Source organism: Pseudomonas sp. BJa3 (assembly GCF_026343815.1).
GTDB lineage: Bacteria > Pseudomonadota > Gammaproteobacteria > Pseudomonadales > Pseudomonadaceae > Aquipseudomonas > Aquipseudomonas soli.
The window spans coordinates 230,687-286,167 of sequence record NZ_JAOXMC010000006.1 but is presented as its reverse complement, the minus strand read 5'-3'; the positions used below and the strand labels follow the sequence as shown (position 1 = coordinate 286,167).

General features: G+C 63.8%; 53 protein-coding genes (2 of these 53 running past the window's edge). 25 read left to right on the top strand and 28 right to left on the bottom strand.

The genetic code is table 11. The annotated features are described in order from the left end of the window. Positions 1-740, top strand: partial view of a CDP-6-deoxy-delta-3,4-glucoseen reductase gene (locus OH705_RS09610; protein WP_038707150.1) — the 3' portion only. The gene continues 229 nt to the left of window position 1, outside the view; 740 of the gene's 969 nt are visible here — the last part of the coding sequence; the start codon falls outside the window, past its left edge; its stop codon occupies positions 738-740. A gap of 335 nt (positions 741-1,075) precedes the next feature. After that, positions 1,076-1,726 carry a gamma-glutamylcyclotransferase gene (locus OH705_RS09605; protein ID WP_023630291.1) on the top strand — a complete coding sequence of 217 codons (651 nt, stop codon included), beginning with the start codon at positions 1,076-1,078 and terminating at the stop codon, positions 1,724-1,726. A 16-nt stretch (positions 1,727-1,742) separates the two neighbouring features. On the opposite strand, the gene tcyN is transcribed toward OH705_RS09605, so the two are convergent. Genes tcyN through tcyJ form a run of 3 tightly spaced genes read right to left on the bottom strand, consistent with a single transcriptional unit; the run spans position 1,743 to position 3,977 of the window. Next, positions 1,743-2,504, bottom strand: coding sequence for an L-cystine ABC transporter ATP-binding protein TcyN (gene tcyN / locus OH705_RS09600; RefSeq protein WP_267302029.1), 762 nt, complete (start codon positions 2,502-2,504; stop codon positions 1,743-1,745). 1 nt (position 2,505) lies between these two features. After that, a complete protein-coding gene (gene tcyL / locus OH705_RS09595) occupies positions 2,506-3,174 on the bottom strand; it encodes a cystine ABC transporter permease (RefSeq protein WP_028689228.1) in 669 nt (222 codons plus the stop codon). Further along, positions 3,171-3,977, bottom strand: a complete 807-nt coding sequence (gene tcyJ / locus OH705_RS09590; protein ID WP_267302025.1) for a cystine ABC transporter substrate-binding protein — start codon at positions 3,975-3,977, stop codon at positions 3,171-3,173. The genes tcyL and tcyJ overlap by 4 nt, the downstream gene beginning before the upstream one ends. 246 nt (positions 3,978-4,223) lie before the next feature. Between tcyJ and epsC the strand changes: the two genes are divergently transcribed. Together epsC and betT are read left to right on the top strand one after the other, a co-directional pair. Then, complete coding sequence (epsC, locus tag OH705_RS09585; RefSeq protein WP_023630288.1) at positions 4,224-5,162, top strand: serine O-acetyltransferase EpsC; 939 nt, start codon at positions 4,224-4,226, stop codon at positions 5,160-5,162. Positions 5,163-5,418: 256 nt separating this feature from the next. Next, complete coding sequence (gene betT / locus OH705_RS09580; RefSeq protein ID WP_167335944.1) at positions 5,419-7,380, top strand: choline transporter BetT; 1,962 nt, start codon at positions 5,419-5,421, stop codon at positions 7,378-7,380. Between the two features lie 108 nt (positions 7,381-7,488). Here betT and tauD read toward each other — a convergent pair whose 3' ends face one another. Genes tauD through tauA form a run of 4 tightly spaced genes read right to left on the bottom strand, consistent with a single transcriptional unit; the run spans position 7,489 to position 10,971 of the window. Beyond that, positions 7,489-8,322, bottom strand: coding sequence for a taurine dioxygenase (tauD, locus tag OH705_RS09575; RefSeq protein ID WP_094011611.1), 834 nt, complete (start codon positions 8,320-8,322; stop codon positions 7,489-7,491). Positions 8,323-8,370: 48 nt separating this feature from the next. Next, entirely contained in the window at positions 8,371-9,210 is an 840-nt protein-coding gene (gene tauC / locus OH705_RS09570) for a taurine ABC transporter permease TauC (RefSeq protein WP_267302021.1), read from the bottom strand. Continuing rightward, positions 9,207-9,986, bottom strand: a complete 780-nt coding sequence (gene tauB / locus OH705_RS09565) for a taurine ABC transporter ATP-binding subunit (RefSeq protein WP_267302019.1) — start codon at positions 9,984-9,986, stop codon at positions 9,207-9,209. Before tauB ends, tauC begins: the two co-directional genes overlap by 4 nt. A 13-nt stretch (positions 9,987-9,999) precedes the next feature. Continuing rightward, positions 10,000-10,971, bottom strand: a complete 972-nt coding sequence (gene tauA / locus OH705_RS09560; RefSeq protein WP_038707155.1) for a taurine ABC transporter substrate-binding protein — start codon at positions 10,969-10,971, stop codon at positions 10,000-10,002. A 495-nt stretch (positions 10,972-11,466) separates the two neighbouring features. Between tauA and OH705_RS09555 the strand changes: the two genes are divergently transcribed. From OH705_RS09555 to OH705_RS09520, 8 genes are all read left to right on the top strand, one after another. Beyond that, positions 11,467-12,813, top strand: coding sequence for an OprD family porin (locus tag OH705_RS09555; RefSeq protein WP_267302017.1), 1,347 nt, complete (start codon positions 11,467-11,469; stop codon positions 12,811-12,813). A gap of 164 nt (positions 12,814-12,977) precedes the next feature. Then, positions 12,978-13,616, top strand: coding sequence for a peroxiredoxin (locus tag OH705_RS09550; protein WP_046857522.1), 639 nt, complete (start codon positions 12,978-12,980; stop codon positions 13,614-13,616). Positions 13,617-13,835: 219 nt separating this feature from the next. After that, entirely contained in the window at positions 13,836-14,429 is a 594-nt protein-coding gene (gene ssuE / locus OH705_RS09545; RefSeq protein WP_104444633.1) for an NADPH-dependent FMN reductase, read from the top strand. 95 nt (positions 14,430-14,524) lie between these two features. Next, positions 14,525-15,490 (top strand): sulfonate ABC transporter substrate-binding protein, encoded by a 966-nt coding sequence (locus OH705_RS09540; RefSeq protein WP_267302013.1) that lies wholly within the window; start codon positions 14,525-14,527, stop codon positions 15,488-15,490. Between the two features lie 60 nt (positions 15,491-15,550). Then, on the top strand, positions 15,551-16,699 hold the full coding sequence (gene ssuD, locus OH705_RS09535) for an FMNH2-dependent alkanesulfonate monooxygenase (protein ID WP_094011606.1): 1,149 nt from the start codon (positions 15,551-15,553) through the stop codon (positions 16,697-16,699). Between the two features lie 11 nt (positions 16,700-16,710). Then, entirely contained in the window at positions 16,711-17,508 is a 798-nt protein-coding gene (gene ssuC / locus OH705_RS09530) for an aliphatic sulfonate ABC transporter permease SsuC (protein WP_267302009.1), read from the top strand. Next, positions 17,508-18,320 carry an aliphatic sulfonates ABC transporter ATP-binding protein gene (ssuB, locus tag OH705_RS09525; RefSeq protein WP_038707158.1) on the top strand — a complete coding sequence of 271 codons (813 nt, stop codon included), beginning with the start codon at positions 17,508-17,510 and terminating at the stop codon, positions 18,318-18,320. The genes ssuC and ssuB overlap by 1 nt, the downstream gene beginning before the upstream one ends. A gap of 30 nt (positions 18,321-18,350) precedes the next feature. Continuing rightward, positions 18,351-18,566 (top strand): TOBE domain-containing protein, encoded by a 216-nt coding sequence (locus OH705_RS09520; RefSeq protein WP_008095172.1) that lies wholly within the window; start codon positions 18,351-18,353, stop codon positions 18,564-18,566. Positions 18,567-18,689: 123 nt separating this feature from the next. On the opposite strand, the gene OH705_RS09515 is transcribed toward OH705_RS09520, so the two are convergent. The 4 genes from OH705_RS09515 to OH705_RS09500 form a co-directional block, all read right to left on the bottom strand. Then, entirely contained in the window at positions 18,690-19,316 is a 627-nt protein-coding gene (locus OH705_RS09515; RefSeq protein WP_267302006.1) for a TetR/AcrR family transcriptional regulator, read from the bottom strand. Then, a complete protein-coding gene (gene gshA, locus OH705_RS09510; protein WP_177182918.1) occupies positions 19,316-20,893 on the bottom strand; it encodes a glutamate--cysteine ligase in 1,578 nt (525 codons plus the stop codon). Before gshA ends, OH705_RS09515 begins: the two co-directional genes overlap by 1 nt. Positions 20,894-21,134: 241 nt before the next feature. Beyond that, entirely contained in the window at positions 21,135-21,518 is a 384-nt protein-coding gene (locus OH705_RS09505; protein ID WP_023630730.1) for a PaaI family thioesterase, read from the bottom strand. Then, positions 21,518-23,842: a Tex family protein gene (locus OH705_RS09500; RefSeq protein ID WP_038707159.1), complete on the bottom strand. Its 2,325-nt coding sequence runs from the start codon at positions 23,840-23,842 to the stop codon at positions 21,518-21,520. The genes OH705_RS09505 and OH705_RS09500 overlap by 1 nt, the downstream gene beginning before the upstream one ends. A 229-nt stretch (positions 23,843-24,071) precedes the next feature. Here OH705_RS09500 and ompR point away from each other — a divergent pair, with 229 nt between their 5' ends. Both ompR and OH705_RS09490 read left to right on the top strand, forming a co-directional pair. Further along, positions 24,072-24,812: a two-component system response regulator OmpR gene (gene ompR, locus OH705_RS09495; RefSeq protein WP_038707160.1), complete on the top strand. Its 741-nt coding sequence runs from the start codon at positions 24,072-24,074 to the stop codon at positions 24,810-24,812. Positions 24,813-24,905: 93 nt separating this feature from the next. Beyond that, positions 24,906-26,219: an ATP-binding protein gene (locus OH705_RS09490; RefSeq protein ID WP_094011602.1), complete on the top strand. Its 1,314-nt coding sequence runs from the start codon at positions 24,906-24,908 to the stop codon at positions 26,217-26,219. Positions 26,220-26,276: 57 nt separating this feature from the next. On the opposite strand, the gene rimK is transcribed toward OH705_RS09490, so the two are convergent. Together rimK and OH705_RS09480 are read right to left on the bottom strand one after the other, a co-directional pair. Beyond that, positions 26,277-27,182 (bottom strand): 30S ribosomal protein S6--L-glutamate ligase, encoded by a 906-nt coding sequence (gene rimK / locus OH705_RS09485; RefSeq protein WP_011531656.1) that lies wholly within the window; start codon positions 27,180-27,182, stop codon positions 26,277-26,279. Further along, positions 27,179-27,661: an ATP-dependent zinc protease gene (locus tag OH705_RS09480; protein WP_267302000.1), complete on the bottom strand. Its 483-nt coding sequence runs from the start codon at positions 27,659-27,661 to the stop codon at positions 27,179-27,181. Before OH705_RS09480 ends, rimK begins: the two co-directional genes overlap by 4 nt. Positions 27,662-27,770: 109 nt before the next feature. On the opposite strand from OH705_RS09480, the gene OH705_RS09475 reads away from it, so the two are divergent. Beyond that, positions 27,771-28,172, top strand: coding sequence for an RNA-binding S4 domain-containing protein (locus OH705_RS09475; protein WP_038707163.1), 402 nt, complete (start codon positions 27,771-27,773; stop codon positions 28,170-28,172). A 29-nt stretch (positions 28,173-28,201) separates the two neighbouring features. Here the strand turns inward: OH705_RS09475 and OH705_RS09470 are convergent, their stop codons facing one another. Next, a complete protein-coding gene (locus tag OH705_RS09470; RefSeq protein ID WP_031315117.1) occupies positions 28,202-29,002 on the bottom strand; it encodes a phosphatase PAP2 family protein in 801 nt (266 codons plus the stop codon). A gap of 107 nt (positions 29,003-29,109) precedes the next feature. Here OH705_RS09470 and hslO point away from each other — a divergent pair, with 107 nt between their 5' ends. From hslO to OH705_RS09455, 3 genes are all read left to right on the top strand, one after another. Beyond that, the gene (hslO, locus tag OH705_RS09465; RefSeq protein ID WP_267301995.1) at positions 29,110-30,012 is read left to right on the top strand and encodes an Hsp33 family molecular chaperone HslO; all 903 of its coding nucleotides are present in this window, start codon (positions 29,110-29,112) and stop codon (positions 30,010-30,012) included. A 179-nt stretch (positions 30,013-30,191) separates the two neighbouring features. Next, positions 30,192-31,733: a phosphoenolpyruvate carboxykinase gene (locus OH705_RS09460; protein WP_267301993.1), complete on the top strand. Its 1,542-nt coding sequence runs from the start codon at positions 30,192-30,194 to the stop codon at positions 31,731-31,733. 149 nt (positions 31,734-31,882) lie between these two features. Further along, on the top strand, positions 31,883-32,317 hold the full coding sequence (locus tag OH705_RS09455) for an acyl-CoA thioesterase (RefSeq protein WP_267301991.1): 435 nt from the start codon (positions 31,883-31,885) through the stop codon (positions 32,315-32,317). On the opposite strand, the gene OH705_RS09450 is transcribed toward OH705_RS09455, so the two are convergent. The 5 genes from OH705_RS09450 to fdhD form a co-directional block, all read right to left on the bottom strand. Continuing rightward, positions 32,307-32,963 (bottom strand): response regulator, encoded by a 657-nt coding sequence (locus OH705_RS09450; RefSeq protein WP_023630630.1) that lies wholly within the window; start codon positions 32,961-32,963, stop codon positions 32,307-32,309. The two genes, OH705_RS09455 and OH705_RS09450, sit on opposite strands and share 11 nt — an antisense overlap. A gap of 118 nt (positions 32,964-33,081) precedes the next feature. Further along, a complete protein-coding gene (locus tag OH705_RS09445; RefSeq protein WP_094011598.1) occupies positions 33,082-33,891 on the bottom strand; it encodes a CheR family methyltransferase in 810 nt (269 codons plus the stop codon). A 209-nt stretch (positions 33,892-34,100) separates the two neighbouring features. Then, positions 34,101-34,580: a glycine zipper domain-containing protein gene (locus tag OH705_RS09440; RefSeq protein ID WP_038707165.1), complete on the bottom strand. Its 480-nt coding sequence runs from the start codon at positions 34,578-34,580 to the stop codon at positions 34,101-34,103. 223 nt (positions 34,581-34,803) lie between these two features. Beyond that, positions 34,804-37,149, bottom strand: coding sequence for an FdhF/YdeP family oxidoreductase (locus OH705_RS09435; RefSeq protein ID WP_267301989.1), 2,346 nt, complete (start codon positions 37,147-37,149; stop codon positions 34,804-34,806). Positions 37,150-37,157: 8 nt separating this feature from the next. Next, positions 37,158-37,985 carry a formate dehydrogenase accessory sulfurtransferase FdhD gene (gene fdhD, locus OH705_RS09430; protein ID WP_267301988.1) on the bottom strand — a complete coding sequence of 276 codons (828 nt, stop codon included), beginning with the start codon at positions 37,983-37,985 and terminating at the stop codon, positions 37,158-37,160. 175 nt (positions 37,986-38,160) lie between these two features. Here fdhD and lysM point away from each other — a divergent pair, with 175 nt between their 5' ends. Then, positions 38,161-38,601 carry a peptidoglycan-binding protein LysM gene (gene lysM / locus OH705_RS09425; RefSeq protein WP_023630345.1) on the top strand — a complete coding sequence of 147 codons (441 nt, stop codon included), beginning with the start codon at positions 38,161-38,163 and terminating at the stop codon, positions 38,599-38,601. Between the two features lie 51 nt (positions 38,602-38,652). Here the strand turns inward: lysM and yrfG are convergent, their stop codons facing one another. Continuing rightward, the gene (gene yrfG / locus OH705_RS09420; protein ID WP_267301986.1) at positions 38,653-39,315 is read right to left on the bottom strand and encodes a GMP/IMP nucleotidase; all 663 of its coding nucleotides are present in this window, start codon (positions 39,313-39,315) and stop codon (positions 38,653-38,655) included. A 64-nt stretch (positions 39,316-39,379) separates the two neighbouring features. Between yrfG and nudE the strand changes: the two genes are divergently transcribed. Further along, the gene (nudE, locus tag OH705_RS09415) at positions 39,380-39,946 is read left to right on the top strand and encodes an ADP compounds hydrolase NudE (protein ID WP_023630347.1); all 567 of its coding nucleotides are present in this window, start codon (positions 39,380-39,382) and stop codon (positions 39,944-39,946) included. Next, positions 39,943-40,776, top strand: a complete 834-nt coding sequence (gene cysQ, locus OH705_RS09410; RefSeq protein WP_094011595.1) for a 3'(2'),5'-bisphosphate nucleotidase CysQ — start codon at positions 39,943-39,945, stop codon at positions 40,774-40,776. The genes nudE and cysQ overlap by 4 nt, the downstream gene beginning before the upstream one ends. A 31-nt stretch (positions 40,777-40,807) precedes the next feature. On the opposite strand, the gene OH705_RS09405 is transcribed toward cysQ, so the two are convergent. The 7 genes from OH705_RS09405 to rfbB are packed head-to-tail and all read right to left on the bottom strand — an operon-like array spanning position 40,808 to position 47,867. Continuing rightward, positions 40,808-41,263 carry a YiiD C-terminal domain-containing protein gene (locus OH705_RS09405; RefSeq protein WP_094011594.1) on the bottom strand — a complete coding sequence of 152 codons (456 nt, stop codon included), beginning with the start codon at positions 41,261-41,263 and terminating at the stop codon, positions 40,808-40,810. Continuing rightward, positions 41,260-42,660 carry a sigma-54-dependent transcriptional regulator gene (locus tag OH705_RS09400; protein ID WP_094011593.1) on the bottom strand — a complete coding sequence of 467 codons (1,401 nt, stop codon included), beginning with the start codon at positions 42,658-42,660 and terminating at the stop codon, positions 41,260-41,262. The genes OH705_RS09405 and OH705_RS09400 overlap by 4 nt, the downstream gene beginning before the upstream one ends. Beyond that, on the bottom strand, positions 42,657-44,471 hold the full coding sequence (locus OH705_RS09395; protein WP_094011592.1) for a sensor histidine kinase: 1,815 nt from the start codon (positions 44,469-44,471) through the stop codon (positions 42,657-42,659). The genes OH705_RS09400 and OH705_RS09395 overlap by 4 nt, the downstream gene beginning before the upstream one ends. 39 nt (positions 44,472-44,510) lie before the next feature. Beyond that, positions 44,511-45,371 carry a dTDP-4-dehydrorhamnose reductase gene (gene rfbD / locus OH705_RS09390; RefSeq protein ID WP_160291013.1) on the bottom strand — a complete coding sequence of 287 codons (861 nt, stop codon included), beginning with the start codon at positions 45,369-45,371 and terminating at the stop codon, positions 44,511-44,513. Then, positions 45,368-45,916 (bottom strand): dTDP-4-dehydrorhamnose 3,5-epimerase, encoded by a 549-nt coding sequence (gene rfbC / locus OH705_RS09385; RefSeq protein ID WP_094011590.1) that lies wholly within the window; start codon positions 45,914-45,916, stop codon positions 45,368-45,370. The genes rfbD and rfbC overlap by 4 nt, the downstream gene beginning before the upstream one ends. After that, positions 45,913-46,788, bottom strand: coding sequence for a glucose-1-phosphate thymidylyltransferase RfbA (gene rfbA / locus OH705_RS09380; RefSeq protein ID WP_094011589.1), 876 nt, complete (start codon positions 46,786-46,788; stop codon positions 45,913-45,915). Before rfbA ends, rfbC begins: the two co-directional genes overlap by 4 nt. Next, on the bottom strand, positions 46,785-47,867 hold the full coding sequence (gene rfbB, locus OH705_RS09375; protein ID WP_094011588.1) for a dTDP-glucose 4,6-dehydratase: 1,083 nt from the start codon (positions 47,865-47,867) through the stop codon (positions 46,785-46,787). Before rfbB ends, rfbA begins: the two co-directional genes overlap by 4 nt. Positions 47,868-48,035: 168 nt before the next feature. On the opposite strand from rfbB, the gene OH705_RS09370 reads away from it, so the two are divergent. Beyond that, complete coding sequence (locus tag OH705_RS09370) at positions 48,036-50,936, top strand: aminotransferase (protein ID WP_094011587.1); 2,901 nt, start codon at positions 48,036-48,038, stop codon at positions 50,934-50,936. 204 nt (positions 50,937-51,140) lie between these two features. Then, on the top strand, positions 51,141-52,247 hold the full coding sequence (gene aguA / locus OH705_RS09365; RefSeq protein WP_023630147.1) for an agmatine deiminase: 1,107 nt from the start codon (positions 51,141-51,143) through the stop codon (positions 52,245-52,247). Positions 52,248-52,724: 477 nt separating this feature from the next. On the opposite strand, the gene OH705_RS09355 is transcribed toward aguA, so the two are convergent. Further along, entirely contained in the window at positions 52,725-54,815 is a 2,091-nt protein-coding gene (locus OH705_RS09355; RefSeq protein ID WP_094011586.1) for a TonB-dependent receptor, read from the bottom strand. Between the two features lie 166 nt (positions 54,816-54,981). Here OH705_RS09355 and OH705_RS09350 point away from each other — a divergent pair, with 166 nt between their 5' ends. Together OH705_RS09350 and OH705_RS09345 are read left to right on the top strand one after the other, a co-directional pair. After that, complete coding sequence (locus OH705_RS09350; RefSeq protein WP_267301980.1) at positions 54,982-55,224, top strand: hypothetical protein; 243 nt, start codon at positions 54,982-54,984, stop codon at positions 55,222-55,224. A 194-nt stretch (positions 55,225-55,418) separates the two neighbouring features. Continuing rightward, positions 55,419-55,481: the beginning of an OprD family porin gene (locus tag OH705_RS09345; RefSeq protein WP_023630145.1), read on the top strand. It continues 1,257 nt past the right edge of the window; 63 of the gene's 1,320 nt are visible here — the first part of the coding sequence; its start codon is at positions 55,419-55,421; the stop codon falls past the right edge of the window.

Sequence of the window (55,481 nt, the reverse complement as noted above, 5' to 3'; positions counted from 1 at the left end):
TGCTGTGGGATGGTGTGCTGGCCCTGGGCGAGCTGCCGCTGCGCAAGCTGGCCTGTACCGTGACCGAGTGCGTCGAGATCGGTGGCGATGTCTGGCGCGTGCGCCTGCGCGCGCCGGCCGGCAAGCCGCCCCGCTACCACGCCGGGCAATATCTGATGATCGAGCGCGAGGGTATGGACAAGGCGGCTTTTTCGCTCGCTTCGGCGCCCCACGGTGGGCGTGAGCTGGAGTTGCATGTGCTGGCCCGCGAAAGCAGTGCCGTGCAGTTGATCAAGCAGTTGCAGCGCAATGGCCTGGCCCGCATCGAACTGCCATTTGGTGATGCTCACCTGGCGGAGTTGCCCGATGGCCCGCTGGTACTGATCGCCGCCGGGACCGGCATGGGGCAGATGCACAGCCTGATCGAGCACTGCCGGGCGCAGGGCTTCAAGCACCCGGTGCACTTGTACTGGGGTGTACGCCGGCCTGAAGACTTCTACCAGATCGAGCACTGGGCTGAGTGGGAGCGTCTGCCGAACCTGTTCCTGCACAAAGTGGTCAGCGATCTGTGCGGTTGGGAGGGGCGCTGTGGCCTGCTCCACGAAGCGGTATGCGAGGACATCGGCGACCTGAACCAGGTGCATGTCTATGCCAGTGGCTCGCCGAACATGGTCTACGCCACCCTCGATGCATTGGTCGAGGCCGGCATGGATGCCCACCGCATGCGGGCTGACGTGTTTGCCTACGCGCCACGCGGGTGAAGTAACCCGGCACGCTGCAAGGGCGTGCCGGGTTTAATAACCAAGTTTTTTCTGTTGGTTATATGGCGGGGATTGTTACCGGTGCGGGTAATAAGTTTCGCTATACTCGGATTATTAGTTTCCGTTCAGCGGATGCTTTAATGAAATCCTGTTTTCGGGGTTGAGTGCAAAGTGCGTTCTGCCTTACGTTAGGCGCCAGGTAAATCGCCGGGCAAGCCCGTTCCCATGCGATCCTGGCGGGCCTTTGTGGAAGCGGGCTTGCTCCGCGATAGCATCCGAACAGGCACGGCAATACCTGCACTTTGGTAGTTCTCAGGAATTAATGGCGGCAGCTCATGTCGACGCTTGAAAGTTCATCCTGGCAAATAGCCTATCCGCCGTCACTCGACTTCGGGCAGCAGTTGACCCGTGAACAACTGCAGCGTTCGATGCAGGAAACCATGTCCCAGCACGAAGGCGGCCCGGTCTGGCTGTTTGCCTATGGTTCGCTGATCTGGCGCCCCGAATGCAACTCGGTCGAGCGGCAGCGGGCGCGGGTGCATGGTTATCACCGCGGCCTCTACCTGTGGTCCCACGAACACCGTGGTACACCGGAGTGCCCAGGCCTGGTGTTCGGCCTGGACCGTGGGGGCTCCTGCAGCGGCTTTGCCTTCCGTCTGGACGAAACCAACCTGCACGACTCGCTCATGGCCCTGTGGCAGCGTGAGATGCCGTTCCCGGCCTATCGTCCGCATTGGCTGAGCTGCCGCCTGGGCGATGGCAGCAAGGTGCAGGCGCTGGGTTTCGTGCTGGAGCGGCACCTGCCGTGCTACGCGGGCAACCTGCCGGACACCCTGCTCAGCCAGATCCTCGCCAGCGCCAAGGGGCGCTACGGCACCACGCGCGATTACGTGGAGCAGACCCTCAACGCCCTACGCAGCCACCAGATGCCCGATCGCAACCTGGAAGCGCGCTTCAGGCGTTGCCACAACCTGCGCGAGGTGTGAGCCCCGCGCATCGGCTTCACTCCTGGCCGGCGGCGGTGCCGAGGAACTTGCGCAGGAACTGGCGTGTGCGCTCTTCCTTCGGGTTGGCGAACAGTGCCTTGGCCTCGCCCTGCTCGACGATCACGCCCTTGTCGAAGAAGATCACCCGGTTGGCGACATCGCGGGCGAAGCTCATCTCGTGGGTGACGATGATCATGGTGCGCTTTTCCTCGGCCAGGCTACGGATGGTCTCCAGCACTTCACCGACCAGTTCGGGGTCGAGCGCCGAAGTGGGCTCGTCGAACAGAATCACTTCCGGCTCCATGGCCAGGGCCCGGGCGATGGCCACCCGTTGCTGCTGGCCGCCGGACAGGCGCCTGGGGTAGGCGCCTTCCTTGCCTGCCAGGCCGACCTTGGCCAACAGGCGCCTGGCCAGCTCGATGGCCTTGTCGCGGGGCGTCTTCTTGACGATCACCGGCCCTTCGATGACGTTCTCCAGGGCGGTGCGATGAGGGAACAGGTTGAAGTTCTGGAACACGAACCCGGCCTGTTGGCGCAGGCGGCGGATAGCACCCTGTTGGCCGCCGAGCGGACGGTTGGCATCGATGCTGATATCGCCGACCTGGATGCGCCCGGCATCGGGGGTTTCCAGCAGGTTCAGGCAGCGCAGGAAAGTGGTCTTGCCCGAGCCGCTGGGGCCGATGATGGCCACCACTTCGCCGGGCTGCACGCTCAGGTCGATGCCGTTGAGCACGGTCTGGCCCTTGAACTGCTTGGTCAGGCCTTCTACTACGATCATCTCAGTGCTCCTGGTCGTGCTGGTTGACCCGCGCTTCCATGCGGTTCTGGAAGTGCGCCAGGATGCTGCAGAGGATCCAGTAGACCACCGCGACAGCCAGGTACATGGTGAAGACCTCGAAGGTCCGTGCGGTGATCAGCTGTGCCTGGCGGAATAGCTCGGGCACCTGGATGGTCGCCGCCAGGGCGGTGTCCTTGACCAGCGAGATGAAGCTGTTGCCCAGCGGAGGCAGGGCAGTGCGCAGGGCTTGCGGCAGGATCGCCCGGCGCATGGCCTGGGTGCGGGTCATGCCGATGCTGGCTGCGGCTTCCCACTGGCCACGGTCGATCGAGGAGATTGCCGCGCGGAGGATTTCGCAGACATAGGCCGCCATGTTCAGTGACAGGCCGATCAGCGAGGCGGGGATCGGATCGAGCTCGATGCCGATCTGCGGCAGGCCGAAGTAGATCACGAACAGCTGCACCAGCAGCGGCGTGCCGCGGAAGAACGACACATAGATGCGCGCCAGCCAGTCCAGCGGCAGGATCTTCGACAGCCGCATCAGCGCCAGGGCAAAGCCCAGCACCAGGCCGAAGAACATGCCACCGACGCTGAGCAGCACGGTATAACCCGCACCCTTCAACAGGAAGGGCGCGGAATCGACAACGAGTTGCAGGCTTTCAGCGATCATTTGGTGACATCGGCACCGAAGTATTTTTCGGACAGCTTGGCCAGCGAGCCGTCGGCCTTGAGCTTGTCGATGGCCTTGTTCAGCGCATCGAGCAGTTCAGGTTCGCCTTTGCGCAAGGCCACGCCCGATTCCAGCTTGGAGAATTTCTCGCCAGCGAGTGCGGTCGGTTTCTTGTCCTTGGCGGTTTTCTGGACGTACTCGAGTGCAGCCAGGCGATCGATCAGGATGGCGTCGATACGACCGTTGCGCAGGTCGGCGAACTTGGACGGGTCATCTTCGTAGGTGCGCACATCGGCTGTCGGCACATCCTGTTTGACCCATTGCTCATAGTTGGTGCCCAGGCCGACACCGACCTTCTTGCCACCGAGATCGGCGGCAGTCTTGATGTTTTTCTCGTTGTCACTGCCCTTGAGTACCAGGGCCTGAATGCCGGAAACGGTGTACGGCTCGGAGAAATCGTACTTCTTCTTGCGTTCCTCGGAGATGGTCACCTGGTTGATCACCACGTCGAGGCGCTTGGATTCCAGTGCAGCGAGGATGCCGTCCCACTTGGTCGGCTGGACCTTGGCCTTGACCCCCAGCTCCTTGGCCAGCAACTCGGACAGCTCGACCTCGAAGCCGGTCAGCTTGCCGTTTTCGTCCTGGAAGCTGAACGGTGGATAGGTGCCTTCCAGGCCGACGTTGATCACGCCTTTTTCCTGGATGGTCTTCAACTGCTCGCCGGCAAAGGCCTGGCCGAGCAAGCCGGCGCCGAGCAGGAGCGCCAGGCTGGCGTTGAGAAGGGGTTTGGCGAATTTGGTCATGGCATGCCCCGCGCTTGTTGTGGAAGTAGTGAGGTGGCGACTATAGAGGTGGGCTTCATAGGCCGGGAAATAATAAAAAATCAGGTTATTATTCCAAAACTGCAAATTGCAGCGGCTTATACCCGACTTAGCTCAGGATGGAATAAAGCGTTGTTTTTTCCAAGAGGCAGATTTGACGTATCGTGTTTTGCACCTCCTTGTAGGAGCGTATGCATACCGAGAAAGCCGCCTGGCAGGAGAAACACCGTGAGCGAACAACCATCAACCGGGCACTGGCAGTTGCAGGGTATCGTCAGTGGCCTGCGCAACGCCCGCGAGCAGTGGCGCAGCAGCAATGGCCGCAGCAGCGGCGAGCAGGGCGGGCGCGAACTGCCGTCGCGCGAGGCGCTGCGGCAAATCCTCGAGCAGCTTTGCGGCGCGCTGTTCCCGATGCGCCTAGGGCCGGTGGACCTGCGCGAGGAGAGCGAGGACTTTTATGTGGGCCATACGCTCGACGCTGCGCTGACCGCGCTGTTGGCCCAGGCACGCCTGGAGCTGCGCTACGCGGCGCGCCATGGCAAGACTGATGTGATCGATGTCGATACCCACGCCCTGCGTCTGATCCAGGACTTCGCCGCAGCCCTGCCGGCGCTGCGCGTGCTGCTGGACACCGACGTACTCGCCGCCTACCACGGCGACCCGGCGGCGCGCAGCGTAGACGAGGTGCTGCTGTGCTACCCGGGCATCCTGGCGATCATCCACCACCGGCTGGCCCATCACCTGTACCGGGCCGGCCTGCCGCTGCTGGCGCGGATCAGTTCGGAGCTGGCGCACTCGGCCACCGGCATCGATATCCATCCCGGTGCGCAGATCGGCCCTGGCTTCTTCATCGACCACGGCACAGGCGTGGTAATCGGTGAGACCGCGATCATCGGCGAGCGGGTGCGTATCTACCAGGCGGTGACCCTGGGCGCCAAGCGCTTCCCCAGCGACGAGTCCGGCACCTTGCACAAGGGCCTGGCGCGCCACCCGATCGTCGAGGACGACGTCGTGATCTACGCCGGCGCGACCATCCTCGGGCGTATCACCATCGGCAAGGGTTCGACCATTGGCGGCAACGTCTGGCTGACCCGCAGCGTGCCGGCTGACAGCAACATTACCCAGGCGAACCTGCAGCTCGATTGCGAGGGCAAGAAAGCCCTCTAGCTCTAGGCTTATGAGGCGTGGCGGCGGGACTTCCCGCCACCACCTCGATCACGCCCTGGAGCGGCATCGGGTCGCATTGAAATCCAATCCATGTTTAACTTGAACGCTTGTTCAACGAAAAACGCTGGTCCATTGCCGGTGTTCAAAAGGAGGAATCGCCTTTGCTGAACCCGTTCAATCCGAACCTCACGTCCCGTGACGAGGTGCCCGTTCAATGAGTGCACCGACCCCCGACCTTGCCAACGGCAAGATCCGCATGAACCCCCCCGTGTTCTATTTCGCGGCAAGCTTCATCCTCATTTTTGGCTTGATCGTCATCGCTCAGCCCCAGGCTGCCGGCGAGTGGTTGCTGGCAGCGCAGAACTGGGCGGCCAACACGGTCGGCTGGTACTACATGCTGGCCATGACCCTGTACCTGGTCTTCGTGGTGGTCACCGCCTTGTCGGGCTACGGCAAGATCAAGCTCGGCGCCGACCATGACGAGCCCGAGTTCAGCTACCTGTCCTGGGCCGGCATGCTGTTCGCCGCCGGCATCAGCATCACGCTGTTCTTCTTCTGCGTCTCTGAACCTCTGACCCACATGCTCCAGCCGCCCCAAGGCGAGGCGGGCACGGCCGAGGCCGGGCGCCAGGCGATGCAGATCCTGTTCCTGCACTGGGGCCTGCACGGCTGGGGTGTGTTCGCCTTCGTCGGCATGGCGCTCGCCTACTTCGCCTACCGCCACAACCTGCCACTGGCCCTGCGCTCGGCGCTGTACCCGCTGATCGGCAAGCGCATCAACGGGCCGATCGGCTACGCGGTGGATGGCTTTGGCATTATCGCCACGGTATTCGGCCTGGGCGCCGACATGGGCTTTGGCGTGCTGCACCTGAACGCAGGCCTGGACTACCTGTTCGGCATCAGCCACAGCCAATGGGTGCAGGTGATCCTCATCACCCTGATGATGGGCGCGGCCGTGGCCGTGGCGGTCGCCGGGGTGGAGAAGGGCGTGCGGGTGATGAGCGACATCAACCTGTTCCTGGCCTGCGCGCTGCTGCTGTTCGTGTTGTTCGCCGGGCCCACCCAGCACCTGTTCAACACCCTGATCCAGAACCTCGGTGACTACCTTGGCGCCCTGCCACGCAAGAGCTTCGATGTGTACGCCTACGGCGAGCAGCGCGACTGGCTGGGCGGCTGGACGGTGTTCTACTGGGCCTGGTGGATTGCCTGGGCGCCGTTCGTGGGGTTGTTCATCGCCCGTATCTCGCGGGGCCGGACCATCCGCGAGTTCGTCTTCGGCGTGCTGCTGATCCCGCTGGGCTTCACCCTGGCGTGGATGTCGATCTTCGGTAACAGCGCCCTTGACCAGGTGATCAACCACGGCATGACCGCGCTCGGCCAGTCAGCCCTCGACAACCCGTCGATGAGCTTGTACCTGCTGCTGGAAACCTACCCGTGGAGCAAGGCGGTGATAGCCGTGACGGTGTTCATCAGCTTTGTGTTCTTCGTCACTTCGGCCGACTCCGGCACCGTGGTGCTGTCGACGCTGTCGGCCAAGGGCGGTGGCGCCGACGAGGACGGCCCGAACTGGCTGCGAATCTTCTGGGGGGCGATGACCGCGCTGATTACCAGCAGCCTGCTGTTCGCCGGCAGCATCGATTCGCTGAAGTCGGCGGTGGTGCTGACCTCGCTGCCGTTCTCGCTGATCCTGCTGTGCATGATGTGGGGGCTGCACAAGGCCTTCTACCTGGAAAGCCAGCGGCAGATCGCGCAGATGCATTCGCTGGCGCCGTTCGCCCAGTCCCGGCGTGGGCGTGGCGGTTGGCGCCAACGCCTGAGCCAGGCGGTGCACTTCCCGTCTCGGGACGAGGTGTATCGCTTCATGGACGACGTGGTGCGCCCGGCGATCGCCGAAGTGCGCGAGGTGTTCGAGCAGAAGGGCCTGGTGCTGATCACCCAGGACGACCCGAGCCACGACAACGTCAGCCTGAAGATCGGCCATGGCGAGGAGCAGCCGTTCATCTACCAGGTGCAGATGCGCGGGTACTTTACGCCGTCGTTCGCCCTGGGCGGGCTGGGCACCCAGGACTTGAAGAACCGCCGCTACTACCGTGCGGAGGTGCATCTGTCCGAAGGCAGCCAGAACTACGACCTGGTGGGCTACAGCAAGGAGCAGATCATCAACGACATCCTCGACCAGTACGAGCGGCACATGCAGTACCTGCACCTGGTCAGGTAGATCGCTGGCGACGCTATGCGGCCCTTTCGCAGGCTCCCACAGGGTTGTTGCAAAACCTGTGGGAGCTGGCTTGCCAGCGAAAGGAAGCCAAAGGCCTCCCCCGATCTTTCAGAACGGCGCATCCCCCAGGATGGTCGCCCGATGCATCACCCGCCGGCTGGGCCGGTAATCATCCACCGCAAAGTGCTGCGTCACGCGGTTGTCCCAGAACGCCACGTCATTTTCCTGCCAACGCCAGCGAATGCTGAACTCCGGCCGCGTCGCATGGGCGAACAGCAGCTTGAGCAGCGCCTCGCTCTCCTGCTCATTCAATTCGTTGATCCGCGTGGTGAAACCTTCATTGACGAACAGCGCCTTGCGTCCGCTGACCGGGTGCGTGCGCACCACCGGGTGCGACAGCGGCGGATTGTTGCGCCGGGTCGTCTCCCAGCGGGCCAGGTCCTCGGGCGTAGTGCCGAAACGTTCCAGCGGGAACGACTTGGTGAAATCATGGGTGGCGGTCAGGCCGTCCAGCATTGTGCGCAGCGGCGCCGACAGCGCCTCGAACGCAGCGATGCCGCTGGCCCACAGAGTGTCACCACCAAAGGCCGGCAACTGCTTGGCGCTGAGCACCGCGCCCAGCGCCGGGGTCGGCAGGAAGGTCACGTCGGTGTGCCACACGGCGTTGTCGCGCACGTCGGTGACTGCGGTGTCGAGGATCAACACCTGCGGTGTCTCCGGCACATTGGGATAGATCGGGTGGATATGCAGGTCGCCGAAGCGGGCGGCGAAGCGCGCCTGCTGCTCGGGAGTGATTGGTTGATCGCGGAAGAACAGCACCTGGTGCTCGAGCAGCGCCTGCTCGATGGCGTCACGCTGTTGGGCATTGATGTCGCGGCTGATGTCCACGCCGCTGATCTGCGCGCCCAGTGCCGGGCTCAAGGGGGTAACGGTCAGGCTCATGTCTTTTCTCGTTCCAGGTGCCGGTTTGCCGGCGTGGTCATTTGGGGATCAATGGCTCTGGCCGTGCCAGGGCACCAGCTTGCGCTGCAGGGCGCGCAGGCCCATCTCAAGGGCGAAGGCGATCAGGGCAATCAGCAGGATCCCCAGGACCACCACATCGGTGACCAGGAACTGCGCGGCGGACTGCACCATGAAGCCCAGGCCACTGGTGGCGGCGATCAGTTCGGCGGCGACCAGCGTCGACCAGCCCACGCCGAGGCCGATGCGGATGCCGGTGAGGATGTCGGGCAGTGCGCTAGGCAGGATCACGTGGCGGATCAGTTGGATTTTGCTGGCGCCCAGCGACTGCGCGGCGCGCAGCTTGGCCGGGTCGACGGTGCGCACGCCGGTGGCGGTGGCGATGGCAATCGGGGCGAAGATCGCCAGGTAGATCAAAAGCACTTTCGACAGCTCGCCTATGCCGCACCAGATGACGATCAGCGGCAGGTAAGCCAGCGGCGGAATCGGCCGGTAGAACTCGATCAGCGGGTCGAGAACGCCGCGGGCCACGCGGTTGTAGCCGATGGCGATGCCCACCGGGATGGCGGTCAGGGTGGCGGCAAGCAGCGCCAGGCCGATGCGCCCCAGGCTCGCGCCCAGGTGCTGCCACAGGCTGGCGTCCATGTAGCCCTGGGTGAGCAGCGTCCAGCCCTTGGCCAGGATATCGGCGGGCGAGGGCAGGAACAGCGGCTCGATCCAGCCGGCGGCGGTAACCAGCCACCACACCAACAGCAGCGAGGCCAGGGTGAGGGCGCTGATCCAGCGGGTCGGTAAGGGCTTGCGGGTTTTCACGACAGGTGTCGTCCGGGGGGGCCGCTTGGCGGTGGCTGGCAATTCGATACTGCTCATGCGGACTCCTGACGTTGCGAGAACACCCGCGCCAGCACGTGCTCGCGGGTCTCGATGAAGCGTGGATCGGACTTGATCGCCCGCGCCGACTCGCCAGCGGCGTAGCGCTGGCCGAAGTCCAGTTGCAGGCGCTCGACCACCCGTCCCGGATTGGGCGCCAGGAGCACCAGCTCGGTGGCGAGGAACACCGCTTCCTCAATGTCGTGGGTGATCAGGAACACTGGCTTGGCGGTGCGCTGCCAGACCTGCAGCAGCAGCTCCTGCATCTGTTCGCGGGTAAAGGCATCGAGGGCGCCGAACGGTTCGTCCATCAACAGCACTCGCGGGTCGGCCGCCAGCGCCCGGGCAAGGCCCACGCGCTGCTTCTGCCCACCGGACAATTGCCATACGCGCCGCTCGCCGAAGCCGGCCAGGTCTACCAGTGCCAGCATCTCTCGTGCCTTGGCTTCACGCTGTGCACGCGGCACACCGGCCAGCTCCAGGCCGAAGGCGACGTTGCCGAGCACGTCCTGCCAGGGCAGCAGGGCGTCGTCCTGGAACACCACGCCGCGCTCGGCCCCCGGGCCTTGCACCGTCGCGCCATCGAGGGTGATGCGCCCGCCGCTGGGGGCGACGAAGCCGGCGATCAGATTGAGCAGCGAGGTCTTGCCGCTGCCTGAAGGCCCGAGGGCCGCCAGCAACTGGCGCGGACCCAGGCTCAGGTTGATATCGGCCAGCACCGGGGTGGGGGCGCCGGGGTACTGTGCGCTGATGCGCTCCAGCTCAAGCAAGGCCATGACGGGCTCCAGATCAGTTGGGCAGGTACTGGGCGCTGACGTAGGGCGCGTAGTCCGGCAGCACGGCATCGACCTTGCCCTGCTGCTTGAGGAAGGTGGCGGTGTCGGTCAGCGCCTGGGTGGTCGGTGCGCCGAGTGCGCTGGCCTGGTCGGCGGCCAGTGGATAGACGTTGCCCTGCAGCAGCACCGGGATATCGGCGGGCTTGGCGCCAGACAGCTTGACCAGCTTGGCGACGTTGTCTTTGTCGGCCAGCCAGGCTTGCGGGTCCTTGCGGTAGTCGGCATAGGCGTCGAGGGTGACCTTGGCGAACGACTTGACGATCTCCGGGTGCTTGGCAGCGAAGTCCTTGCGCACGATCCAGGCGTCGAAGGTCGGCGCGCCTTTCTCGGCAAGCTCGCCGGAGGTGATCAGTACCTTGCCGTTCTCCTTGGCCACGCCCAGGGCTGGGTCCCAGACGTAGGTGGCGTCGATGTCGCCGCGTTTCCAGGCGGCGATGATCGCTGGTGGCGCGAGGTTGAGGATCTGCACTTTCGACGGGTCGATGTTCCAGCTCTTCAGCGCGGCCAACAGGCTGTAGTGGCCGGTGGAAACGAACGGCACGGCGACTTTCTTGCCCACCAGGTCCTGCGGGGTCTTGATGCTGTCGCGGGCGACCAGGGCTTCGCCGGCGCCGATCTGGGTGGCGATCAGGAAGGTTTCCACAGGCAATTTGCGGGTGGCGGCGGCGGCCAGCGGGCTGGAGCCGAGGTAGCCGATCTGCACGTCGCCCGAGGCGACAGCGGTGATCACGTCGGCGCCGTTGTCGAACTTGCGCCAGTCGATGCTGGCCTTGCTGTCCTTTTCATAGGTGCCATCGACCTGGGCCACCTTTGCCGGGTCGACGGTGGTCTGGTAGGCAACGGTCAGGTCGGCGGCCTGGGCCAGCCAGCTGGCACTGGCGAGGGTCAGGGCGGCGAACAGGCGCAGCGGAGCATGCGGGATCATGGTTGAACCTCTCGTCAGGCATTCTGGGATAGATGGCGAGAAGACTAGATGATCTAAGAAATATGAAATAAATAACTTTTTAGAATTAGCTTAAAAGCCAATCGCTCTGACCCCCGGCCCTGTGGGGCGGCGGTACTGGTGGCGGAATCTGCCAAGCCAGCTAGGCTTGATCGGTTTCGACGGGGCGGTCGTCACGCCTGCAAACGTTTGCACATAACCTAAAGGTATGATTGACGCCGTCGATACAACGATTTGCAGGAATGGTTCCGATGTTATTCCGTAAAAATCTTACAGATTCATAAAACGGTCATTTTGGATTTATAGGATTGTCATTATCCTGTAGCGCAGATCGAAGGCTTAGACCAAAGTCGCGAATCGATCATTAGCGATTGACTTGGCGGTCACGCTTTAGGGCTAAATCGCCAATCCGGGTGAGTGGGGCAGCAGACTCCGCCGCTTGAGACGCACAAAAATTAGAACGTAGAGGAGCAAAACATGTACAAGTCCAGCCTGGCCCTGGCCGTGGCACTGGGGGTTCTCGCCCAACAAGCAGGCGCTGCCGGTTTCGTCGAGGACAGCAAGCTGTCCCTGAGCTCGCGCACCATGTACTTCAACAACGATAACCGTGAAGTCGGTGCGGACAACCGTGAATCGGGTCAGGGCTTCAAGCTCGACTACATTTCTGGTTTCACCGAAGGTACCGTAGGCTTCGGTGTGGACGCTCAGGCGCTGTGGGGTATTCACCTCGACGGTGGCAAAGGCAAGCACCCTGACAACAGCTCCTTCTTCCCGAGTGAGACCAACGGTTCGGCAGCGGCCCAATGGGCTCGTCTTGGCGCCAACGCCAAAGCCCGCTTCTCCAAAACTGAAGCTCACTTCGGTAGCGCCTTGGCGCCAATGTTGCCGATCCTGGTCTCCAACGACGGTCGCCTGCTGCCGCAAACCTTTGAAGGTGCAACCATCACCTCGAAGGAAATCGACAATCTGACTGTCAACGCCGGTCAACTGACCCATGCCATGGGTCGTGCTTCGAGCAACCGCACCGGCCTGTCGGTCAACGGTGCTACCGCTGACAGCAACAAGTTCCGCTACGGCGGCCTGGACTACAAGCTCACTCCAGACCTGACCCTGCAGTACTACTACTCGAACCTGGAAGACTTCTACAAACAGCACTTCCTGGGTGCGACTCACGTCTTCAAGATCGCGGACGACCAGTCATTCAAGACCGACCTGCGCTACTTTGACAGCAGCAGCGACGGCCGGAACGGCAGTGGTGGCGGCTACAACTTCAACAACAACAACGGTTATGCCAAGCATGTCGGTGAAGTTGACAACAAAACCTGGTCGGCGATGTTCACCTATACTCTGGGCGGCCATGCACTCATGCTCGGTCACCAGCAGGTCAGCGATGACGGTGCGTTCGTCTGGCTGAACCAGGGTAGCGTGCGCGATGGCAATGGCCGTCCGGAAGGCGCGGGCGGTGCTAGCTTCTACCTGTTCACCGACAGCATGATCAACCAGTTCGCTCGTGCAGGTGAGAACACTACCTTCGGCCAGTACTCGTACGATTTCGCTCGTCTTGGCGTGCCAGGCTTGAAGGCGTCCGTTGCATACCTGCGCGGTACCGACGTTCGCAACGCTTCGGGCAACGGTTCCTACAGCGAGTGGGAGCGGGACGCGCGTGTCGACTACGTGATCCAGGAAGGTACTCTGAAGGGACTGGGCTTCAGCCTGCGTCAAGGTGTTTACCGCGGGACCAACGGTCCTGCCGGCAACACTGAATACACCAAAGACCAGGACCAGACTCGCTTCATCGTCAACTACACTTACGCCTTCATGTAAGTCGTAGCTGCACAAAGAAAGCCTCGCCTAGTGCGAGGCTTTTTTGTGCCTGCGATTCCGTATGCAATCTGGTTATAAATAAATCGATATTTATTCTTTTTATTTTTATTCGGAAGCAGGCACATTGAACCCACAAGGCCAGACACAGCACAGGAGCCGCTTCCATGAGCCTAAAACTCGGCGATATCGCCCCCGATTTCGAACAGGATTCCAGCGCCGGCAAGATCCGTTTCCACGAATGGCTGGGCGACAGCTGGGGCGTGCTGTTCTCCCACCCGGCCGACTTCACCCCGGTGTGCACCACCGAACTGGGCCTGACCGCCAAGCTCAAGGATGATTTCGCCAAGCGCGGGGTCAAGGCCATCGCCCTGTCGGTGGACCCGGTGGACTCGCACCACAAGTGGATCGACGATATCAACGAGACCCAGAACACCGTGGTCAACTTCCCGATCATCGCCGATGCCGACCGCAAGGTCTCCGACCTGTACGACCTGATCCACCCCAATGCCAGCGACACCCTGACCGTGCGCTCGCTGTTCGTCATCGACCCGAACAAGAAGGTGCGCCTGACCATTACCTATCCGGCCAGTACCGGGCGCAACTTCAACGAGATCCTGCGGGTGATCGATTCGCTGCAGCTGACCGACAACTACAAGGTCGCCACGCCGGGCAACTGGCAGGACGGCGATGAGGTAGTGATCGTGCCTTCGCTCAAGGACGAAGATGAAATCAAACGTCGTTTCCCGAAAGGATATCGGGCGGTTAAACCCTATCTGCGGCTGACCCCGCAACCCAATCGTTGAAGCATTCCTCGTTGCATTGCTCTTAGCCAAGCAGGGATCTTCGGGCCGTTTCGACGGCCCTTTTTTATTGCGTGGCTACAACAAATCATAAATTCATAAATGGAATAAACAAATGAAAAAATATGATTTATAGATATATGTGACGAGCTGTTAATGTCGTTACATCCAGCGGGGACAACCCCTCGCGGCCCTGCAATCGAATCGAAGGAAGCGCTTTCAATGCTGGTTGTCTCTGTCGGTGGTAGCCCCAGTCTTCGTTCACGCTCCGGCGTGCTGCTAGAGCGCTCGCGCGACTGGCTGCAGGAGCGGGGCGTCGAAGTGGTGACCTTCCAGGTGCGTGAGTTTCCCGCCGAAGATCTGCTGCATGCCCGTTTCGACAGCCCGCAGGTGCGCCACTTCAACGAACTTGTAGCCCAGGCCGACGGCTTGGTGGTGGCCACCCCGGTGTACAAGGCGTCCTTCGCCGGGGCCTTGAAGACCTTGCTCGACCTGCTGCCCGAGCGGGCCCTGGAACACAAGGTGGTGTTGCCGATCGCAACCGGTGGCAGCATCGCCCACATGCTGGCCGTGGACTACGCGCTCAAGCCCGTGCTGTCGGCCCTCAAGGCGCAGGAGACCCTGCAAGGGATCTTCGCCGACGATAGCCAGATTGCCTACGGCGAGGGCGCCAGGCCCGCGCAACTGGCCGCTGCCCTGGAGCAGCGCCTGCAGGATTCGCTGGAAACGTTCCACAGCGCCATGGCGCGCCGGCCCCAACCTGTCGCCCCCGGCGTGCTCAACGAACGTCTGATCAGTGCCCGCTGGAGTATCTGAACCAGGCTTGACCGCTCCATCGCTGTCCCCACCTTACTCGCCCGCCAACGAGGCAAGCAGGTGCTACCCGAACCCAACTCGCACAGGAGAGCGCCATGCGCACAGTCTTCTTGCGTCGTGGTCTGGTCGCCCTGTTCGCGGCGGCTGTGTCCTTCGGCGCCATCAGCCAAGCCCAGGCCGAGAGCCTGCGTATCGGTTACCAGAAATACGGCACCCTGGTGCTGCTCAAGGCCAAGGGGTCGCTGGAAAAGCGCCTGAAGGAACAGGGCATCGACGTGCAATGGACCGAGTTCCCCGGCGGTCCACAGCTGCTCGAAGGGCTCAACGTCGGCTCCATCGACTTCGGCGTGACCGGCGAAACGCCGCCGGTGTTTGCCCAGGCCGCGGGCGCCGATCTGCTCTACGTCGCCTATGAGCCGCCAGCTCCGCACAGCGAGGCGATCCTGGTGCCGAAGGGGTCGACGGTCCAGTCGGTGAAGGAACTCAAGGGCAGGAAAGTCGCCCTCAACAAGGGTTCCAACGTGCATTACCTGCTGGTGCGTGCCCTGGAAGACGCCGGACTCAAGTACACCGATATCCAGCCCGTCTACCTGCCCCCGGCCGATGCCCGCGCCGCCTTCGAGCGCGGCAGTGTCGATGCCTGGGTGATCTGGGACCCGTACCAGGCCGCCGCCGAGCAACAGTTGCAGGCACGCACCCTGCGTGACGGCTCGGATCTGGTCGACAACCACCAGTTCTACCTCGCCACCCGCAGCTATGCGACCCAACACCCGGCGGTGATCAACACCCTGGTTGAAGAAGTGCGCGCCGTGGGCGAGTGGTCCCAGGCCAATCCGCAGCAGGTCACCGACCAGGTTGCGCCGCTGCTCGGCCTGCCCGCCGACATCACCCTGACTTCGGTCAAGCGCCAAGGCTACGGAGCCGCGCCGCTGACCCCGGAAGTGATCGCCGCGCAGCAGAAGATTGCCGACACCTTCCAGGCCCTGAAGCTGATTCCCAAGCCCTTGAGCATCAAGGACGTGATCTGGACACCCCCGGCCAAGGTCGCCAGTGCGCCTTGAACGTTTCGCCTGCGCCGGGGCGTCGCCCCGGCATGAGCCACCCTTGAGGAGACAACTCCAATGAGCCTTAACATTTTCTGGTTCCTCCCTACCCATGGTGACGGCAAGTACCTGGGCACCAGCGAAGGCGCCCGCGCCGTCGACCACGGTTACCTGAGCCAGATCGCCCAGGCCGCCGACCGCCTGGGCTTCGGCGGCGTGCTGATCCCCACCGGACGTTCCTGCGAGGACTCCTGGCTGGTGGCGGCGTCGCTGATCCCGGTGACCGAGCGCCTGAAGTTCCTGGTGGCCCTGCGCCCGGGGATCATCTCGCCGACCGTCGCAGCCCGTCAGGCCGCGACCCTGGATCGTCTGTCCAACGGCCGTGCATTGTTCAACCTGGTGACCGGTGGCGATCCGGACGAACTGGCCGGTGATGGCCTGCACCTGAACCACCAGGAACGCTATGAGGCGTCGGTGGAGTTCACCCGTATCTGGCGCAAGGTGCTCGAAGGCGAAACGGTCGACTACGACGGCAAGCACATCCAGGTCAAAGGCGCCAAGCTGCTCTACCCGCCGATCCAGCAGCCGCGCCCGCCGCTGTACTTCGGTGGCTCGTCTGACGCTGCCCAGGACTTGGCCGCCGAACAGGTCGAGCTGTACCTGACCTGGGGCGAGCCGCCGGCCGCGGTGGCCGAGAAGATTGCTGCGGTACGTGAGAAAGCGGCCGCCCAGGGCCGTGAGGTGCGCTTCGGCATTCGCTTGCACGTGATTGTGCGAGAAACCAACGAGGAGGCCTGGGCCGCCGCCGACAGGCTGATCTCGCACCTGGACGACGACACCATCGCCCGCGCCCAGGCGTCGCTGGCGCGCTTCGACTCGGTCGGTCAGCAGCGCATGGCCGCGCTGCACGGTGGCAAGCGCGACAACCTCGAAGTGGCGCCGAACCTGTGGGCCGGTGTCGGCCTGGTACGTGGTGGCGCCGGCACCGCGCTGGTGGGCGATGGCCCGACCGTCGCGGCGCGGGTCAAGGAATACGCCGATCTTGGCATCGACACCTTCATCTTCTCGGGCTATCCACACCTCGAGGAGTCGTACCGCGTCGCCGAGCTGCTGTTCCCGCATCTGGACGTGCAGCGCCCGGAGCAGCCGAAAACCGGCGGCTACGTAAGCCCGTTCGGTGAAATGGTCGCCAACGACATCCTGCCCAAATCCGTGTCGCAGAGCTGAGGGCCGGGGCCATGTGTCGTGCATCCACCACCACCTGGTCCAAGCGCCTGGCGCCCTGGGCCCTGCCGATCCTGGTGCTGGCGGTATGGCAGTTGTCGGTCAGCGCAGGCTGGCTGTCGACCCGCATCCTGCCGGCGCCGAGCGCGGTGGTCAGTGCTGGCGTCGAGCTGGTGCGCAGTGGCCAGATCTGGACCCACCTGGCCATCAGCGGCTGGCGTGCCGGCCTGGGCTTCGTGATCGGCGGCAGTCTCGGCCTGTTGCTCGGTTTCATCACCGGCCTGTCGAACTGGGGCGAGCGCCTGCTCGACAGTTCGGTGCAGATGATCCGCAACGTGCCGCACCTGGCGCTGATCCCGCTGGTGATCCTGTGGTTCGGCATCGACGAGTCGGCAAAGATTTTCCTGGTGGCCCTGGGGACGCTGTTCCCCATCTACCTGAACACCTATCACGGGATCCGCAACGTCGATCCGGCGCTGGTGGAGATGGCGCGCAGCTACGGGCTGTCGGGCTTCGCGCTGTTCCGCCAGGTGATCCTGCCGGGGGCGCTGCCCTCGATCCTGGTCGGCGTGCGCTTCGCCCTGGGTTTCATGTGGCTGACACTGATCGTCGCCGAGACCATTTCGGCCAACTCGGGCATCGGCTACCTGGCGATGAACGCCCGTGAGTTCCTGCAGACCGACGTGGTGGTGCTGGCCATTGTCCTGTACGCGGTGCTCGGCAAGCTGGCCGACCTGGCCGCCCGTGGCCTGGAGCGTGTGTGGCTGCGTTGGCACCCGGCGTACCAGGTGGCGAAGAAGGAGGGCGCGTGATGACGGTGCTCAAGGCACAACCGCCACGCCTGCTGCGTGGCATCCCCCTGGCGGCCAGGGACCTGCGTCGTACGTTCGGCCAGCGCGAAGTGCTGCGCGGGATCGATCTGCACATTCCGGCTGGCCAGTTCGTCGCCATCGTTGGTCGCAGTGGTTGCGGTAAAAGCACCTTGCTGCGCCTGCTGGCCGGGCTCGACCAGCCCAGCGGCGGCCAATTGCTGGCGGGCGCCGCGGCGCTTGCCGAGGCCCGCGAGGATACCCGGCTGATGTTCCAGGACGCGCGCCTGCTGCCCTGGAAGAAGGTGATCGACAACGTCGGCCTGGGGTTGTCCGGCAACTGGCGGCCACGCGCCCTGGAAGCCCTGGAGGCGGTCGGCCTGGTCGATCGCGCCAATGAGTGGCCGGCGGCCTTGTCCGGTGGCCAGAAACAGCGGGTGGCCCTGGCCCGGGCGCTCATTCATCAGCCGCGTCTGCTGCTGCTGGATGAGCCCTTGGGCGCGCTGGACGCCCTGACCCGTATCGAGATGCAGCAACTGATCGAGCGCCTGTGGCGCCAGCACGGTTTCACCGTGCTGCTGGTCACCCACGACGTCAGCGAAGCCGTCGCCGTGGCCGACCGGGTGATCCTGATCGAAGACGGCGCCGTCGGCCTGGACCTGGTCATCGACCTGCCGCGACCTCGAGTGCGGGGTTCGCACCGCCTGGCGGCGCTGGAAAGCGAAGTGCTCAACCGTGTTCTCTCCGTCCCGGGCACGCCGCCCGATCCGGAACCTGTCGCCCCGTTGCCCACGCAGTTGCGTTGGGCTCATTGAATCCCCGAAACCGCAAAAAGGAATGACGCCATGACCATCAAAGCCATCAACGTTCGCAACCAGTTCAAAGGCACCGTGAAGGAAATCCTCGAAGGCCCGGTACTCTCTGAAATCGACGTGCAGACCGCCTCTGGCATCGTCACTTCGGTGATTACCACCCGTTCCGTGAAGGAGCTCGAGTTGCAGGTAGGCAGCGAGGTGATCGCCTTCGTGAAATCGACCGAGGTGTCCATCGCCAAGCTCTGATTTCCGGTGTCTTGCGAGGGAGCGGGCTTGCCCCGCGATGGCGTCAGTCGACACATCTACGTTGCCTGACTTGACGCTATCGCGGGGCAAGTCGCATCGGCGCACCGCCGCTCCCGCGCCGAATCAGCGTTTGGCCAGATAAGGCGGCAGATACAGCCCCAGATACGCCTCGAACACGCGCATCCCTTCCTCCGCCATGCGTGGCGTGATCGCCTCATGCAGCTGCATCGAGCGGGCATACACCCGGTCGCTCAGTTCCATCGCCAAGGCGAACACGTGCACATCCCTCGGCATCGCTGGCAACTGAAAATGTCGGTCGAACAGTTGGTGCATCAACTCGCCCAATTCCAGATCATGCTGGCGATCAGCCTGGACCACTTCGCTCAAACCATGCTGGGCGAGGATCAGCTGCCGCGCCGCGGCGTCCTCGTTGTAGATGTCGAGCATGCGCTGCTCGATCAGGCGCGACAGGCCAGGCCAGGTGCTGAACGCCGTGCTATCGATCGGTGCGCTCAGGGCCTCGCGAAAAGCCCGGTGCACATCGGCGGTCAGCGCCTCCAGCAAGGCCGGCACGCTGGCGAAGAAGTGATACACCGACGATGGCGGGATCTGCGCCCGTTCCGCCACGCTGTAGATCGACAACCCCGCCACCCCTTGGCCTGCCAGCAGCTCGCGTGCCGCGGCGAGGATCGCTTCGATCCTGGCCTGGCTGCTGGCGCGTGGCTTGCGCGGGGTGGCGGTGCGGTTCATCAGTTGCTGATTGCCAGGATGCTGGCCTGGTAGGCGCCGACGAACAGGTCGAAGTCACCGACCTCTTCCTGTTCCAGCTCGGACTGCTTGGCGATCGACTCGCGAGCAAGGGTTTCGAAGGCCTGTTGCTGCGCGCTGGTCAGTGGCTGCTCGCGGAAGCTCTCGGCGTGCAGGCGGCTCTGGCGTAGGGAGAACTGGACAAAGCTCTCGTCATGTTCGGTCATGCGCGCCAGCACCTGCGCCGATGGCGTCAGCTCGGGATCGTCGACCTTGGCCTGCTGTGCTTCCAGGGCCTTGGCGTGGTCATTGCCACCCTTGGCACGGTCGAGCAGCCCGGCCAGCTGGCCGATCCGCTCGATCAGTTCGCTTGCCCATTCCTTCAATGCGACCGGCTGGCCGTCACGGCGCAGCTCCAGGCCCGGGCGCCGACCTTCCTTGACCACGGTGAGGAAGTTGTCGGTGCACTGGCCGCACTCGCCGTTGTCCAGTTGCGGGCTCTCTTCGAGGGCGCAGAACAGCAGGAAGGCGTCGAGGAAACGGGCTTCGGTCAGGTCGATGCCCACTGGCAGGAACGGGTTGATGTCCAGGCAGCGTACTTCCACGTATTGCACGCCACGCGAGGTCAGGGCCTGGATTGGCCGCTCGCCGGTGTAGGTGACGCGTTTGGGGCGGATGTTCGAGTAGTACTCGTTCTCGATCTGCAGGATGTTGGTGTTCAACTGCACCCACTCGCCATCGACGTGCGTGCCGACCTCGACATAGGGCGGGTAGGGCGTGCCGACGGCCTTGCGCAGGCTATCGGTGTAGCTGGCCAGGTTGTTGTAGCAGGGCGTGAGGCCCGCCTGGGCGTTGCTCTGGTAGCCCAGGTCACTCATGCGCAGGCTGGTGGCGTAGGGCAAGTACAGTGTTTCGGCGTCGAGTTCTTCGAGCTGGTGCGGGCGGCCGCGCAGGAAGCCCTTGTCCAGGGCCGGGGACGCGCCGAACAGGTACATCAGCAGCCAGCTGTAGCGGCGGAAGTTGCGGATCAGCGCGATATAGGCCGAGGACTGGTAGTCGCGGTCGTCCTGCTCGCCGCCTTCGGCATCGCGCAACAGCGGCCACAGCGTCTCGGGCAGCGAGAAGTTGTAATGGATGCCGGCGATGCACTGCATGGTGCGGCCGTAACGCAGGGCCAGGCCCTTGCGGTACACGTGCTTGAGCTTACCGATGTTCGAGCTGCCGTACTCGGCGATCGGGATGTCTTCTTCGGCCGGCAGCGCGCAGGGCATCGACGGGCTCCACAGCAGTTCGTCGCCCAGTTTGCTGTAGACGAAGCGGTGGGTCTGTTCGAGGCTCTCGAGTACCTTGGCAGGGTCCGCCAGGGCTGGGGTGATGAACTCCAGCAGCGACTCGGAATAGTCAGTGGTGATCTGCTCGTTGGTCAGCGCCGACCCCAGTGCTTCGGGGTGCGGGGTCTGGGCCAGGCGACCTTCTTTGGTCACGCGCAGGCATTCGCGCTCAATGCCGTGCAGGCACTGCTTGAGCAGGTCGATATTGTCGCCGAGCAGGCTCAGGCGGCGGTTGAGGAGGTCGCTCAAGATGGATTCCTTCACGCGTCAGTCGCCCCAATATGGGGGTAGAGATGACGGTCTACAAGGGTAGTTGGGAAAGGAACTGGCGTTGTCGCCTGGTTTACGCGGTTCCGTCGCTGGCCTGTATGCGTCTGATCGCGGGGCAAGCCCGCTCCCACGAAGCGTAGAAACGTTCGTGGGAGCGGGCTTGCCCCGCGATCAGGTGTACAGCATTACGCCGAAAATACCGCAGATCGGGGCCTGTCAGCTAGAGAACCGCGAAGGTTCCCTGCGCCTTGGCCACCAGCTTGTCGTCCTGGAGCACGTCGGCGTCGACCACGAGGGTGCGCCGTCCCGCATGCAGCACCCGGGCGGTACACACGACCTCGCCCTCGCTGACGGCGCGCATGTAGTTGATCTTGCACTCGATGGTCACGCTCTGCTGGTCGAAGCCATGGCTGGCCGAGCAGGCCAGGCCCATGCTGATATCGACCAGGCTGAAGATCGCCCCGCCGTGCAGTTTCTGGCCACGGTTGCGCAGGTGCGGCTCAAGCGCCAGGGCCACTTCTGCAACACCCGTTTCCAGGCGTTGCAGGCGGCAGCCGAGGAGCTGGCTGAAGGCGCTTTCGACGTACTCCTTCGGTACTTCCATCACTTCTTCTTCAGTTGCTTGGCATTGGCGAACAGCGCCGCCATGGCGTTGTTGGCCGGCGCGGCGGCGGTGGCCTCGCGCTGGCGCGGCGCCTGCTGCTGGCGGTTGCCGCCATTGGAGCGGTTGCCGCCGCGGTTGCCCTCGACCTTCTCGCCCGGGGTGTCGCTCATGCGCATGGACAGGCCGACGCGCTTGCGCGGGATGTCCACTTCCATGACCTTGACCTTGACCACGTCGCCGGCCTTGACCGCTTCACGCGGGTCCTTGACGAACTTCTCCGACAGCGCCGAGATGTGCACCAGCCCATCCTGGTGCACGCCGATGTCGACGAAAGCACCGAAGTTGGTGACGTTGGTCACCACGCCTTCGAGGATCATGCCGGGTTCCAGGTCCTTGAGGTCCTCGACGCCGTCCTGGAAGGTGGCGGTCTTGAACTCCGGGCGCGGGTCGCGACCTGGCTTGTCGAGTTCCTGGAGGATGTCGGTGACGGTCGGCAGACCGAAGGACTCGTCGGTGAATTTCTTCGGGTCCAGGCGCTTGAGGAAGCCGCTGTCGCCGATCAGCGAGCGGATATCACGGTCGGTGTCGGCGGCGATGCGCTGCACCAGTGGGTAGGCTTCCGGGTGCACCGCCGAGGCGTCCAGCGGGTTGTCGCCGTTCATCACGCGCAGGAAGCCGGCGGCCTGCTCGAAGGTTTTCTCGCCCAGGCGGCTGACCTTTTTCAGCGCGGCGCGGGTAGCGAACGGGCCGTTGGCGTCGCGGTGGGCGACGATGTTCTGCGCCAGGGTGGCATTGAGGCCGGAAATGCGTGTCAGCAGCGCCACCGAGGCGGTGTTTACGTCCACGCCCACGGCGTTCACGCAGTCCTCGACCACGGCGTCCAGGCCCCGGGCCAGTTTCACCTGCGACACGTCGTGCTGGTACTGGCCGACACCGATGGATTTCGGGTCGATCTTCACCAGTTCGGCCAGCGGGTCCTGCAGACGGCGGGCGATGGACACCGCGCCGCGGATCGACACGTCCAGATCGGGGAACTCGCGGGCGGCCAGTTCAGAGGCCGAGTACACCGAAGCGCCAGCCTCGGAAACCATGATCTTGGTGACCTTCAGTGCTGGGTACTTCTTGACCAGCTCCGCCACCAGCTTGTCGCTCTCGCGGCTGGCAGTGCCGTTGCCGATGGCGATCAACTCCACCGAGTGCTTGGCGCACAGCGCGGCCATCACGGAAATGGTGCGGTCCCAGTCGTTCTTCGGCGCGTGCGGGTAGACCGTGGTGTAGTCCAGCAACTTGCCGGTGGCATCGACCACGGCGATCTTGCAGCCGGTACGCAGGCCCGGGTCGAAGCCCAGGGTGGCGCGCGGGCCGGCCGGGGCGGCCAGCAGCAGGTCGTGCAGGTTGTGGGCGAAGACGTTGATCGCCTCGCCTTCGGCATTGTCGCGCAGTTCACCGAACAGGTCGGTTTCCAGGTGGGTGTAGAGCTTGACCTTCCAGGTCCAGCGCACCACCTCGCCCAGCCACTTGTCGGCGGGGCGGTTGCGGTTTTCGATGCCGACATGGTTGCCGATCATCATCTCGCACGGGTGCAGGGTGCCTGGCAGTTCTTCGCCGACTTTCAGCGACGCGCTCAGCACGCCTTCGTTGCGCCCACGGAAGATCGCCAGGGCACGGTGCGACGGCGTGGTGCGCAGCAGTTCGTCGTGGGCGAAGTAATCGCGGAACTTGGCGCCTTCGTCTTCCTTGCCGGCGACTACGCGGGCGGTGAGCACCGCTTCCTGCTTGAGGAAGTTGCGCAGCTTGTCCAGCAGGCCGGCGTCTTCGGCGAAGCGCTCCATGAGGATGTACTTGGCGCCTTCCAGGGCGGCCTTGACGTCAGCCACGCCCTTGCCCGCGTCGACGAAGCGTGCGGCTTCGGCTTCCGGGTTCAGTTGCGGGTCGCTGAACAGGCTGTCGGCCAGCTCGCCCAGGCCGGCTTCCAGGGCAATCTGGCCCTTGGTGCGGCGCTTCTGCTTGTACGGCAGGTAGAGGTCTTCGAGGCGGGTCTTGGTGTCGGCCAGCTTGATATCGCGCGCCAGCTCCGGGGTCAGCTTGCCCTGCTCCTCGATGCTGGCCAGGATGCTGGCGCGACGCTCGTCGAGCTCGCGCAGGTAGCGCAGGCGCTCTTCCAGGTGGCGCAGTTGAGTGTCATCCAGGCTGCCGGTCACTTCCTTGCGGTAACGGGCGATGAAGGGCACGGTCGATCCTTCGTCCAACAGGCCCACGGCCGCTTCGACCTGCTGTGGGCGCACGCCCAGTTCCTCGGCGATACGGCTGTTGATGCTGTCCATGAAAACCACCTGACAAATAGTGAATGCAAGGCCGCGGGTGGGCGTTCAGCCCCGGCGACGCTGGGTGAAAGCCGCGCATTATACCCATCGGGCCGGGCTTGCGGTGATGGCGCGGGGCCAGTCGTCGATGGGGCGGCAGTGGCACGGCGGGAAAAATCTGCTAACAATGCACACGGCACGCGCGGCAATGGCTACGCCATAATGCGCGGCGATATCAGAGGAGTAATTCATGACCAGCACCGCAAACGCCGTAGAAGGCGACAAGATTCTCATCGTCGACGACGACCCGGGCCTGAGCAGCCTGCTGGACCGTTTCTTCACCAGCAAGGGCTTCCGTGTGCGCACCGTGCCCAACGTCGAACAGATGGATCGCCTGCTGGCCCGTGAAGTGTTCAACCTGGTGGTGCTCGACCTGATGCTGCCGGGCGAGGATGGCCTGTCGGCGTGCAAGCGCCTGCGCGCCGCGAACAACCAGATCCCGATCATCATGCTTACCGCCAAGGGCGATGAGCTCAGCCGGATCAAGGGGCTGGAGCTTGGCGCCGACGATTACCTGGCCAAGCCGTTCAACCCAGATGAGCTGGTGGCCCGGGTCAAGGCCGTGCTGCGCCGCCAGGCCCCGGCCGTGCCGGGCGCGCCGGGCAGCGAGGAAGAGACCGTCACCTTCGGCGACTACGAACTTTCGCTGGCCACCCGTGAGCTCAAGCGCGGTGAAGAAACGCACATGCTCACCACCGGCGAGTTCGCCGTGCTCAAGGCCCTGGTGATGCATGCTCGCGAGCCGCTGACCCGCGACAAACTGATGAATCTGGCCCGTGGCCGTGAGTGGGATGCCCTGGAGCGTTCCATCGACGTGCAGATCTCGCGCCTGCGCCGGATGATCGAGCCCGATCCTTCCAAGCCGCGTTACATCCAGACCGTATGGGGTGTGGGCTACGTCTTCGTGCCGGACGGAAACGCCGGCAAATGAGCCTGCCGGCTCGTCAGGGTGCAGCAGGGCGACCCATGCGGGTCGCCCTGTTTCGTCTACGGCGACCGGCCTTTTCAGTACAGTAGTTGATCGATGAAAACGCCTCTCTGGTTCCCGCAAAGCTTCTTCGCCCGCACCCTCTGGCTGGTGCTGATCGTCGTGCTGTTTTCCAAGGCACTGACGCTCGTGTACCTGTTGATGAATGAGGACGTGCTGGTCGACCGCCAGTACAGCCACGGCGTGGCCCTGACGCTGCGTGCCTATTGGGCAGCGGATGAAGAGAACCGCGAGCAGATAGCCGAGGCTGCTGGCCTGATCCGCGTGACCGGCGCCGGTGTCCCGGAGGGTGAGCAGCATTGGCCCTACAGCGAGATCTACCAGCGGCAGATGCAAGCCGAGCTGGGCGAGGACACCGAGGTGCGGTTGCGTATCCACGCACCGCCCGCGCTCTGGGTGAACGCGCCGAGCCTGGGACCAGGCTGGCTCAAGGTGCCGCTGTACCCGCATCCGCTACGTGGCCAGAAGATCTGGAACGTGCTTGGTTGGTTCCTGGCCATCGGCCTGCTGTCCACCGCTTCGGCCTGGATCTTCGTGCGCCAGCTCAATCAGCCGCTCAAGCGTCTGGTGTTCGCTGCCCGTCAGCTGGGCCAGGGGCGCAGTGTGCGCCTGCCGATCAGCGATACCCCCAGCGAAATGACCGAGGTGTATCGGGCGTTCAACCAGATGGCCGAGGATGTCGAGCAGGCCGGTCGCGAGCGCGAGTTGATGCTCGCGGGGGTATCCCACGACCTGCGCACACCATTGACTCGGTTGCGCTTGTCGTTGTCGCTGATGGGCAACGAAAGCGACCTCAGTGAGGACATGGTCCGCGATATCGAGGACATGGACGCGATCCTCGACCAGTTCCTGGCGTTCATTCGTGATGGGCGTGACGAGCCGGTGGAAGAGGTCGACCTGAATGAGCTGATCTACGAAGTGGTGGCCCCCTATAACCAGCATGAAGAACAGGTGCGCCTGTGCCTCGAGCCGATTCCGCCGTTCCCGCTGCGCCGTGTCTCGCTCAAGCGTATGCTCGGCAATCTGATCGGCAACGCGCTGCATCACGCCGGCAAGGGGGTTGAGGTGGCGGCCTATGTGTCGGGTGACCAGAGTGCGCCTTATGTGGTGCTCAGCGTGCTGGATCGCGGGGCGGGCATCGACGAGTCGGAACTGGAGACCATCTTCAACCCGTTCATCCGGGGCGACCGGGCGCGGGGCGGCAAGGGCACCGGGCTGGGGTTGGCGATCGTCAAGCGCATCGCCGCGCAGCATGGCGGCAATGTCGAGTTGCGCAACCGGTCCGGTGGCGGGATCGAGGCGCGAGTGAGGTTGCCGTTGGGTTTGTTGCTGCCGCGTAACGCCGTCTAGACCCATCGCGGGGCAAGTCGCACCGGTGCGCCGGTGCGACTTGCCCCGCGATTAATTTCAACCCTTGCCTTTGGTCCGCGTCTGATTCGGCCCGCTGTTCTTTTCCAGGTGCTCGATGATCATCCCGGCCACGTCTTTGCCGGTAGTCACCTCGATCCCCTCCAGGCCCGGCGACGAGTTCACTTCCATTACCAGTGGGCCATGGTTCGAACGCAGAATATCCACGCCCGCCACGCTCAGCCCCATTACCTTGGCCGCCCGAATCGCGGTCATGCGTTCTTCAGGGGTGATCTTGATCAGGCTGGCCACGCCCCCGCGGTGCAGGTTGGAGCGGAACTCGCCCGGCTTGGCCTGGCGCTTCATAGAGGCGATCACCTTGTCACCGACCACGAAACAACGGATGTCGGCGCCACCAGCTTCCTTGATGTATTCCTGGACCATGATGTTCTGCTTCAGGCCCATGAATGCCTCGATCACCGACTCGGCGGCCTTGGTGGTCTCGCACAGCACCACGCCTATGCCCTGGGTACCTTCCAGTACCTTGATCACCAGCGGCGCGCCGTTGACCATCTGAATCAGGTCGGGGATGTCGTCCGGCGAGTGGGCGAAACCGGTGATCGGCAGGCCGATACCCCGACGTGACAGCAGTTGCAGAGAGCGCAGTTTGTCCCGCGAGCGGGCGATGGCCACCGATTCGTTGAGCGGATAGACGCCCATCATCTCGAACTGGCGCAGCACCGCACAGCCATAGAAGGTGACCGAGGCGCCGATGCGCGGTATGACCGCGTCGAAGCCTTCCAGGGGTTTGCCGCGGTAGTGGATCTGCGGCTTGTGGCTGGCAATGTTCATGTAGGCCCGAAGCGTGTCGATCACCACCACTTCGTGGCCCCGCTGGGTACCGGCTTCGACCAGGCGGCGGGTGGAATACAGACGCGGATTGCGCGACAGCACAGCGATCTTCATGCAGCACCTGTGACAGGGAAAAGGGTGGCCGCGAAGGCCGGTTTGTCCTGAACGTACTTGAGGCCGGGGTTGACCACCAGTTGGCCATGGATGAGCGCCTTTGAACCAAGCAGCAGGCGATAGCGCATGCTCTTGCGGCAGGCCAGGGTGAATTCGACCTCCCAGACCCGGTCACCGAGCGCCAGGGGTGTGCGGATCACATAGCGGGTCTGGGCATGGCCGTTGGAGCTCTTGATCGTCTTCATGGTCACCATGGGCGCTTCGCACCGTCGATGGCGCAGTTGCACCACCGAACCCAGGTGGGCGGTGAAGCGTACCCATTGCTGGCCATCGCGCTCGAACGGCTCGACCTCCGTGGCGTGCAGGCTGGAGGTGCTGGCTCCGGTGTCGATCTTGGCGCGCAGGCCGGCGACGCCGAGGCCGGGCAGGGCGACCCACTCGCGCAGGCCGATCACAGTCAGGTGGTCAAATGTCTTCACTAAGCGTGCCCTGCGGATAAGGAGGTGAACTGTAATGACGGCACGGACTTTTTGCATCTGTCAGTCACGGTAGTACAGTTCCGTGAAAGACAGGATTCGAGGAAAAACCATGGCACAAAAGCCTGAAGACGACGACAAGGTACGCTTGGACAAGTGGCTGTGGGCAGCGCGCTTCTACAAGACCCGCGCATTGGCCAAGGCGGCCATTGAAAGTGGCAAGGTGCACTGCCGGGGCGAGCGCTGCAAGCCGGGCAAGGAGCCACGGGTGGGCGATGAGTTCGTGTTGCGCACCGGTTTCGACGAGCGCACCGTGGTGGTCAGGGCGTTGTCGGTTGTGCGCCGTGGCGCGCCCGAAGCACAGACGTTGTACGAGGAAACCGCCGAGAGTGTGAAGCGCCGCGAGCAGGCTGCTGAAATGCGCAAGGCGGGGGCGATGGGCGTGACCACCGACGGGCGGCCGACCAAGAAGCAGCGCCGGCAGATTCACCAGCTGCACGGCAGTTTCGAGTGACGAGGGCCGCGCAGCGGCCCCAGTCATGATCAGGCTGCGCGAACCACGCTCATCCGCCCGATCAATGGCAGCTTGCCCAGCAGGTCGAACAGCGGTCCCGTCCAGCGCAGCAACGCTGCGCTACCTTTGGCCGCCAGCGGCGTATAGCAGCTCCAGCCTAGCGCCAGCACTGCCATCAGCAGGCCACCGATGTAGTCATCCTGCCCCCAGTGGGCGCCGGCGACCAGGCGCGGCAGCATGAACAGCAGGGCCAGCCCCCACACGACCAGGTACTGCAGCGGGCGGCGGCTGAACAGGCTCATGAACAGTGCCCAGACCAGCAACACCGAGGCATGATCCCCCGGGAAACTCTTGCTCGAGCGGTCCTTGAGTTCCCAGGCCGCCTCAAGGTTCGGGTAGTAGTCACTGAGGTGCACCACGTCGTCGAACATCATCGACGGGCTCTTGTGTTGCCACCCGGCTGCATCCACCCACTTGGAAAACAGCGCGCGAATCACCACTAAGAGGAGTAGCGTGACCAGAAAGCCGAAAAAGGCCTGGCGGACCTGGGTTGCCTTGAACACCCAGTCACCACGGATAAGCACTGCCAGAAGGATCAGGCCAACGACAATGTCGAACGGGCGCAGGCTGCCAACGGTCCAGATGTAGCGCCAGGTGGTGTTGTCGGCCAGCGGCGCATTCAGGCTGTGGAACAGCCACTCGTCGAATGTCAGGCAAAGGATCTGGCCAACGGGCCACAACCAGAAACACAGTAGTGCGATGGGCAGCAGGGTGCAGGTAGCCAAAGGTCCCCAGGACCACCTTGCTTGGAACAGTGGTCGATTATCCATAAAATACCTCGATATCCAGCAGGAAATAAGCGCCTTTTAGCGCTCTGCGACAGACCTTTCAGTCTCCTGTAATTATTTTGTAACCATTTTCAGAAAGCCAGACAACCATGAGCGACTTGCCAGATACCGATTTCACCCAACGCTTCCTTTTCGATGACCGCGATGTGCGCGGCGAGATGGTGGTGCTGGAACGCAGCTATGCCGAGGTGCTGGCCAAGCACGACTACCCGCAGCCGGTTAAGCATCTGCTCGGTGAACTGATGGCCGCGGCCGCGCTGCTGGTCGGCACTTTGAAGTTCGACGGGTTGCTGGTGCTCCAGGCGCAGTCCCAGGGCCCGGTTCCGCTGCTAGCCATCGAGTACACCAGCGAGCACGATATCCGTGGCTTGGCGCGTTACGAGACCGAGCAGTTCAAGGCGGATGCCAGCCTTGCCGATCTGATGCCTGGCGGTCACCTGGTGCTGACTATCATTCCTGTCAACGGCCAGCGTTACCAGGGCACCGTCGAACTGGACGGCAAGGACCTGTCGGAGTGCTTCACCAATTACTTCGTCATGTCGCAGCAGGTGAACACCTGCATCTCGCTGGCCGCCGATGGCGCCCGTGCCCGTGGCTTGCTGGTGCAGCAACTGCCGGCCGAGATCCACAAGGACAGCGAGGAGCGCGAGGAAAGCTGGGCCCACGTCAAGGCCTTGGCCAACACCGTGAAGATCGAGGAGCTGCTCGGTCTGGACAACGAAACCGTGCTGCACCGCCTGTACCACGAGGACGCGGTTCGCCTGTTCGATATCCAGCCGCTACGGTTCCGCTGCAGCTGCTCGCGCGAGCGCTCCGGCAATGCACTGGTCAGTCTCGGCGAGCAGGATGCCAAGGCGCTGGTGGCCGAATGTGGCGGCCAGGTCGAGATCGATTGCCAGTTTTGTAACGAGCGTTATTTGTTCGATGCGAGCGATGTCGCGCAATTGTTTGCCGGCGGTGGCACTGAGGCGCCGTCAGAAACTCAGCACTGAAACGGTTAACTACAGGAAATATTCCTGTCGAATTGCGCAAAAGCGCAGTTCTGACAGGAGGGGCCTACTTTTTTTGGGCTTTTCTGGCATAATCCGGCCACTTTTTTCGCTGTAGTAGTTTTTTCGAGACAACTACAAAACGTTTGGAGCACTCGGCCTCGGGCCGGATGGGGTATCTCATGACGCAAGCCAACAACACCGTGTACACCGACCTGAGCGTCGATGAGCTGGTAAAAAAAGCGCTGTCCCGCGGTGAAGGCGTGCTGGCCGATACCGGCGCGCTGGTGGTGGAAACCGGTCATCGCACCGGCCGTTCGCCGGCTGACCGTTTCATCGTCGAAGAACCTTCCACCCAGGACCAGATTGGCTGGGGCCCGATCAACCGCAAGTTCCCGGCCGACAAGTTCGATGCCCTGTGGAACCGCGTCGAGGCGTTCAACAACACCCAGGATCACTTCGTTTCCTACGTTCACGTAGGCGCTGCCGCCGAGCACTACCTGCCGGTCAAGATGACCACCCAGACCGCCTGGCAGAACCTGTTCGGCCGTTGCCTGTTCATCAACCCGGCCCAGTACAACCCGGCTGGCCGCGATGAGTGGCAGGTCCTCAACGTCGCCAACTTCGAGTGCGTGCCTGAGCGTGACGGCACCAACTCCGACGGCTGCGTGATCATCAACTTCGCCCAGAAGAAAGTGCTGATCGCCGGCATGCGTTACGCCGGTGAAATGAAGAAAGCCATGTTCTCGGTGCAGAACTTCCTGCTGCCGGCCGCCGACGTGCTGCCGATGCACTGCGCCGCCAACATCGGCGAAGCGGGTGACGTCACCCTGTTCTTCGGCCTGTCCGGCACTGGCAAGACCACCCTGTCGGCCGATGAAAGCCGTTACCTGATCGGTGACGACGAGCACGGTTGGGGCGAAGGCGTGGTCTTCAACATCGAGGGCGGTTGCTATGCCAAGTGCATCGACCTGTCCGAGAAGAACGAGCCGGTCATCTGGAAAGCCATCAAGCACGGCGCGGTGCTGGAAAACGTCGTCATCGACGATGCCAAGCACGCCGACTACGCCGACGTGAGCCTGACCCAGAACAGCCGCGCAGCCTACCCGCTGACCCACGTGGCCAAGGTCTCCGAGAAGAACCTGGGCGGCGAGCCGAACGCAGTCATCTTCCTGACCTGCGACCTGACCGGCGTGCTGCCGCCAGTGTCGATCCTGAACAACGAGCAGGCGGCCTACCACTTCCTGTCCGGCTACACCGCGCTGGTCGGTTCCACCGAAATGGGTTCGGGCAGCGGCATCAAGTCGACCTTCTCCACCTGCTTCGGCGCACCGTTCTTCCCACGCCCAGCTGGCGTCTACGCCGAGCTGCTGATCAAGCGCATCAAGGCGTTCGGCTCCAAGGTCTACCTGGTCAACACTGGCTGGACCGGTGGTGGCTACGGCGTTGGCAAGCGCTTCAGCATTCCCACCACCCGTGGTGTGATCGCTGCCATCCAGAGCGGCGCGCTGGTCGGTGCAGAAACCGAGCACCTGGACATCATCAACCTGGACGTACCTAAGGCCGTTCCGGGCGTCGAGACCGAGCTGCTCAACCCCCGCAACACCTGGGCTGACAAGGCTGCCTACGACGAAGCTGCCAAGGGCCTGGCTACGCTGTTCACCGAGAACTTCAAGAAGTTCGACGTTTCCGACGCCATCAAGGCCGCTGGTCCGCAGCTGTAAGCTGCTGCCGGTTCGGATAAGGAAGCCGCCCCTCGGGGCGGCTTTTTCGTTATTCGATGTAGGACCGGGTTTGAGCTGCGATGGAGGCGATACAGTACCGGCAGAATCTGTTTCACTTGCAGGGTACCCACCAGAATGCAGATGGCCCCATGACCGAGTCTCCGCAACGCTCCGCCTTCTCCCATTTCCATCCCATCCTCACCCGTCCGCAGGACAACGACCACAACGGCCACCTCGCCGGCTCCACCGTGCATGCCTGCTTTGAAACCGCGATCCAGGCCTTCTTGGTCGAACAGGCCGAGTTGGACCTGCGCGACGGTGAACTGGCCGGTTTTGTTGTAAGTTCGGCGGCAGATTTCTTCGCCTTGCCTGGCTTTCCCGACGTGCTTGAGGTGGGCCTGGGTGTGACCCGTCTGGCGGGTAGTACCGTTGAGTTCCGCCTGGCGCTGTTCCGCCCGGGCGAGACTGAAGCCTGTGCGGCGGGCAGCATGGTGCAGGTGTTCATCGAGCGTGCCTCGGGCCGCCCGGCGGCACTGCCGGAAACGCTGCAACTGATCCTCGCCGGGCTGTCGCTCAATCGTTGAGGCGAATGATCCCTTCGCGCACAGCGAACAGCACCAGGCCGGGCACGTCGTGGATCTGCAAGCGGTGCATGATCTGCGAGCGGTGCGCCTCGACAGTCTTGATGCTCAAACCCAGGCCGTCGGCGATGGAGCGGGTGGTCTCGCCCCGGGCGATGAGGCGCAGGATTTCCAGCTGGCGAGTGGTCAGGGGTGGTGGCTGGACCTGATTCGCAACGCGCTTGCGACTGTGTTTGAGAGCCTGGCCGATGACCATCGGCAGTACCGCTGAAGACAGGTACTGGCCACCACCGCGCAGGGTTTGCAGAGCTTGCTCCAGTTCGGTCACCGTAGCGTTCTTGAGCAGAAAACCATGGGCGCCGAGCTGCAGGCAGCTCATTACATGCTCAAGCTCCGAGCGCGACGAGAACATCAGCACTCGGCTTGCAGGGGCGCGGATGAATAGTTCCTGCAGGGCCTGCTGACTGTCCAGCTCGCCGCTCATGTCGAGCACCACAATATCTGGCTTGAGCTTTTCGGCCAGGCTCACGGCACTCATGGCATCACCGGTGTCGCCCACCACGACGAAATCTTTCTTCTGCTCCAGCAGGGCACGTAGGCCAGCGCGGAAGAGGGGCGAATGATCGGCAAGCAGAATTCGGCAAGGCATGGATTAGGGCCTGTTTCGCAAGAGAAGGGGGGCGGCAGGCCTGCTCGATCCGAAAGCGCACTGCCGCGCAACTGCGCGATCAGTCCTTGTCTGCCGATGGGCGCGGCAGTGCCTCTTATCATAGGCGTTCGAACACCGACGGCAGTAGTGGGCGCAGGGGCAGGCCCAGCGCATGGACGCTTTCGCTGTGGCCGATGATCAGCAGGCCTCCGGGGCGCAGGTGTGCCAGCAGGTGTTGAAGCACCTCGCTCTTGTAGCGTGGTGCCAGGCTCGACAACAGGTTGCGCAGCAGGATGACGTCGAAGCTGCCGAGATAAGCAGGCATGGGGCGGATCAGGTTGATGGCCTGGAAGCGTACCCGCTCTCGCAGAGCCTGAGCGATGCACAGCCGCCCGGCCATCTTGCCGACGTCGCACAGGCAGTGACGGGTCAGCCAGCCCTCGGGGAAGTAACGGGCCTGGGCAATGTCGTAGATCCCATTGTCTGCGCTTTCCAGCAGTTGCGGGTCGAAATCACTGGCCAGCACCTCCCAACCGGGGTGGCGGGCTTTTTCCGCGGCTACCATTGCCAGGCTCCAGGCCTCCTCACCGGTGGCGCAGGCGGCGCTCCACAGACGGGCGGGGTGGTCGAGTTCGGCCAGCCAGGAGGCCAGGCATTCGAAATGCCGATGTTCGCGAAAGAAATAACTGTCGCGGGCGACCAGCAGGCGCAGCAACTGTTCGTGCTCGTTTGTGCCTTGTGGGCTGTCGAGTAAGTCGAGGTAATGCTCGAAGCTAGCCAGGCCGAGAGCCTTCAAGCGCTTGTGCAGGCGCGTCGCGATCACGGTCCGGCGATCATCGGCCAGTTGCACACCCGTAGCCTGCATTACCCGCTGACGTATTGACGCAAAGCTTGCTTCGCTGAGCAGAGGTGGGCGGCGGCTTGGCATTCCTCAGCCTCTCCTGGCCCGGGGTAGACAGATGGAGTCGGTGAAGGTCGCGCGCATTCCCTGCGTCCTGTGCTTGGTCAAAACAGCGATAATAACTAGTGGCTAGTGGCCTCCATATCGGGGCGGCCCTTAATCCCTTGGCGTGCCTGCAAATGAAAAGGCCCTGCCGATGAGGGCAGGGCCTTAGGCGTCAGGCGTAAGCCTGGCGATCAGTCGCGCCAGTGGCGCTTGTGTTTGCGGTGACCGTAGTGGTGGCCACGGTCATAGTGGCGGCGATCATCATAGTCACGGCGGTAGCGGCGCGACTCATGGCGCTCGTCTTCATCGGCCTTGTTGCCCATGTAGTTGCCCAGTGCCCCACCAGCGCCGCCGCCGGCCGCCGCACCAATGTAGCTACCGGTGGTACCCCCCACCGAGCGACCGACTACGTTGCCGCCGGCCGCGCCCAGTGCGCCACCGATGGCCGCTTCGCCGCGCTGGCGCTTGTCGGCACCCAGGGCACCGCCGGCCGCGCCGCCCAGACCGGCGCCGATGGCGCCGCCGGTGCTACCACCGATGGAGTTGCCCACCACGGAGCCCAGTACCCCACCCAATGCGCCGCCAATGCCGGCCTCGGTGGTGCCGCCTGCCATGGCAACGCCGCTGAGCAGACCAAAAGACAACAACAGAATCGAGGAGTACTTCTTCATCAAGAGAGCCTCAGAGGGATGACGAAGCGGAATTTGAGGCTCGGCGAAGCGGCTGGCAATCGGAATCCGACGAGTAGCACGAGTTGTACACAATTCTCTAAGTTATTGAATTTTGTATGAAACTTTCTCGATTTTTGCTTGTCTGAGGTACTTATGACAAAGCCCTGAACCGTTGCGGAACAGGGCTTTTTTGTGGGCGGCGTTCAGCTTTGCCGGGCGCGAATCAGATGATGCGCCCGTCGTCCCGCGCGCGCTCCAACTTGATGGCGATGAACTTCGACGTCGGCGTGTGACTGCCGTCACCGATGCTCTCCAGCGGCACCAGCGGGTTCACCTCCGGGTAGTAGGCCGCCGCCTGGCCAGCGGGGATGTCGAACGCCAGCAGGGTAAACCCATGCACCCGGCGCAGATGTTCATCGCCCCAGAGCGACACAATGTCGACCTTCTGCCCCGGCTGGAAGCCCAGGCGGACGATGTCGGCCTCGTTGACGAACAGCACGTCACGCTGGCCGCGCACGCCACGATAACGATCGTCCATGCCATAGATGGTGGTGTTGTACTGATCGTGCGAGCGCATCGACTGCATGATCAGGTCCGGTATCTGGCCGCTGGCACGCACGCGCTCGTCGAGCAGGCTGTCCGGTAGCAGATTGGCCTTGAAGTTGGCGCGGCCGCTGGCGGTCTTCCACTGGCGGCTGCCGGCACTGTTGCCCAGGTAGAAGCCGCCGGGCAGGCGCAGACGCTCGTTGAAGTCGGCAAAGCCCGGGATGGTGTCGGCGATCAGGTCGCGGATACGGTCGTAGTCGGCCACCAGCCAGTGCCAGTCCACTGGCTGCTTGCCCAAGGTGGCGGCGGCGATGCCGGCAACCACGGCGGGCTCCGAGCGCATCTGTCGGGACAGTGGTTTGAGCTGGCCGTTGGAGGCGTGGACCATGCTGAACGAGTCCTCCACCGTCACCGCCTGCGGGCCTTCGCCCTGCAGGTCGATATCGGTGCGGCCCAGGCACGGCAGGATCAACGCCTGTTTGCCATGAATCAGGTGGCTGCGGTTGAGCTTGGTGCTGATGTGCACGGTCAGCTCGCAGTTGCGCAGCGCCTGGGCGGTGCGCTCGGTGTCCGGCGTGGCCTGGGCGAAGTTGCCGCCTAAACCGATGAACACCTTGGCCCGGCCTTCCAACATGGCGTGGATGGCCTCGACGGTGTTGTGGCCGTTATGGCGCGGCACCGGGAAGCCGAAGCGTTTTTCGATGGCATCGAGCAGCAACACCGGTGGGCGTTCGTTGATGCCCATGGTGCGGTCGCCCTGCACGTTGCTGTGGCCGCGCACCGGGCACAGGCCGGCGCCCGGTACCCCGAGGTTGCCGCGCAGCAGCATCAGGTTGACGATTTCCTGGATGGTCGGCACCGAATGGCGGTGCTGGGTGATGCCCATGGCCCAGCACATGATCACGCGTTTACCTTTGCAGTACATGTGTGCCGACAGCTCGATATCGGCCAGGGTCAGCCCGGACTGGGCCTGGATCTGTTCCCATGGGGTGGCGTCGACCACCGCCAGGTATTCGTCCACGCCATGGCCGTGTTCGGCGATGAAGGCATGATCGAAGATCGCCGGCGCGCCGCTGGCCTGGGCCTCACGCTCCCATTGCAGCAGGAACTTGGCCATGCCGCGCAGCAGCGCCATGTCGCCGCCCAGCGCCGGGCGGAAGAATGCGGTGTTGGTCGGTCGGTCGCTGTTGGTCAGCATCTCCAACGGGTTCTGCGGGTGCTGGAAACGCTCCAGGCCACGCTCCTTGAGCGGGTTGACACACACCACCTGGGCGCCGCGTTTCACCGCGTCACGCAACGGGTCGAGCATGCGAGGGTGGTTGGTGCCGGGGTTCTGGCCCCAGACGAAGATCGTGTCGGCGTGCTCGAAATCGTCGTACGTGACCGTGCCCTTGCCCACGCCGACGCTCTGGCCCAAGGCCACGCCGCTGGCCTCGTGGCACATGTTCGAGCAGTCGGGGAAATTGTTGGTGCCGTAGGCGCGCACGAACAGCTGATAGAGATAAGCCGCCTCGTTGCTGGCCCGGCCGGATGTATAGAACTCGGCCTGGTCGGGGCTTGCCAGGTTGTTCAGGTGCCGGGCGATCAGGGCGAAGGCGGCGTCCCAGTCGATCGGCCGGTAACGGTCGGTGATCGGGTCATAGACCATCGGCTCGGTCAGTCGGCCCTGGTACTCGAGCCAGTAGTCGCTCTGCCCCAGCAGCGCGCTCACGCTGTAGCGGGCGAAGAACGCGGCATCCACCCGGCGCTTGGTGGCTTCCCAGTTGACCGCCTTGGCGCCGTTCTCGCAGAACTTGACCATGCCGCTTTCGGGCGAGTCGCCCCAGGCGCAGCCGGGGCAGTCGAAGCCGCCGTTCTGGTTGGTCTTGAGCAGGGCGCGGATGTTCTTCAGGGCGTTGTCGCTGCCCACCCAGGCCTTGGCCACGCTGCGCAGCGCGCCCCAGCCGCCGGCGGGGCCGGGATAAGGTTTGTAGCGAGGGGTGGAGGCGGGGGCGTTGTCTGGCAGTTTTTCGTAGGAGGTCACGGCTGTTGCTACTCCGCCGCTGGGCTGAACACCCGCGGTGCGCTGTGTTTGGGCAGATGAATGAGGTTGAGGTTGTGCTTGCGGGCCCATTGCAGGGCCAGGCCGGTGGGCGCGGAAAGGCTTACCAGGGTCTGGATGCCGGCGCGCAGGACCTTCTGGATCAGTTCCAGGCTGCAGCGGCTGGTGACGATGGCCAGCCCCCCTTGGGTCTCGATGCGCTGGCGTAGCAGGGCGCCGATCAGCTTGTCCAGGGCGTTGTGCCGGCCAATGTCCTCGCGACCCAGCAGCAGCTGGCCGTCGCGGTCCATGAACAGTGCCGCGTGCACCGCACCGCAGTGCTGGCCCAGTGGCTGGAAGGCGTCGATGCGCAGGCGCAGGTCCTTCAGCCAGTGGGCAGGTGGCAGCGGCGCGCCAGGCAGCACGTTCAGCTCGGGCAGCGCCTGCTCCAATGCCTCGACGCCGCACAGGCCGCAACCGCTGGTGCCGGCCAGCTGGCGGCGCTGGTTCTTCAGGTTCCAGAAGGCGCGGCTGGATATCTCCAGGTCGGCGTAGAGCGCCGAACCGCTGCCGGAGAGGTTCATGTCGTAGATTTCCTCGGTACCGGCAACGATGCCGCTGCCGATGCTGAAACCGACGGCGAAGTCTTCCAGGTCGGTCGGGCTGACCAGCATCACCGCCTGGTTCAGGCCGTTGTAGACGATCGCCAACGCCACTTCCTCGGCCAGCGGGGTATTGTCGCGGGCGGCATCGGAAAGCTGGACGTAGTCGTAGGTGTTGCTGGCGGCGGGCAGGGCGAGAGGCGTTGACGCCGCGCAGACCGGTGGCTTGCTGTTCATCGGCTCGAATACCGGCTGGCAGTTTGACCCCACAAGCCTAGGCCCCTGTGCAGATGGCGTCTAATCGCTAGCGTCTATCCCGTGATAGAGCGCGTCGATTGGTCGCACCGGGGCGGGTTGGCCGATCCTGGCCTAGACTCCTGCTTCCATGGATTCACCATCAAAGGAGCGCCACATGAGCCTGTTCAGTTTCGTGAAGGAAGCCGGCGAGAAGTTGATCGACCTGCTGACCCCCGGCAATGCCAATGCCGAGGAACAGTTGAAGAAACACGTCAGTGACGTTGGCTTGGGCAACCCGAACATCTCGGCCACTGTAGAGGGTGACAAGGTCATCCTCAAGGGTGAGGTAAGCAGCCAGGAAGAGAAAGAGAAGATCATCCTGGCTGCAGGCAACATCGCCGGTGTGGCCTCGGTGGATGACCAGATCACCGTCACCGGGCCAATTGCTCAAGCTGCCCGGTTCGTCGAGGTCGAGAAGGGTGACACCCTGAGTGCCATCTCCAAGCGAGTCTACGGCGATGCCAACAAGTACCAGAAGATCTTCGAGGCAAACAAGCCGATGCTGAAGGATCCCAACAAGATCTATCCGGGGCAGGTGCTGCGTATTCCCGACTGAGGGGGCGCTTGTAGGAGCGGCTGAAGCCGCTCCTACGGGGCGATTGCGCAGTTACAACCCTTCCAGCAACTCCCGGTAATCCTCTACTGCCGTGAACTCCTGGGTATCGCGTGGCTCGGCCCGACTATCCGGCTGGCGCACAGCCAGCAGGTGCCCCACGCCAAATTGCCGGGCACTGCGCAGAATCGCCAGGGTGTCATCGATGAACAGGCTGCGCGCCGGCTCAAAGCCGATGTCCGCCTGCAGCGCATCCCAGAACTGCGGGCTCTCCTTCGGATAGCCATAGTCGTGCGAGCTGATCAGCCGCTCGAAGTACGGCGCCAGTTCAACCCGCTCCAGCTTCAGCGACAGCGAGTCGCGGTGGGCGTTGGTGATCATCACCACCCGCTTGCCGGCCTTGCGAATGGCGGCGAGGAAGGTATCGGCATCCGGCTTCAAGGCGATCAGGTCGGCGATCTCCAGCTTGAGCTCGCGGATCGGCAGGCGCAGTTCACGGCTCCAGAAGTCCAGGCAGTACCAGTTGAGCGTGCCGGCATGCTGTTCGAACAGCGGGCGCAGCTCGAGATCGGCCATGGCCCGGCTCACGCCATGCAGCTCGGCGTAGCGCTGGGGCAGGTGCTGCAGCCAGAAGCGGTTGTCGTAATGGAGGTCGAGCAGGGTGCCGTCCATGTCCAGCAGGACGGTATCGATGGCGGACCAGGGAAGAACGGGCATGGGAAATTCTCGATCAGTCGGCAAGCCACGGTATAGTAACCCGTTCACGCCAAGGAGCCGCCCCATGCGCCAGAAACCCACCGTTCTCAGCCGCGAAATCGTCGCCAGCAGCCGCCTGTTCCGCGTGGAAGCCGTGCAGTTGCGCTTCTCCAACGGCACCGAGCGCACCTATGAGCGACTGGTTGGCCGCGGCAACGGCTATGGCGCGGTGATGATCGTGGCCATGCTCGATGCCGAGCATGCTGTGCTGGTCGAGGAATATTGCGGCGGTACCGACGAGTACGAGCTGTCGTTGCCCAAAGGCCTGATCGAGCCGGGCGAGGACGTGCTCGCCGCCGCCGACCGGGAGCTCAAGGAAGAGGCTGGTTTTGGCGCGCGTCAGCTGGAGCACCTGACCGAGCTGTCGCTATCGCCCGGCTACATGAGCCAGAAGATCCAGGTGGTCCTAGCCACCGACCTGTACGAAGAGCGTCTGGAGGGCGACGAGCCCGAGCCGATGCGGGTCGACAAGGTCAACCTGCGCGAGCTCTCGGCCCTGGCCATGCACCCGCAGTTCAGCGAAGGCCGAGCACTGGCGGCGTTGTACCTGGCCCGTGACCTGCTGATCCAGCGTGGGGTGCTGAGCGTATGAATGATCGGCAACTGATGCAGGACGTGGTCAAGCTCGCCCTGTTGGCTGGCGAGGCGATCCTGCCGTTCTGGCGCGCTGACGTGGCGGTAAGCAACAAGGCCGACGATTCACCGGTGACCGCTGCCGACCTGGCAGCCCATCGGGTTATCGCCGATGGCTTGCAGGCGCTGGCGCCGCAGATTCCGGTGCTCTCCGAGGAGGACTGCGACATCCCGCTGGCAACCCGCGCAGGTTGGCAGCGCTGGTGGCTGGTCGATCCTTTGGATGGCACCAAGGAGTTCATCGCCGGTAGTGAGGAGTTCACCGTCAACATCGCGCTGATCGAAAACGGCGAGGTGGTGTTTGGCGTGGTGGCAATGCCGACCAATGGCCGCTGTTATTCCGGTGGGCGCGAGTTAGGTGCCTGGAAGACCGAGCATAACGAAGAGGCTCAACCGATCCAGGTGCGTAATGCCCCACCGGCGCATGAGCGGTTTACCGTCGTCGCCAGCCGTCGGCATTCCAGCCCGGAGCAGGAAGCGCTGCTGGCGGGGCTTGGGAGTGCGTTAGGGGAGCTGGAACTGGCCAACATCGGCAGCTCCTTGAAGTTCTGCCTGCTCGCCGAAGGCAGTGCCGACTGTTATCCGCGGCTGGCGCCGACCTCGCAGTGGGATACTGCCGCCGCCCAGGGCGTGCTGGAAGGTGCCGGGGGCGAGGTGATCGGGCTGGACGGGTTGCCGTTCCGCTACCCACCGCGTGAGTCGTTGCTCAATCCGTTCTTCCTGGCGTTGCCCCGCGCTGCTGAATGGCGACAGGCGCTCGTCGAACTGGCGAGTGCGATCAAAGCTTGAGCTTGTCGGGGCCGCTACGCGCCCCAAGCTTTCAGCGATGCAGCACGTATTGCCCGCTGAACGTCACCGCAGGCTCGTCACTACCCTCGTTGCTCACCACCGTCTCCAGCGTCAGGCGTGCCCGTCCACGACGTTGATACATTGTCAGAAACCGCTCCCAGGTCCTCTCGTCCGGCGCCGGGCAACGCGCCACGGCGGCCCCGGTGACTGGCAGCGGGTAGCTGATCTGCCCCTCCTGGATGACGATATGCCCGTCATCGATCCCCAGCTCGCGCAGACGCAGGTGCAGCCAGCCCCAACCCACCAGCACAGCGCCGCAGTACAGGCTGCCGCCGAACATGGTGCTCTTGTGGTTGACGTTGGGCGCCAAAGGCAGCTTCAGACGCAAGGTGTGCGCCTGCCAATCGATGACCTCCATGCCCATTTCGCGGGTCAGCGGAATATCGCTGTGCAGTACGGACTGCAGGTACTGGCTGTCGTTGCTCATTGACGGTTGTCCTCCTGGTCGTCGTGTCCGCCAAAGCTCAGGCTGTGCTTGCGCAGTTTGTCGTGCAGGGTCTTGCGCGGGATGCCAAGGGCCTCGGCGAGGCTGCGCATGGAGCTGTGCGGCTGCATCAGCTCGGCGGCGATCAGCGAGCGCTCGAATTGTTCGACCTGCTCGCTGAGGTTGCCGGCTGGCACCGGGACATGGCTATCGTTGGCCACCGCAGGCGCCTGGCCATCGAGGGCCAGCTCCAGGCCAAGGGCGAATCGTTCGGCGGCATTCTGCAGCTCGCGTACATTGCCCGGCCAGTCGTGGCGCAGCAGTAGGGCACGCTGCACCGGTTGCAGGTTGTGGGGGGGCAGGCCATGCCGGTCGCTGGCGGCGTCGGCGAAGTGCTGGAACAGCATCAGGATGTCGTCGCCGCGCTCACGCAGCGCGGGGATACGCAACGGTGCGACGTTCAGGCGGTAGTAGAGGTCAGCACGGAAACGCCCCTGGTCAGCGGCCTGGCGCAGATCTTCCTTGGTGGCGGCGATGATACGGATATCCAGCGGGATAAGCTGGTTGCCGCCCAGACGCTCGACCACCCGCTCCTGCAGCAGGCGCAGCAGCTTGACCTGAACATCCAAGCTCATGCTCTCGATTTCATCGAGGAACAGCGTCCCGCCATTGGCGAACTCGAACTTGCCGATGCGGCGCTTCTGCGCACCGGTGAAGGCGCCCGGCTCATGGCCGAACAACTCGCTCTCGACCACCGACTCGGCCAGTGCGCCGGCGTTGATCGCCACGAAGGGGCCGTCGCGCCGGCTCGACAGGTCGTGCAGCGCACGCGCCACCACCTCCTTGCCGGCGCCGGTTTCGCCAAGGATCAGCACGTCGGCGCGGGTGCCGGCCAGGGCGCCGATCTGCTCGCGCAGGCGCTGCATGCCGGGGGACTGGCCGAGCAGGCGCGTGGCCAACTGCTGGCGATCGCTCAGGGCCAGGCGCAGGCTACGGTTGTCGAGCACCAAGCGGCGCAGGGCCAGGGCGCGGCGCACGCTGTCGAGCAGGGCGTCGCTGGCGAAGGGCTTCTCGAGGAAGTCATAGGCCCCGGCGCGCATGGCCTGCACCGCCAATGGCACATCACCGTGGCCGGTGATCAGCAGCACCGGCAATTCGCTGTCGCGGGCGTGCAGTTGCTCCAGCAGTTGCAGGCCATCGATGCCGGGCATGCGGATATCGCTGACCACAACCCCCGGCCAGTCTTCCTCGAGGCGTTCGGCCAAGCCTTGGGCTTCGGCCAGGGCCACCACCTTGAGCCCGGCCAGGTCCAAGGTCTGGCTCAGGGCTTGGCGCAGGTGCGGGTCGTCATCGACCAGGATCACCTGGGCACGGCTGTCGATGGGTGTCTCGGTGCTCATGCCGAGGTGTCCTCCGAAGATTGCAGATTGGCGCCGGGCTTGGCCACGCGCAGTTTCAGGGTCAGCAGGGCACCGCCTTCAGGGTGGTTGCCCAGCAGCAACTCGCCGCCGAGCGCGTGCATCAGGCTTTCGCAGATAGCCAGCCCCAAGCCGAGGCCCTGGGTGCGGGTCTTGGTGGTGAAGAACGGCTCCTTGGCGTGCTCCAGGGCCTGGCGGCTGAAGCCTGGGCCATTGTCGCGGATGTACAGGTAGACGCAGCCGTCCTGGCGTTCGGCACTTAGCCAGAGCCTGCGCGGGTTGGCTTTTTCGGTCAGGGCATCGAGGGCGTTGGCCAGCAGGTTGCCCAGTACCTGGCGCAGGCGGGTTTCGCCGGCCTGCACCCACAGGGTGGCCTCAGGCAGGTCGCGCACCAGCTCTACGGCCATGGCCCGGCGACGCTTGGCCAGCAGCGCCAGGGCATCATCCAGGGCCGGTTGCAGGGCAACGCTCTCCGGGGCGTGCTGGTCGCGGCGGGCGAAGGCGCGCAGGTGGGCGATGATCGAGGCCATGCGTCCGGTCAGTTCGCCAATCAGCTTGAGGTTGCCGCGCACGTCCTCGGTGCGCTGATGGTCGAGGAGAATCTCGGCGTTCTCGGCATAACTGCGAATCGCCGCCAGCGGCTGATTGAGTTCATGGCTGATGCTCGCCGACATGGTGCCCAGCACAGAGAGCTTACCGGCCTGGACCAGTTCGTCCTGGGCGCGCACCAGCTCTTGCTGGGCGCTTTCGCGCTCCAGCACCGCGCTCTTAAGCCGGGTATTGAGGCCTTCCAAATCGGCGGTGCGCTCGATCACGCGCTTTTCCAGCTCTTGTCGGGCACGGGCCTCGAAGTCGATGCGGTCGATATAGTGGCGTCGGCGCTGCATCACCAGGCCAGCCAGGAGCATGGTCACCAGCAGCGCGCCACCGCCGATGGCCATGACCGTCTGCACCGAGCGGTCGACCAGCAGGCGTGGGGCGAGGATGTTCACCTGCCAGCCGGTTTCCTTGATGTCGCGGGTCTGGATCAGCCAGGCGTCACGGTCAAGGCTCAGCGGCTGTGGAGCCTGGGTCGGGTAGGGCTGGATGGCGACGATGGCCTGGCGCTCGGCCGCGGTCAATTCGCGGGTGGCGCGGAACCGCCAGTCCGGGCGAGAGGTGAGCACCACCACGCCGTTCTGGTCGGTCAGCAGCAGTTGTTCCGGCGTGCGGCCCCACAGGGTTTCGGTGTGGTCGAGGTCGACCTTGACCACCAGCACGCCGATCACCTTGTCGCGGTCGTGCACGGCGGCGGCGAAGAAGTAGCCGCGCTTGGCCGAAGTGGTGCCCTGGCCGAAGAACCGTCCCAGCCGCCCCTCCATCGCCTCGATGAAGTACGGGCGGAACGAGAAGTTGCGGCCGACGAAGCTGTCCTGCTTGTCCCAGTTGGACGCGGCCAGGGTGTTGCCGCTGACATCCATCAGGTACATCACCTCGGCACCGGTCTGCTGGGTGATGTCCTTGAGCAACCGGTTGGCGTTGGTCACCGCCTCGAGGCGGAACGGGTCGGCCAGCACGCCGCGCAGCGCCGGCAGGTCGCCGAGGATCTGCGGCAGGGTTTCGTAGCGGTGCAAGGTGCCCAGCAGGTTGGCAACGTAGAGGTCGAGGGTCTGGCGATTCTGCGAGGCCAGCTCATCCTGGTAGTAGCGTTCGGCCAGGTGGTGCAGCGGCCACAGCAGTGGGGCCAGGCACAGCGCCAGCAGGGCCAGGCTGCGCCAGCGGGGGCGGCGGGGAGGCGTGGGTCTTGGGATCATCGCAATAAGGGCGCCAGTAGGATCTGGCGCAATTATGCGCTACTTGAGGCAGTCGATGAGTGCATCGTGCCAGTGCGGTTGGCTGACGTGCCATTCACGGGCCAGGCGGGAACAATCCAGGCGTGAGTTGAGCGGTCGTCTTGCCGGTGTCGGGTACTCGCTGGAAGGGATCGGCAACAGTTCGGCGCAAGGCCGCCCCTGGGCCTTGAGCTGGTCAGCGATGGCCTGGGCGAAGCCGAACCAGGAGGTCTCGCCCTGTGCGGTCAGGTGGTAGGTGCCCCAGGCACCGGCCTGGCCGTCGCGCCAGCGCTCGATCAGCGCGCGGGTGCTGGCGGCGAGGGTGCCTGCCCAGGTCGGGGCGCCGATCTGGTCGTTGACGACTTTCAGCTGTGGACGTTCCTGAAGCAGGCGCTGCATGGTCAGCAGGAAGTTGCGTCCATGCAGCGAATAGACCCAGCTGGTGCGCAGGATCAGATGTTCACCGGCGACAGCGGTGATGGCCTGTTCGCCCGCCAGCTTGCTTCGGCCATAGACGCTCAGTGGATTGGGGGCGTCATCCTCGCTGTAGGGAGCTGGCTTGCTGCCGTCGAAGACATAGTCGGTGGAGTAGTGGATCAGCGGTGCGCCGAGCCGTGCGGCTTCTTCGGCCAGTATCCGGGGCGCTTCGGCGTTGATGGCATGGGCCAGCTGCGTTTCGCTTTCGGCCTGGTCGACTGCCGTGTAGGCGGCGGCGTTGATGATCAGGTCGGGCGCCATCTGGCGCAGCACGGCGCGCAGTTGCCCTGGTCGGGCCATGTCGAACCCGTCACGACCGAGCCGCTGCACATCGCCCAGGCCGCGCAATGCTTCCTGGAGTGCCAGTGCAACCTGGCCGTGGCGGCCGCAGACGAGGATCTTCATGGGAACAGCTGTGCATCGGCAAATGACATGGCGGCCTGGTCCTTGGCCGACAGCAACGGTTGCAGGCCGTTCAGCTGCCAGTCGATGGCCAGCTGCGGGTCGTCCCAGCGGATGCCGTACTCGGCGTCGGGGTTGTAGTAGTCGGTGGTCTTGTAGAGCACTTCGGCCGACTCGCTCAACACCCGGAAACCATGGGCGAAACCGGGTGGCAGCCACAGTTGGCGGTGGTTGGTGGCGGACAGTCGCACCGCCACCCACTGGCCCAGGGTTGGCGAGCTGCGACGGATGTCCACCGCCACGTCGAGGATATCGCCTTGCAGCACGCGGACCAGTTTGCCCTGGGCATTTTGCAACTGGTAGTGCAGCCCACGTAGCACTCCGTGTAGGGAGCGAGAGTGGTTGTCCTGGACGAATGGCGTATCGATGCCGGTGCGCAGGGCGAAGTCGCGGGCGTTGTAGCTTTCGTAGAAGAACCCTCGGCTGTCACCGAACACCTTGGGCTCGATGATCAGGACGTCGGGAAGTGCGGTGGAGATGACATTCATGGCTGTTCTTCGGCCAGTTGGCTCAGGTATTGGCCGTAGCCGGTCTTTTGCAGTTCGCAGGCCTTGGCCAGCAGTTGCTCACGGCTGATCCAACCGTTCTGGAAGGCGATCTCTTCCAGGCAGGCCACCTTCAGCCCCTGGCGATGTTCGAGGGTCTGCACGTACTGCGAGGCTTCCAGCAGGCTGTCGTGCGTGCCGGTGTCGAGCCAGGCGAAGCCACGGCCGAAGCGTTCTACGCGCAGGTCGCCGCGTGCCAGGTAGGCGTTGTTGATGTCGGTGATCTCCAGTTCGCCGCGGGCTGACGGGCGGATGCTCTTGGCGATGTTCACCACATCGTTGTCGTAGAAGTACAGGCCGGTCACGGCAAAGCTGGACTTGGGTTGCCGGGGCTTCTCCTCGATCGACAACGCCCGGCCATCGGCGTCGAACTCGATCACGCCAAATCGCTCCGGGTCCTTGACCCAGTAGCCGAACACGGTGGCGCCCGAGGTGTGCTTCACTGCACGCTGCAACTGTTCGCTGAAGCTCTGGCCGTGAAAGATATTGTCGCCAAGAATCAGGCAGACGGCATCTTCACCGATGAACGACTCTCCGATCAGGAACGCCTGTGCCAGCCCGTCGGGGGACGGCTGTTCGGCATAGCTTATGTGAATGCCGAACGGGCTGCCGTCACCGAACAACTGGCGGTACTGCGGCAGGTCTTGTGGCGTGGAGATCAGCAGGATGTCGCGGATGCCGGCGAGCATCAGCACCGATATCGGGTAGTAGATCATCGGTTTGTCGTAGATCGGCAGCAACTGCTTGGAGACACCGAGGGTGATGGGGTGCAGGCGGGTGCCCGTGCCGCCGGCCAGGACGATTCCTTTAGTCATGCGATCAGGTCCTTGAAGTCCGAATTGCCCAGGCGCTGTCCTTGATAGCTGCCGTCCTGGACCTGGCGGCACCAGTCGAGATTGTTCAGGTACCACTGCACGGTCTTGCGCAAGCCTGAGGCGAAGGTTTCCTGCGGTACCCAACCGAGCTCACGCTCGATCCTGCCGGCATCGATAGCGTAGCGCAGGTCATGCCCCGGGCGGTCCTGGACGTGGGTGATCAGGTCGGTGTAGCGGGTCACCCCGGCGGGGTGCGCAGGGGCCAGCTCTTCCAGCAGCGCACACACGGCCTGCACCACGTCGATGTTCCGCTGCTCGTTGTGGCCGCCGATGGTGTAGGTCTGGCCGACCTCTCCAGCGGTAACGATCCGGAGCAGGGCTCGGACGTGATCCTCGACGTACAGCCAGTCGCGGACTTGCTGGCCATCGCCGTACACCGCAAGCGGCTTGCCGGCCAGGGCGTTGAGGATCATCAACGGGATCAGCTTTTCTGGGAAGTGATACGGGCCGTAATTGTTGGAGCAGTTGCTGATCACCGTCGGCAGGCCGTAGGTACGTTGCCAGGCGCGGACCAGATGATCGGCTGCCGCCTTGCTGGCCGAGTAGGGAGAGCTGGGGGCGTACGGGGTGTTTTCATCGAACAGTCCGTCGGGGCCGTGCAGGTCGCCGAACACTTCGTCGGTGGAAACGTGGTGGAAGCGGAACGTGTCGCGGGCAGGCTTTTCAAGCGAGCTCCAGTAACCGCGAGCGGCCTCCAGCAGGCTGTAGGTGCCGACGATATTGGTGTAAATGAAGTCCGCCGGGCCATCGATGGAGCGGTCGACGTGCGACTCTGCGGCCAGGTGCATGATGGCGTGTGGCTGGAACCTGGCAAGCAAGGCGCTGACACTGACCTGGTCGGCGATATCAGCCTGGACAAATTCATAGCGGGGGTTGTCGGCGATCCGCTGCAGGGACTGCAGGTTGCCCGCGTAGGTCAACTTGTCGAGATTGAGCACTTCATGCTCGGTATGGTCAATCAGGTGGCGGATCAGGGCCGAGCCGATGAAGCCGGCGCCGCCGGTGACGAGAATGCGCATGTGCAGATGCCTGTGCGGAAAACGTGGTGGCAGATGCCTAGCTTGTTGGCTGGCGTCGTCTGTTGCAAGTCTTGTTGCAGGGCGGCCTGTCGTCTGTGCAAGGCTGCCACTTGCTTATCGGCAGCGGTGGTGGCGATATAAGCGACAAAAAAACGAGGTTTCCCGTTCATGCTCCTGAGCACCCTGATCCAGCGTTCGAGCCAGCCCAGTCCTTCACTTGGCGAGGCCCAGGCCCATGCCCTGCTGAGGTCGCACTACGACTTGCAGGGCACGTTGCAGGTGCTGGGCAGCCAGCAGGACCTCAACTTTCGCGTGGACAGCGACCAGGGCCGCTTCGTGCTCAAGGTCTGCCATGGCGGCTATGCGGCGGTCGAACTGCAAGCCCAGCATGCGGCGCTGGCGTTCCTGCATGGGCAAGGCGTGCCAGTGCCGGTAGTGCGCAAAGCCAGTACCGGCGAGCTATTGCTGGACCTCGAGGTCGATGGCCAGCCGCTTCGGGCCCGCCTGCTCGATTACATCGACGGGCAGCCACTGACCCGCCTGGGCCATTTGCCAGCGCGGGTGATGGCTGAGCTCGGTACGCTTTGCGCCCGTGTCGATGAGGCGCTAGCCGATTTCGACCATCCAGGCCTCGAGCGCACCTTGCAGTGGGATCCGCGCCATGCCCAGGTACTGATCCCGCATTTGTCGCCCGTGTTGCAGAATGCCCAGCGCCGGGCGCAGGTGGAGCAGGTCGCCCAGTCGGCAGCCGCACGTCTGCAACCGTTGGTCGACCTGCTGCCGATCCAGGCCGTGCACCTGGACATCACCGACGACAACGTGGTCTGGGCGCGCGATGCCGAGCGGCAGTGGCAGGTGCAGGGTGTCATCGACTTCGGTGACCTGGTGCGTACCTGGCGCATCGCTGATCTGTCGGTGACCTGCGCGGCCTTGCTGCATCACGCCGAGGGCGACCCGCTGCGGATCCTGCCGGCGGTCAGCGCCTACCATGCCGTGAATCCCCTGCAGGACTCGGAGTTGCGCGCCCTCTGGCCGCTGGTGCTGAACCGAGCAGCCGTGCTGGTGCTCAGCAGCGAACAGCAACTGGCCATCGATCCGGACAACCAGTACACCCGTGACAACATCGCCCATGAGTGGGAGATCTTAGATACGGCCTGCGCCGTGCCCGCAGCTTTGATGGAGGCGGCGATCCTCCAGGCGGCTGGGCGCAAACCGGCCAGCATCGATCTTGGCGATTGCGCCGTGTTGCTGCCGACGCTGAACGGCGAGGCGATGACCCGGGTCGACTTGGGCGTGCTCAGCCCCCACTGCGAGGCGGGCAACTGGGAGCAACCCGGCTTTGACCAGCGCCTGCTTGCTGCCCAGCCGGGGCCGGCGTGCAGCCTGCATGGGCAGTACCGCCTGTCGCAAACCCACATCGACCGGCCTGAAGAACCGGCTACCTGCGCCTTGGGCGTGGAGCTGAACCTGTTACCCGGCACCGCGTTGCAGGCGCCCGCTGCTGGGGTATGGCAATGCATCGGCGATGGCCGTGGCTGCCTGCGCACCGCGCACTGGAGTCTGTGGCTCGATGGCCTGGAGGAGGCACCGACCGATGGCCAGGCGTTGCGCAAGGGCCAGGCCATCGGCGCGACCTGTGGGTACCTTCGCGTGCAGCTGTGCGTGGATACCGATATCCGTCCGCCATTCTTTGCCACGCCCTCCCACGCTGCCGCCTGGCTGGCCCTGTGCCCGTCACCGCGCACCCTGCTCGGCTTCGACTGCGATGCCGAGCCGCTGGCCGACGCACGGGCCCTGCTGGCCCGTCGCGATGCCAGCTTCGCACGCTCGCAGAAGCACTACTACGCCCAGCCTCCGCATATCGAGCGCGGTTGGCGCAACTACCTCATCGACATGCAGGGCCGCTCGTACCTGGACATGCTCAACAACGTCGCGGTGCTTGGCCATGGTCATCCGCGCATGGCCGCCGAGTCGGCGCGCCAGTGGTCGCTGGTCAACACCAACTCGCGCTTTCACTACGCAGCCATCGCCGAATTCTCCGAACGCCTGCTGGAAGTGGCCCCGGAAGGCTTCGACCGGGTGTTCCTGGTCAACAGCGGCACCGAGGCCAATGACCTGGCGATTCGTCTGGCCTGGGCCTACAGCGGCGGGCGCGACCTGCTCAGCGTGCTGGAGGCCTATCACGGCTGGTCGGTGGCCACTGACGCGATCTCCACCTCCATCGCCGACAACCCCCAGGCCCTGGAGACCCGGCCAGACTGGGTGCATCCGGTGGAGGCGCCGAACACCTTCCGCGGTCGCTACCGGGGCGCTGACAGCGCCGCCGACTACCTGCGCGATGTCGATGCCAAGCTGGCCGACCTCGACGCCCGTGGTCGCCAGTTGGCCGGGATGATCTGCGAACCGGTGTACGGAAACGCTGGGGGCATCTCGTTGCCGCCGGGCTACCTGCGCGAGGCCTACGCCAAGGTGCGCCAACGCGGCGGGGTGTGCATCGCCGACGAGGTGCAGGTCGGTTACGGGCGCCTGGGCGAGTACTTCTGGGGCTTCGAGGAGCAGGGCGTGGTGCCGGACATCATCACCATGGCCAAGGGCATGGGCAACGGCCAGCCGCTGGGCGCGGTGATCACCCGGCGCGAGATCGCCGAGGCGCTGGAGGCCGAGGGCTACTTCTTCTCGTCGGCCGGTGGCAGCCCGGTCAGTTGCCGCATCGGCATGGCGGTGCTGGAGGTGATGCGCGACGAAGGGTTGTGGGACAACGCCCGAGACGTGGGCCGTTACTTCAAGGCTCGGCTGCAGGCATTGGTCGATAAATATCCGCTTGCTGGCGCCGCCCATGGTTCTGGGTTCTACCTGGGGCTGGAGTTGGTGCGTGATCGCCAGACGCTGGAACCCGCGACCGAGGAGACCATGATCCTGTGTGATCGCCTGCGCGATCTGGGGATCTTCATGCAGCCGACCGGCGACTACCTGAACATCCTCAAGATCAAGCCACCGATGTGCACCACGCGGGCCAGCGTGGACTACTTCGTCGACAGCGTGGAGCGGGTCCTCGACGAAGGGCTCTGATTCAAGGCATGCAGGCCTGGTAAATCGATTGTTATCGGTTTGTCAGGCTTTTTTATGCCTAAATATTTTATGATTATCTATTTAATGTCGATATTTATCGGTTGTATTATCGACGGATCATTACGCTGCCTATATTGGCGGGCCTGCATCTTTTTCGATCACCGACCTGGCGCCCCTGGCCCCGGGCCTTCGCAGAGGTTACCCATGAAGACCCTCAACTCGACCCCCCGCGCCGACGGTTTCCACATGCCCGCCGAGTGGGCCCCGCAGACCCAGGTGTGGATGGTCTGGCCGGAGCGTCCGGACAACTGGCGCCTGGGCGGCAAGCCGGCGCAGGCCGCGCACGTGACCCTGGCCAAGGCCATCGCCCGCTTCGAGCCGGTCACCGTGGCGGTGTCCGCCGGGCAGTACGAGAACGCCCGTCGCCAGCTCGACCTGCCCAACATCCGCGTGGTCGAGATCAGCAACGACGACGCCTGGGTGCGTGACACCGGCCCGACCTTCGTCATCAACGACCACGGCGAGGTACGCGGCGTGGACTGGGGCTTCAACGCCTGGGGCGGTTTCGACGGCGGCCTGTACGCGCCCTGGAACCGTGACGAGGAGCTGGCCGCCAAGGTCATGGAGATGGAGCGCGTGCAGCGTTACCACACCGAAGGCTTCGTGCTCGAAGGCGGTTCGATCCACGTCGATGGCGAAGGCACCCTGATCACCACCGAAGAATGCCTGCTCAACCGCAACCGCAACCCGCACCTGGACCGCGAACAGATCGAGGAGATCCTGCGCGAGCACCTGGCGGTCGAGACCATCGTCTGGCTGCCGGACGGCCTGTACAACGACGAGACCGATGGCCACGTCGACAACTTCTGCTGTTACGTCAGCCCAGGCGAAGTGTTACTGGCCTGGACCGATGATTCCAATGACCCCAACTATGCACGCTGCCACGCCGCCTACGAGGTGTTGAAAAACACCCGCGATGCCAAAGGGCGCGAGTTCGTGGTGCACAAAATGCCGATCCCGGGGCCGCTGTATGCCACCCAGGCAGAATGCGACGGCGTCGATCACGTGGCGGGCAGCCAGGAGCGCGACCCTTCGGTACGCCTGGCCGGTTCCTACGTGAACTTCCTGATCGTCAACGGGGGCATCATCGCCCCGAGTTTCGACGACCCGGCTGATGCCCAGGCCAGAGCGATCCTGGCCAAGGTTTTCCCGGACCACGAAGTGGTGATGATCCCAGGGCGTGAACTGCTGCTTGGCGGTGGCAACATTCACTGCCTGACCCAGCAGCAGCCGGCACCGGTCAAACGCTGATCGGCCACTGAGAGAAAAGCCCGTCGCAAGACGGGCTTTTTTTTGCTGGCGATAGTCGGACACTTGGAATGGCACAGCAATTGTATTGATTTTTCCTCGTACTTCAGGGGAATCGGCCTACGCCGTTCTGTAACGTGCCTGAAGTAACTTAGCCGCTCACTCGGCCCAGGGAGTACGTGAGGAAATGAACGCAGCAAGTGAGTCGGCTTTGCCCTCAACGGCGGCCAGTCACCAATCGCTCAGAATCCTGGCTCAGTGGTTGAAACGTCATGGAGACGATCGGGTCAGGACGACCGACCCACGACGCCTGCTGGATGGGCGATACCCCCAAGGCCTGATCAGCGAGGAAGAGCTCGAAGCTCTGCTGGCTGTCTGGCATTGACCGGGAAGGAACCCGTCGCAGAAAAAAACGCCACCGCAATTGCGGTGGCGTTTTCGTTTGGGCGGCCCGTCCTTGATGCTCGCTGCTGTCACAACTCAGAAGCTATAGGTTCCGGTCACCACCAGGCTGCGCGGATCGCCCACTTGGATCTGCGCCGCACTGGTGGCCGAGCTGTAGTAGGTCTTGTCGGTGATGTTGCTCAACGCCGCGCGTACATCCCAGTCGTGGGTGCGATAACCGGCCAGCGCGTCCCAGCGGCCGTAGCCCGGCAGGATCACGGTGTTCTGGTTGTCGGCGTAGCGGTCGCCGACCAGGGTCAGGCCGGTTTCGGCGTACCAGCCCAGCTCCGGCTTCCAGGTCACGAACAGGCTGGCGTTACGCTTGGCCACGTCGTTGATGCGGTTGCCCTGCTGGCCGTTGTTATCCTTGACGATGGTCGCGTCCTGCAGGCCGATGCCGCCGCGCACATACCAGTTGCCCACCACGTTGCCGGTGGCGGTTAGCTCGATGCCGCGTGAACGCTGCAGGCCGCTGAGCTGGATCAGTTCCGGGTTGATCGGGTCGCGGGTACGGCGGTTGTACAGTTCCAGTTCGTAGATCGCCAGGGTGGTGCTCAGGCGTTCGTCGAACCATTCGCTCTTGACCCCGATCTCCTTCTGCCGGGTCTGTTCCGGGTCGGTCTGGTTGGCGTTGCCGGCCGCGCCAGGGGTGATGCCTATCAGGCCGCCACCGACCGGAGAGTAGGTCTTGCTCCAGGAGGCATAGAAGGAGTGATCCTGCCAGGGGGTGTACACCACGCCGATACGCGGACTGAAACTGTTGTCCTTCTGCTTTTCCGAGATGTTGCGCAGTTTGTTGGTGGTGTCCACCTCGAACTGGTCGAAGCGCCCGCCGGCCAGCAGCTGCCACTGGTCGTTGAGGCGGATCTGGTCCTGCAGGTAGATCCCTCGGCTCTCGACGTCGGTGTGGTTGTTGCTGGACACCCGCATCGTGCCGTTGTGCTGCTGGCTGGCCGTGGCCCCCTGCAGCGGTACCGAGGGCACGCCCACGCCTTGGCTCAGCAGCGAGTTGCGACGCTGTTCGCCCATTTCCAGACCCACCAGCAGCGTGTGCTCCAGACCGAAGGTTTCTACATGACCTTCGAGTTCGACGGTGTTGTAGAGATTGCGGGTGCTCAGGTCCTGCTGCCAGCGCTGGCGGTCCACCAGTCCGGTAGCGGGGCGGTAGGCGGTCAGGTAGGTATTGTCGAAGTCGCTCTCCAGGGTGAACAGGCTGAAGGTGTGGCGCAGTTGCCACTGGTCATTCAGCTCGTAGTTCAGGCGCGAACGCAGCGACTCGGCGCGGTCGTTGATGTAGTCGCGCTGGGTGTCGCCGTAGGTGGTCTTGCGGCTGACATCGGCCGGGCGCCCGGTGAGCGGGTTGCCGGGGATGCCACGGTCGGGCGTGCGGTCGTAACGGCTGTACTCATACTGCACCAGCCAGTTCAGCTCGGGGGTGATCTGCCAGCTCATGGACGGGGCGAACAGTTGGCGGTGGTTGCCGTCAATGCCGTCGCGGAAGCTGTTCTTGTCCTCGTTGCCCAGGTTCAGGCGCAGGCTGAGGGTGTCGCTGGGGTCGGCGCTGAGGTCGGCATATAGGCTGCGCAGGTCCTGGCTGCCACCTTGAGCCTCGATGCTCGAGCGGCGGCCGTGCTCCGGCGCCTTGCTCACCCGGTTGACGATGCCGCCCTGGCTGCCACGGCCATAAAGCACTGCCGCTGGCCCCTTGAGCACCTCGACCCGCTCGATGTTGTGCAGGTCGCGGGTGTACTGGCTGTCGTCGCGGACTCCGTCCAGGTAGAAGTCGTTGCTGGCGTCGAAGCCGCGGATACGCAGGCTGTCGAAGCGGGTGTCGGCGCCACTGCTGACGTTGGGGATGCCTTCCAGCGCCTTGCCCAGGTTGCTGCTGCCGTAGTCCAGCACGTTGCGGGTCTTCACCGAATCGATGGCCTGTGGCACGTAGCGCGCGGGGGTCGAGGTGCGGGTCGCGGTGGTCACGTCCTTGACTCGCGGGTTGTCCTCTTCGCGGGTGCTGTCGGCGGTCACCGAGGTTTCCGGCAGTGTGGTGGTGGCGGCACTGGCCAGGCCGGTGCTGAACAGCAGCGACAGGCCCAGAGTCAAGGGTGAGAGGCGGCAGGGGGCAGGCATCGAAGGCGTCCAAGGGAGGAGTGAGAAATTGGGCGCGAATGGTAATGCTTGCTATTTGCTGTTGCATCGACATTTGTAAAGGGTTGCCTTTACATATGTTTCAAGATGTTGCTATTTGTTTGAATTGATTTGAAGTGTATTGGCATTCACAAGGATGCGCTTCGGAATGGCTTGTGGAAGCGGCGGTGAGTGCAACGTTGCTCTGCGCGTGACCGCGCAGTGGGAAGAACAGGGCAGTTCAAGGCTTTCGGAAGGACTGCGGGAACATGGCCGTATGACGGTTTTATGGATTTCGACTGCTTTCCACAAAAGAGAAAAATTTGCGCTGACCCACGACAGATATGCATGTAAATGCACCAGTGCTGACCTTGTTTTTGGTTATATCAACCTGCATTTCACGTTTTTTTGACATGTATAAGCAGGCAGGGCTAGGATTCGGGCTCTACGCCTGCTGGCCATTCTCTGGCCATGCGGCTGCAAGGCCCGTTGCAGACCATTGGCGGGCCTTCGGCTTGGATCCGCATAGCGTCGAACCTACGAAGGGGCGTTGGTTCCTGGCGTTCTGATGCAGAGCGTTTTTGAATACGAAATAAGGAAAATAACATGTTGAAAACCAGGATCAGCCTGGTCGCCCTGGCGATGATCGCCGCGACCCAGGCACAGGCC

Excerpts from the sequence above, each read along its gene's own strand:
- fdhD (WP_267301988.1), bottom strand. The coding sequence starts at position 37,985 with ATGAACAGCAAGCCACCGGTCTGCGCGGCGTCAACGCCTCTCGCCCTG.
- lysM (WP_023630345.1), top strand. The coding sequence starts at position 38,161 with ATGAGCCTGTTCAGTTTCGTGAAGGAAGCCGGCGAGAAGTTGATCGAC.
- OH705_RS09460 (WP_267301993.1), top strand. The coding sequence starts at position 30,192 with ATGACGCAAGCCAACAACACCGTGTACACCGACCTGAGCGTCGATGAG.
- rfbA (WP_094011589.1), bottom strand. The coding sequence starts at position 46,788 with ATGACTAAAGGAATCGTCCTGGCCGGCGGCACGGGCACCCGCCTGCAC.
- OH705_RS09395 (WP_094011592.1), bottom strand. The coding sequence starts at position 44,471 with ATGATCCCAAGACCCACGCCTCCCCGCCGCCCCCGCTGGCGCAGCCTG.
- tauC (WP_267302021.1), bottom strand. The coding sequence starts at position 9,210 with ATGAGCAGTATCGAATTGCCAGCCACCGCCAAGCGGCCCCCCCGGACG.
- OH705_RS09450 (WP_023630630.1), bottom strand. The coding sequence starts at position 32,963 with ATGCCTTGCCGAATTCTGCTTGCCGATCATTCGCCCCTCTTCCGCGCT.
- OH705_RS09540 (WP_267302013.1), top strand. The coding sequence starts at position 14,525 with ATGCGCACAGTCTTCTTGCGTCGTGGTCTGGTCGCCCTGTTCGCGGCG.
- OH705_RS09400 (WP_094011593.1), bottom strand. The coding sequence starts at position 42,660 with ATGAGCACCGAGACACCCATCGACAGCCGTGCCCAGGTGATCCTGGTC.
- nudE (WP_023630347.1), top strand. The coding sequence starts at position 39,380 with ATGCGCCAGAAACCCACCGTTCTCAGCCGCGAAATCGTCGCCAGCAGC.
- tcyN (WP_267302029.1), bottom strand. The coding sequence starts at position 2,504 with ATGATCGTAGTAGAAGGCCTGACCAAGCAGTTCAAGGGCCAGACCGTG.
- hslO (WP_267301995.1), top strand. The coding sequence starts at position 29,110 with ATGAGCGACTTGCCAGATACCGATTTCACCCAACGCTTCCTTTTCGAT.
- OH705_RS09515 (WP_267302006.1), bottom strand. The coding sequence starts at position 19,316 with ATGAACCGCACCGCCACCCCGCGCAAGCCACGCGCCAGCAGCCAGGCC.
- OH705_RS09555 (WP_267302017.1), top strand. The coding sequence starts at position 11,467 with ATGTACAAGTCCAGCCTGGCCCTGGCCGTGGCACTGGGGGTTCTCGCC.
- aguA (WP_023630147.1), top strand. The coding sequence starts at position 51,141 with ATGAAGACCCTCAACTCGACCCCCCGCGCCGACGGTTTCCACATGCCC.
- ssuE (WP_104444633.1), top strand. The coding sequence starts at position 13,836 with ATGCTGGTTGTCTCTGTCGGTGGTAGCCCCAGTCTTCGTTCACGCTCC.
- rfbD (WP_160291013.1), bottom strand. The coding sequence starts at position 45,371 with ATGAAGATCCTCGTCTGCGGCCGCCACGGCCAGGTTGCACTGGCACTC.
- OH705_RS09455 (WP_267301991.1), top strand. The coding sequence starts at position 31,883 with ATGACCGAGTCTCCGCAACGCTCCGCCTTCTCCCATTTCCATCCCATC.
- yrfG (WP_267301986.1), bottom strand. The coding sequence starts at position 39,315 with ATGCCCGTTCTTCCCTGGTCCGCCATCGATACCGTCCTGCTGGACATG.
- ssuC (WP_267302009.1), top strand. The coding sequence starts at position 16,711 with ATGTGTCGTGCATCCACCACCACCTGGTCCAAGCGCCTGGCGCCCTGG.
- OH705_RS09405 (WP_094011594.1), bottom strand. The coding sequence starts at position 41,263 with ATGAGCAACGACAGCCAGTACCTGCAGTCCGTACTGCACAGCGATATT.
- tauA (WP_038707155.1), bottom strand. The coding sequence starts at position 10,971 with ATGATCCCGCATGCTCCGCTGCGCCTGTTCGCCGCCCTGACCCTCGCC.
- ompR (WP_038707160.1), top strand. The coding sequence starts at position 24,072 with ATGACCAGCACCGCAAACGCCGTAGAAGGCGACAAGATTCTCATCGTC.
- rfbC (WP_094011590.1), bottom strand. The coding sequence starts at position 45,916 with ATGAATGTCATCTCCACCGCACTTCCCGACGTCCTGATCATCGAGCCC.
- ssuB (WP_038707158.1), top strand. The coding sequence starts at position 17,508 with ATGACGGTGCTCAAGGCACAACCGCCACGCCTGCTGCGTGGCATCCCC.
- OH705_RS09490 (WP_094011602.1), top strand. The coding sequence starts at position 24,906 with ATGAAAACGCCTCTCTGGTTCCCGCAAAGCTTCTTCGCCCGCACCCTC.
- OH705_RS09520 (WP_008095172.1), top strand. The coding sequence starts at position 18,351 with ATGACCATCAAAGCCATCAACGTTCGCAACCAGTTCAAAGGCACCGTG.
- OH705_RS09350 (WP_267301980.1), top strand. The coding sequence starts at position 54,982 with ATGGCTTGTGGAAGCGGCGGTGAGTGCAACGTTGCTCTGCGCGTGACC.
- rimK (WP_011531656.1), bottom strand. The coding sequence starts at position 27,182 with ATGAAGATCGCTGTGCTGTCGCGCAATCCGCGTCTGTATTCCACCCGC.
- tauB (WP_267302019.1), bottom strand. The coding sequence starts at position 9,986 with ATGGCCTTGCTTGAGCTGGAGCGCATCAGCGCACAGTACCCCGGCGCC.
- OH705_RS09500 (WP_038707159.1), bottom strand. The coding sequence starts at position 23,842 with ATGGACAGCATCAACAGCCGTATCGCCGAGGAACTGGGCGTGCGCCCA.
- tauD (WP_094011611.1), bottom strand. The coding sequence starts at position 8,322 with ATGAGCCTGACCGTTACCCCCTTGAGCCCGGCACTGGGCGCGCAGATC.
- ssuD (WP_094011606.1), top strand. The coding sequence starts at position 15,551 with ATGAGCCTTAACATTTTCTGGTTCCTCCCTACCCATGGTGACGGCAAG.
- tcyJ (WP_267302025.1), bottom strand. The coding sequence starts at position 3,977 with ATGACCAAATTCGCCAAACCCCTTCTCAACGCCAGCCTGGCGCTCCTG.
- OH705_RS09605 (WP_023630291.1), top strand. The coding sequence starts at position 1,076 with ATGTCGACGCTTGAAAGTTCATCCTGGCAAATAGCCTATCCGCCGTCA.
- OH705_RS09550 (WP_046857522.1), top strand. The coding sequence starts at position 12,978 with ATGAGCCTAAAACTCGGCGATATCGCCCCCGATTTCGAACAGGATTCC.
- OH705_RS09445 (WP_094011598.1), bottom strand. The coding sequence starts at position 33,891 with ATGCCAAGCCGCCGCCCACCTCTGCTCAGCGAAGCAAGCTTTGCGTCA.
- OH705_RS09355 (WP_094011586.1), bottom strand. The coding sequence starts at position 54,815 with ATGCCTGCCCCCTGCCGCCTCTCACCCTTGACTCTGGGCCTGTCGCTG.
- OH705_RS09475 (WP_038707163.1), top strand. The coding sequence starts at position 27,771 with ATGGCACAAAAGCCTGAAGACGACGACAAGGTACGCTTGGACAAGTGG.
- cysQ (WP_094011595.1), top strand. The coding sequence starts at position 39,943 with ATGAATGATCGGCAACTGATGCAGGACGTGGTCAAGCTCGCCCTGTTG.
- betT (WP_167335944.1), top strand. The coding sequence starts at position 5,419 with ATGAACCCCCCCGTGTTCTATTTCGCGGCAAGCTTCATCCTCATTTTT.
- OH705_RS09370 (WP_094011587.1), top strand. The coding sequence starts at position 48,036 with ATGCTCCTGAGCACCCTGATCCAGCGTTCGAGCCAGCCCAGTCCTTCA.
- OH705_RS09440 (WP_038707165.1), bottom strand. The coding sequence starts at position 34,580 with ATGAAGAAGTACTCCTCGATTCTGTTGTTGTCTTTTGGTCTGCTCAGC.
- tcyL (WP_028689228.1), bottom strand. The coding sequence starts at position 3,174 with ATGATCGCTGAAAGCCTGCAACTCGTTGTCGATTCCGCGCCCTTCCTG.
- rfbB (WP_094011588.1), bottom strand. The coding sequence starts at position 47,867 with ATGCGCATTCTCGTCACCGGCGGCGCCGGCTTCATCGGCTCGGCCCTG.
- OH705_RS09505 (WP_023630730.1), bottom strand. The coding sequence starts at position 21,518 with ATGGAAGTACCGAAGGAGTACGTCGAAAGCGCCTTCAGCCAGCTCCTC.
- OH705_RS09470 (WP_031315117.1), bottom strand. The coding sequence starts at position 29,002 with ATGGATAATCGACCACTGTTCCAAGCAAGGTGGTCCTGGGGACCTTTG.